Annotated in this window: 28 protein-coding genes and 1 pseudogene; 4 read left to right on the top strand and 25 right to left on the bottom strand. The window is 44.8% G+C overall.

Translation table 11 applies throughout. The features are described from left to right. From gpmI to B2089_RS10940, 5 genes and pseudogenes are all read right to left on the bottom strand, one after another. A pseudogene (gpmI, locus tag B2089_RS10920) lies at window positions 1-1,441 on the bottom strand (2,3-bisphosphoglycerate-independent phosphoglycerate mutase); the annotation flags it as partial. Window positions 1,442-1,459: 18 nt separating this feature from the next. Next, window positions 1,460-2,770, bottom strand: coding sequence for a pectate lyase (gene pelA / locus B2089_RS10925; RefSeq protein ID WP_296324155.1), 1,311 nt, complete (start codon window positions 2,768-2,770; stop codon window positions 1,460-1,462). 105 nt (window positions 2,771-2,875) lie between these two features. Next, window positions 2,876-4,525 (bottom strand): diguanylate cyclase domain-containing protein, encoded by a 1,650-nt coding sequence (locus B2089_RS10930; RefSeq protein ID WP_296324157.1) that lies wholly within the window; start codon window positions 4,523-4,525, stop codon window positions 2,876-2,878. 5 nt (window positions 4,526-4,530) lie between these two features. Then, window positions 4,531-5,892 (bottom strand): MATE family efflux transporter, encoded by a 1,362-nt coding sequence (locus B2089_RS10935; protein ID WP_296324160.1) that lies wholly within the window; start codon window positions 5,890-5,892, stop codon window positions 4,531-4,533. Next, window positions 5,889-6,452: a hypothetical protein gene (locus tag B2089_RS10940; RefSeq protein ID WP_296324161.1), complete on the bottom strand. Its 564-nt coding sequence runs from the start codon at window positions 6,450-6,452 to the stop codon at window positions 5,889-5,891. Before B2089_RS10940 ends, B2089_RS10935 begins: the two co-directional genes overlap by 4 nt. Before the next feature lie 84 nt (window positions 6,453-6,536). On the opposite strand from B2089_RS10940, the gene ybaK reads away from it, so the two are divergent. Beyond that, the gene (gene ybaK, locus B2089_RS10945) at window positions 6,537-7,025 is read left to right on the top strand and encodes a Cys-tRNA(Pro) deacylase (RefSeq protein ID WP_296324164.1); all 489 of its coding nucleotides are present in this window, start codon (window positions 6,537-6,539) and stop codon (window positions 7,023-7,025) included. A 21-nt stretch (window positions 7,026-7,046) separates the two neighbouring features. On the opposite strand, the gene B2089_RS10950 is transcribed toward ybaK, so the two are convergent. The 4 genes from B2089_RS10950 to aroA form a co-directional block, all read right to left on the bottom strand. Next, window positions 7,047-7,991 carry an ABC transporter substrate-binding protein gene (locus B2089_RS10950; protein ID WP_296324167.1) on the bottom strand — a complete coding sequence of 315 codons (945 nt, stop codon included), beginning with the start codon at window positions 7,989-7,991 and terminating at the stop codon, window positions 7,047-7,049. 66 nt (window positions 7,992-8,057) lie between these two features. Then, entirely contained in the window at window positions 8,058-8,873 is an 816-nt protein-coding gene (locus tag B2089_RS10955) for a hypothetical protein (RefSeq protein WP_296324170.1), read from the bottom strand. Next, window positions 8,873-10,558: a formate--tetrahydrofolate ligase gene (locus tag B2089_RS10960; RefSeq protein WP_296324173.1), complete on the bottom strand. Its 1,686-nt coding sequence runs from the start codon at window positions 10,556-10,558 to the stop codon at window positions 8,873-8,875. The genes B2089_RS10955 and B2089_RS10960 overlap by 1 nt, the downstream gene beginning before the upstream one ends. 4 nt (window positions 10,559-10,562) lie before the next feature. Then, window positions 10,563-11,963, bottom strand: a complete 1,401-nt coding sequence (aroA, locus tag B2089_RS10965) for a 3-phosphoshikimate 1-carboxyvinyltransferase (RefSeq protein ID WP_296324175.1) — start codon at window positions 11,961-11,963, stop codon at window positions 10,563-10,565. Between the two features lie 187 nt (window positions 11,964-12,150). Here aroA and B2089_RS10970 point away from each other — a divergent pair, with 187 nt between their 5' ends. Continuing rightward, window positions 12,151-13,959 (top strand): RelA/SpoT family protein, encoded by a 1,809-nt coding sequence (locus B2089_RS10970; RefSeq protein ID WP_296324178.1) that lies wholly within the window; start codon window positions 12,151-12,153, stop codon window positions 13,957-13,959. Between the two features lie 26 nt (window positions 13,960-13,985). On the opposite strand, the gene B2089_RS10975 is transcribed toward B2089_RS10970, so the two are convergent. The 4 genes from B2089_RS10975 to B2089_RS10990 are packed head-to-tail and all read right to left on the bottom strand — an operon-like array spanning window position 13,986 to window position 18,170. Then, on the bottom strand, window positions 13,986-14,933 hold the full coding sequence (locus B2089_RS10975) for a metallophosphoesterase family protein (protein ID WP_296324181.1): 948 nt from the start codon (window positions 14,931-14,933) through the stop codon (window positions 13,986-13,988). Beyond that, window positions 14,930-15,658 carry a hypothetical protein gene (locus B2089_RS10980; protein ID WP_296324185.1) on the bottom strand — a complete coding sequence of 243 codons (729 nt, stop codon included), beginning with the start codon at window positions 15,656-15,658 and terminating at the stop codon, window positions 14,930-14,932. Before B2089_RS10980 ends, B2089_RS10975 begins: the two co-directional genes overlap by 4 nt. Before the next feature lie 6 nt (window positions 15,659-15,664). Then, the gene (locus B2089_RS10985; protein WP_296324187.1) at window positions 15,665-17,173 is read right to left on the bottom strand and encodes a peptidase U32 family protein; all 1,509 of its coding nucleotides are present in this window, start codon (window positions 17,171-17,173) and stop codon (window positions 15,665-15,667) included. A 16-nt stretch (window positions 17,174-17,189) separates the two neighbouring features. Then, complete coding sequence (locus tag B2089_RS10990; protein WP_296324190.1) at window positions 17,190-18,170, bottom strand: alpha/beta hydrolase fold domain-containing protein; 981 nt, start codon at window positions 18,168-18,170, stop codon at window positions 17,190-17,192. Window positions 18,171-18,255: 85 nt separating this feature from the next. On the opposite strand from B2089_RS10990, the gene B2089_RS10995 reads away from it, so the two are divergent. Beyond that, window positions 18,256-19,164: a homoserine O-succinyltransferase gene (locus B2089_RS10995; protein WP_296324192.1), complete on the top strand. Its 909-nt coding sequence runs from the start codon at window positions 18,256-18,258 to the stop codon at window positions 19,162-19,164. Between the two features lie 8 nt (window positions 19,165-19,172). On the opposite strand, the gene B2089_RS11000 is transcribed toward B2089_RS10995, so the two are convergent. The 10 genes from B2089_RS11000 to fabF form a co-directional block, all read right to left on the bottom strand. After that, on the bottom strand, window positions 19,173-20,216 hold the full coding sequence (locus tag B2089_RS11000; RefSeq protein ID WP_296324195.1) for an SAM-dependent methyltransferase: 1,044 nt from the start codon (window positions 20,214-20,216) through the stop codon (window positions 19,173-19,175). Window positions 20,217-20,228: 12 nt separating this feature from the next. After that, window positions 20,229-20,609, bottom strand: coding sequence for a hypothetical protein (locus B2089_RS11005; protein WP_296324198.1), 381 nt, complete (start codon window positions 20,607-20,609; stop codon window positions 20,229-20,231). A gap of 59 nt (window positions 20,610-20,668) precedes the next feature. Continuing rightward, window positions 20,669-28,633: a FlgD immunoglobulin-like domain containing protein gene (locus B2089_RS11010; RefSeq protein WP_296324209.1), complete on the bottom strand. Its 7,965-nt coding sequence runs from the start codon at window positions 28,631-28,633 to the stop codon at window positions 20,669-20,671. Between the two features lie 46 nt (window positions 28,634-28,679). Then, window positions 28,680-29,588 carry an InlB B-repeat-containing protein gene (locus B2089_RS11015; RefSeq protein ID WP_296324212.1) on the bottom strand — a complete coding sequence of 303 codons (909 nt, stop codon included), beginning with the start codon at window positions 29,586-29,588 and terminating at the stop codon, window positions 28,680-28,682. Window positions 29,589-29,599: 11 nt separating this feature from the next. Continuing rightward, complete coding sequence (locus B2089_RS11020) at window positions 29,600-30,472, bottom strand: InlB B-repeat-containing protein (protein ID WP_296324216.1); 873 nt, start codon at window positions 30,470-30,472, stop codon at window positions 29,600-29,602. A 10-nt stretch (window positions 30,473-30,482) separates the two neighbouring features. Beyond that, a complete protein-coding gene (locus B2089_RS11025; RefSeq protein ID WP_296324219.1) occupies window positions 30,483-31,859 on the bottom strand; it encodes a hypothetical protein in 1,377 nt (458 codons plus the stop codon). Further along, entirely contained in the window at window positions 31,849-34,629 is a 2,781-nt protein-coding gene (locus B2089_RS11030; RefSeq protein ID WP_296324221.1) for a hypothetical protein, read from the bottom strand. Before B2089_RS11030 ends, B2089_RS11025 begins: the two co-directional genes overlap by 11 nt. Next, complete coding sequence (locus B2089_RS11035) at window positions 34,592-37,045, bottom strand: adenylate/guanylate cyclase domain-containing protein (protein WP_296324223.1); 2,454 nt, start codon at window positions 37,043-37,045, stop codon at window positions 34,592-34,594. The genes B2089_RS11030 and B2089_RS11035 overlap by 38 nt, the downstream gene beginning before the upstream one ends. 264 nt (window positions 37,046-37,309) lie before the next feature. Further along, on the bottom strand, window positions 37,310-37,747 hold the full coding sequence (gene fabZ, locus B2089_RS11040; protein ID WP_296324226.1) for a 3-hydroxyacyl-ACP dehydratase FabZ: 438 nt from the start codon (window positions 37,745-37,747) through the stop codon (window positions 37,310-37,312). 159 nt (window positions 37,748-37,906) lie between these two features. Continuing rightward, on the bottom strand, window positions 37,907-39,151 hold the full coding sequence (fabF, locus tag B2089_RS11045; RefSeq protein ID WP_296324229.1) for a beta-ketoacyl-ACP synthase II: 1,245 nt from the start codon (window positions 39,149-39,151) through the stop codon (window positions 37,907-37,909). 122 nt (window positions 39,152-39,273) lie between these two features. Between fabF and B2089_RS11050 the strand changes: the two genes are divergently transcribed. Then, the gene (locus tag B2089_RS11050; protein ID WP_296324230.1) at window positions 39,274-40,848 is read left to right on the top strand and encodes an ATP-binding protein; all 1,575 of its coding nucleotides are present in this window, start codon (window positions 39,274-39,276) and stop codon (window positions 40,846-40,848) included. 52 nt (window positions 40,849-40,900) lie between these two features. On the opposite strand, the gene fabG is transcribed toward B2089_RS11050, so the two are convergent. Together fabG and B2089_RS11060 are read right to left on the bottom strand one after the other, a co-directional pair. Further along, the gene (fabG, locus tag B2089_RS11055) at window positions 40,901-41,650 is read right to left on the bottom strand and encodes a 3-oxoacyl-[acyl-carrier-protein] reductase (protein ID WP_296324234.1); all 750 of its coding nucleotides are present in this window, start codon (window positions 41,648-41,650) and stop codon (window positions 40,901-40,903) included. Between the two features lie 13 nt (window positions 41,651-41,663). Next, window positions 41,664-42,523, bottom strand: an 860-nt coding sequence (locus B2089_RS11060) for an ACP S-malonyltransferase (protein WP_296687311.1), incomplete at its 5' end; no start/stop codon positions are given.

Consider the following 42,523-nt stretch of genomic DNA (forward strand, 5'->3'; position numbering starts at 1 on the left):
CTTTTGCGTGCTCGTACATGTCGTCAGAGTTTCCGTGGTCAGCGGTAAGACAGAGAATGCCGCCAGCCTCATCGATTGCGGCCTTTAAGCGGCCAAGCTGCAAGTCCATTCCTTCCATAGAACAAACGACTGCGTTGAAAACGCCTGTGTGTCCGACCATATCTCCGTTGGGGTAGTTAAGGCGGATGTGGTCGTATTTTCCGCTCTTGATTGCCTCGATTACCTTGTCAGTGATTTCGGCACACTTCATCCATGGGCGCTGTTCAAAAGGAACCACATCAGAAGGAACTTCGATGTAGTCTTCAAGTTTTTCATCGAATTTTCCCTGCTTGTTACCGTTGAAGAAGTATGTAACATGACCGTACTTCTGTGTTTCAGAAATTGCAAGGAGCTTTACGCCTGTTTTTGTGAGATACTCGCCCATTGTGCGGTCGATGCTTGGCGGATTAACAAGATACTGGGCAGGAACATGAGCGTCGCCGTCGTATTCCATCATGCCGGCATATTCAACGGCAGGAACACGGACACGGTCAAATGGCAAATCTCCGCCTTTTGGTGTCTCAAAGGCTCTTGTCATCTCCAAAGCGCGGTCGCCGCGGAAGTTAAAGTAAATTACAGAGTCGCCGTCTTCGATTGTACCAACAGGTTTTCCGTCTTTTTCGATTACGAATTCGTGCATGTCCTGGTCAAGGATTCCAGGAATTTCTGCGCGGTAAGTTTCGATTGCTTTTGTAGCTGACTCGAATTTGCGTCCTTCGCCTAAAACATGAGCCTTCCAGCCCCGCTCTACCATGCTCCAGTCTGCGTTGTAGCGGTCCATGGTCATAAACATTCGTCCGCCGCCAGAGGCAATCTGGTAGTCCACTCCTGCAAATCCAGCAAGGAATTCTTCAAGAGGAGTGATGTAATTAAGAGCTGATGTGGGGTCAACGTCGCGGCCGTCAAGCAATGCGTGAACGCGGAGCTTTTTCACCCCCTCTTTTGAAGCCTGAGTAATCATTGCCTTCAAGTGGTCAATGTGAGAGTGAACGTTTCCGTCAGAAACCAAGCCGATGAAATGCAAAGTGCTATTCTTTTCATTTACATTTTTGACGAGTTTTTTCCATGTGTCAGCGGCAAACATTGAGCCGTTGGCGATCGACTCGCCTACCAATTTTGCGCCCTGAGCGAAAACGCGGCCGCAGCCCATTGCGTTGTGACCGACCTCGCTGTTACCCATATCATCGTCAGAAGGAAGGCCAACTGCCGTTCCGTGAGCCTTGAGTTTAGTATGAGGGCAATTTGCGGTGAACCAGTCCAGATACTTCATTTTTGAAGCCTTAACTGCGTCTCCCTCTTCGTATTTTCCATATCCGACGCCGTCCATAATCACCAGAACTACAGGACCTCGGCGACCTTTCCAATTAGGATTTTTTTCCAATGCGTGCATTGTATCTGCCATATATTACTCCTATAAAAATTAATTACCAAATTTTGTTTTCCAGACCCTGTATTTTTCAAGGGTGGAAGCAGGACTTCTAACCGTGTAAGCGTAGCCGTTTCGCCTTTCCATTGACAGGTCGTTGAAGGAAGGACAGTATTTGCATCCCCTGTCACACCAGACCGGTGAATTGACAGGCGGATATGTGCCTTGAATCGCTTTTCTGGCTCCGGTTACAAGATCAAAAGAAGAATCCAGCGCGTAAAAACGAGCCCACAAGTCAAGTGCATTTTTATCATCCACCATAATCTTCTCAAAATCATAATGGTGATTGTTCAAAACGACTGCTTCATGGGGCTTTTTGATGATTTCCTTTCCTTTTATGCGAACATCATCACTGTCAAACCATTCGCATGCAGCTGTAATCGCTTTTTTTATTTCTTCTGAAGGCTCCTGGTCTTCGATTAAAAGATTGACTATTTTTGCAGATTCGCTTGTACAGATTGACGGAGGCTCAAATTCCCTCGCCCAAAGCGGCTCCAATGTCTCGTGGCTGTGCTGCTGCCCCCAGGCCGTCAGAATTTTAGAGCCGTCGCTTAGGGTAATGGTAATCTGTGTTTTGAGGATGCAGTCAATTCCTTTCTGGTAGGCGATTTCTGCATTCTCCCGCATTTTTTTGGGAAAAACTCCGTAAGTTTTGTCATCCCGTGAAATATCCCGAAGAATACGGATAGTCTGTGACATCACATCATCATTGTAGGTAATTGCGTATACATCAGCCCCCGTAAAACCGCCCGACAGGGGGTGCTGTGCATTTAAAATCCATTGAAGGGCACGAACTGCACAGTCAATGTAGCGTGAATCAGGAACCTGCCTGTAAACCTGAACAAGATATTTTATCTGCGAAAAAATGTTTCCGTTGTCGATTGTGCTTCCGTCTTTTGATGTCTGTTTTTTGTAGGTAACCGGCGGAACCGACTCGTTTTTTTTCTGAATGGCCTCCAGCTCGGTCAAAGTGTATTTTCGCTGTAAATCAAGATTTTTTGCCCAGCCGCCATCAGGATTCTGGTGATAGAGCATATTTTCTGCAAGACCCAGAATTTGGTCAGTCTCGTAAAGTTCCCATGGCGGAATTGAATTCGGATAGAGATAGCGCGCATGGTTAAAGCCGTCGGCAAAATCTTTTATGCTGATTTCGCTGTAGTGTCCTGAAACTTTTTTTGAGAATTCTTCATCAGCTGAAAGTTTTTTTTCTGCCGGAGAACTGTTGTCTGACGAGCATGAAAATGAAAAGGTCAGCAAAGCAAAGGAAATGCCGATAAGAAAAAAATTGCGCCGTGAAAAATTCATAGAAAAGAATTTACCGCAAAATTGAAAAATAATCTACCGTAGATTTTCGTAAACTTGCGGGAAGCACAGATTTAGCGCGGCAAGTGTTAATCAGCACTTCCTTAATCACCTGATATTTGAGATTCCGCCCTTCATGGCAACTTTTGTCTTGTACATTTCTTCGTCGGCGCGCTCGAAAACAGTCTGAAATTCCGCATCTTTTTGGACATCATAAACTGCAATTCCACTGGCGATTGAAAGTTGCTCACTGGGATTTGACCTATTTGCTTTCATATAGTCCATTTCACTACGGAATTTTGTAAGCAGCTCAGCGCGATTTTCAAAATCTTTCCCTGTAATGACAGAGACGAATTCATCTCCACCGATTCTGAATACCGGACTTTCTGAGAAAATTTGAGTGATAAGCGTGCAGGCATTCTTAATCAGGGCATCGCCTTCTTTGTGACCAAAATTGTCATTCATAAATTTAAGGTTATTAACATCAAAGACAATTACCCCGAATTCAAAATTTTCGCCATTATCTTTTGCAGAAAGAATTTTCCGGTTGATTTCATTTCGCTCATCGATAAAGGCTCTTTTGTTCTTTACACCTGTCATAGAATCGTAGTAGACGAGAGAATTGATATATTCGAACTGAATTTTGAGAGACTTCGCCATGAAGATGAAGGTATCCATCAAATCACCGATTTCATCATTGGTTTTATGAGTGAATTTTACATCATAATTTCCAGCGATGATATGGCTCGTTGAATTCGCAAGTTCTTTAAGTGGCTGAGTCAGCCGTCGTGACACCCAAAGTGTAATAAGAGAAAGAACAAGAACGATGAGGAAAACAGCCGCAAGGGTCATAAAAATAAGACGAGTTCGCTCGCTATCAATCTCTGAAGTGGGAACACTGACTACAAGGCGCATTCCGTTCACCAGATTTTTATAAGTCATACGGAATTTTTTTTCTTTGAAAATGTATTCATAAAAATCCGCGTTGGCAAGCCCCAGATTGAGTTGCTTAAAATCAGAAGTTTCTTCAACAATACGAGTACCAGATGGAATAGATCGGTGATAAGTGACGACAAAGGCCTCATCCGTAAGGAAAGCATAGCCTGTTTTATAAACCGAAATTGAATTTACGACTGAGGCAATACTGTCAAAATCAATATCCATTCCCACAACTGCGAAAAATTTACCGTTTTTATAGACAGGAATACCATAAGAAACAACATATTCTTTTATGTCCTCGTTATAGTAAGGTTTTGTCCAAACTCCTATGCCGTATTTTCGGGCACGATAATACCAGCTGTTGTCAAAATCTGATTCATAAATTGGAAAATCACAGAGAGAATCCTGCTCAAAAACACCATGCCGCCGAATCCACAAAATGCTGGCTACTTCATCGGTGAGTTCAGGAGCAAAGCGAACATAAACAGCCAGGGCAGCATTCGTACAATTAGCCAGATAAAAAGCGATATCCTCCAGTTTGCCTATATAACGGGAAAATCGATCCTCATTCTGGAAAATAGAAAAGTCATCCAGATTTTCACTGACATAATGGGAAAGAACGATTGACGACTGCTCCACCTCCGAAAACATAGAATTGAGGCCGTCGGTTTGAACTTGCGCCATCAAATCAAGAATTTGCGAAGACTCATTACGAATCGCCGTACTAGACCAAAAGACACCGAAACTACCGATGATGACTGATGATGCGATAATTCCTGTAAGAACAATGGTAAAGATTTTTGTCTTGATGGATTTCATGACTCTTATTCGCCTTTCCCAAACATTGTAACAAGTTTTTTTCTGCAAGCAAAGTAGGCAGGAATAAGAAAAGAGTCCGCAAGCACCCATGCAAGAGGACTTGCAAGACAGGCCCCGGTAAAACCAAAAAGCGGAACAAAGACAAGGCCGATTACGCCCCGACCAACCAGCTCAAAAACGCCCGCAAGAATGGCCAGGCGGGAAAATCCCATGCCCTGAATCATAAATCGCACGCAGTTTACGAGAACCAGAAGCCAGTAAGTGACTCCGTTGGCCATGAGGAAGTAGAAAACATGCACGATTACAAAGGCCGTGGTATCAGCACTTTCATTCTTGCTGATAAAGAAAGCTGAAAGCTTGTCGCTGAAGAAGAAGAGAATCACGAGAGCCACAAGCGACCATGCGAAGCCGACCATGCAGCCCCAGAAAAGGCCGGGATTAAGGCGTTCGATTTTTTTGGCCCCGACATGCTGGCCGCCGTAAGTTGCCATCGTAGTTCCCAGAGCGTCAAAAGGCGTTGAGAAGAAAATGCTGATTTTTTGCGCAGTGACCATCGAAGCGACATAAACAGAGCCAAGCACATTGACCGCACTCTGAAGAATTACACTTCCGATTGCCGTGATTGAATACTGCAGGCCCATAGGCACACCGATTCCAAGCAGGGTCTTCATTTTTTTTGTTGAGGGAACTTTGTCCGCTTTTTGCAGGCGAAGAATCTCGAATTTGACCTTCATGTAGAAGAAGCAGAGCACCCCTGAAAAAAGAGTTGAGATGACGGTGGCATAGGCAGCCCCGGGAATTCCGAGCCTGAAGACAGCAATAAAAAGCAAATCAAGGGCTATGTTCATTACGGCTGAAATCAAAAGGAAATAAAGAGGGGTCTTTGAGTCACCAACCGAGCGGATAATTCCGGAGAGGATGTTATAGAAAAAAACGACGGGAATGCCCGCAAGGATAATCTCGAAATATGAACAAGACATATCCAGAATGTTCTGGGGTGTTTTCAGGGCCACCAGCATAGGCCGGCAGAAAATAACGGTGAAAGTCGTAAGGACAACAGAAAAAAAGAGAACAAGAATCCATGAGTTGAAGATGAACTGTCGCATGGCAGTGTAATCGCCGGCACCGAACCTCTGTGCGACAGGAATCGCAAAACCAGAGCAAATTCCCATGCAGAATCCGATAATCATAAAATTGAGGCTGCCCGTAGCACCCACGGCGGCAAGAGCGTCAACACCGAGGAACTGACCTACGATGATTGTGTCTACAAGATTGTAAAACTGCTGGAAAAGATAGCCGAAAAAAACCGGGAGCGCAAAGCTGAGAATAATTTTAAGCGGATGACCGCTCGTCAAATCTTTTGTCATGAATAAAACTCCGACTTAACAAGCTCGAATATTTCCTTTTCGTGAGAATCCGCGAACTGGAAACCATCTGTACGAGAAAAGCATAGCACAAAATGATTATCGATGTCCTTAAAAAAAGGTAAGAATTCCTGACAATTCTGCTCGAAAAAAAGCCAGCAGAGAAGATAAACAAACTGGCCGCCAGTGGTGTAGCTGGCCTTGTCCGCAAGAGGCGAGTAAAGTTCCACGCTTTTAATGTGAGTCGCGCCGATTTCATCCTGATTTTCCTTGTCGATGTCCATGCAGGATTTGTAAAGATTGTAGGCCTTGAGAAGATTCTGCTCGTCTTTGTCCAGGGATGCCGCCCGGTCACTCTGCTCGCCCAGAGCCTCAAAGGGAGCGCGGAATATTTTGTAAGTTGAGACCACCGAAGTACGAAGCCGCTCCCCCCGCTCCCGCAATTTTTCCTCATAGTAAGAATCTTTTGAAGGAGGAAGGGTGCGTTCTGTCTGAGAAGATTTATTGAAACGGCTTAATCTTTGAGAAAAAGAACTGAGTACATCTTGAATGTTTTGTGCCATGTAAAAATCACTCCCCAATCCTAAAATCTGTGGTTTCTTTTTTGAATCTGTGCTTTAATATATCACATTCACGAGGAAAATAAAATGAAAAAAACGAACGCAATGCGAATTCTTGACGGATTAAAGATAAAATACGAGACCCTTTCTTATGATGATGACGGAGAGCACGAACTTTCCAGGGGGGCGGCCAGCGGAATTGCCGAAAAACTTGGAATAAATCCCGCGGCCTGCTTTAAGACAATCGTAATGCGAAGCGAGTCTAAGCAGATTTTCGTTTTCTGCCAGAGCGCGGAGCATGAAATCAACTTAAAAAAAGCAAGGAACGCTTGCGGCGCAAGAGAAATAAATCCCGTAAAGCCGGAAGAATTGCTGGCCCTCACAGGCTATATCCGAGGTGGTTGCTCGCCTTTGGGAATGAAAAAGAAATTCCCCACTTTTATTGACCAGTCAGCATTACAGCACGAAAAGATTTATGTAAGCGCGGGAGTCCGTGGGGAACAAATTGTGATTGCCCCGGCAGATTTGGTAAAAGCCTGCTCCGCCGAGACAGTTGATTTGATTCTTGAAGGTTAAGTCTATAAAACTTAACTGAAATTAGAGATTCTCAGGAATTGTGATTCCGATTTTTGCGGCCGTGTCTTTGTTATAGGTAAAATCGAATTTTTCAAGATATTCAATTGGCATTTCAGCTGGTTTTGCTCCGTCTTTGAGGACTTTTACAGCCTGTTTGCCAGTAAGCTTTCCGAGTTCGTAGTAGTTTATGCCGTAAGTAGCCAAACCACCAGAAACGACCATGCCGTCCTCACCGCAGATAACTGGAAGTTTTGCCTCGTTTGCGACCATTGCCACATTAGCCATACCGGCTGCCAGCATGTTGTCGGTTGGGACATAGAATGCGTCAACTTTGCCAACCAGGCTCTGGGTAACCTGCTGGATTTCGTTTGAGTTAGAAACTGAGCCTTCAACATATTCAAGACCGTTTGCTTCACATGCTTTTTTTGCGATGTCAATCTGGAAAATTGAATTTGCTTCGCTTGAGCAGTAAAGAAGACCAACTTTTTTTGCGTTCGGAAGAATTTTTTTAAGAAGCTCAATCTGGGCTGCAACTGGTGTGAGGTCTGATGTGCCGGAAACATTTGTCTCAGGCTTTTTGTTTGATTTTACAAGTTTTGCAGACTCAGGATCTGTAACAGCAGTTACGAGAATAGGAATATCTTTTGTGAGGTTTGCAACAGCCTGAGCAGCCGGAGTTGCAATTGCGAAGATAAGGTCATCTTTGTCGTTTACGAATTTGTTGGCGATTGTAACGCAATTTGCCTGTTCACCCTGTGCATTCTGGTAGTCAATAACGATATTCTCGCCATTTTTGTAGCCAGCCTCTGCAAGTCCGTCAACGAAGCCCTGATAGCTTTTGTCGAGGGCAGGATGCTCAACAAGCTGAATTACGCCGATTTTGATTTTGCCGTTTTTCTCGTTACAAGAAGTAAGAAGAAGTGCGCCTGCAAGGAGGGCAGCAGCAACAGAAAGAAGTTTTTTCATTTTTTTCTCCATGTATTTTAATGAATATATAAAGTCTATCGTGAAAAAACACGAGTTTCAAGTATGCTATTTCCAGGGAAATAGGAAGGAACTGAGTTTGCGGGGACCAAGGGATTCTTTATCTTCGGCCAAAAGCTCGTCCCAGGGAACTTCGTTTCGCTTGTCCCGGTTCTTTTCAAAATCCGGGTCGGTCTCGCTCATTTTTTCAATCCAGTCGTATTTATAAAGGCGGAGACGGAGGGCATTCGTTGAAGAAAGCAGGATTCCGTTAAGCCCCGGAATAATCATAAAAGTGACGCAGGAAAGAATAAAAAGCAGGAGATTTACGAAAAAAAGCTCGATTGAAAAACCAACATTATCATAGAAGATAAGGAAAGATTTTTTAAGGCATTTTTTGAATCCGTTATTTTCCTGCAAGAAATAAAGAGGAATGAAATATTGAAGGGCTATTGCTGAAACAAAGACAAACCAGCCAAGGGCTGCTGTAATGATAAGTCCCAGCAAACTTCCGTCATTAAAATACATAGCGAGATAGTAGGCCACGGCAAAACGGACGAGGATAAGCACTACAGAAATTAAAATGCCAAATGCAAGAGCGATTTTCCAAACATTCTTGAGTGCTGAGAAGAAGAGCCCGAATGACGGAGCACGGAAATCCGCTATTTTGGCCGCATTAGCTCCCCATGCGAAGAGAGAAAGCGAAAGAATAGCAGTGCATAGAATGAATGCCAACAAGACTGCATAAGGCCCAAAGGAATCCGCCGCTTTGAGGGCAAAGTAAGAGCCGACAAGCAGGAGAATCGTAATTGCGTTAGACAGCACGAGGAAGAAAAAATTGTCCCAGCCATCAGCGAAATTCTTTTTAAAGTAAAATCCGAACATTAAAATAACCCCGAAATGTGACCGTCGTCGTCAATGTCAATGTTAAGGGCGGCCGGCAATTTTGGCAAGCCCGGCATAGTCATGATTTCTCCCGCGAGGGCGACAACAAAACCTGCTCCCGAATAAAGCTGTACATCCCGTATTGGGAAAACATAGTCTTTTGGCGCACCCATGAGTTTTGGATCATGGCTGATTGAATTCTGGGTTTTTGCCACGCAGACCGGCAAGTCCTTATATCCCTGCTCCTCAAATTCCCGTAATTTTTTAAGCACATTCGGGGCAAATTCCACATCCTTGGCGCGATAAATTTCTTTTGCAAGAGTGCGGATTTTGTCAGCGAATGAAAGATTTGCCTGATAGAGGTAGTGGAAATTTGCTTGATTTGAATCAGCCACATCCGCAACGACTTTTGCAAGTTCTGTCGCTCCCTCGCCACCTTTGCCCCAGCCTTCACAGAGAACTGCTTTCGCGCCTTTTTTCGCGCAGAGTTCTTTGAGCAGGGAAATTTCTTCTTCGGTGTCGGTGACAAAACGGTTGATTGCCACCACAGAAGGAACGCCGAACTTTGCGATATTTTCGATGTGAACGGCAAGGTTTTCAAATCCTGCCTGAAGAGCGGCAATGCTTGGAGTTGAGAGGTCGGCTTTTGCCATGCCGCCGTGCATTTTGAGGGCACGGACTGTGGCAACGATAACGACAACGCTGGGAGAAATTCCTGCAGCCCGGCATTTGATGTCCATGAATTTTTCAGCCCCTAAGTCAGCGGCAAAACCTGCCTCTGTGACAACATAATCGCCGGTGGCAAGGGCAGAAAGAGTTGCGTTCACTGAGTTCGTGCCCTGAGCTATGTTTGCGAAAGGCCCGCCGTGAACGAAAACAGGATTTTCTTCAAGGGTCTGAACAAGGTTCGGCTTAATTGCGTCTTTGAGAAGAACGGCAATTGCACCGGTACATTTAAGCTCGCCGAATTTTACCGGTCGCTTATCAAATGTCTTTCCGATTGTGATTGAATCCACCCGTCTTTTGAGGTCAGAAATTGAAGAAGAAAGACAGATGATTGCCATAAGTTCGCTGGCCACAGTAATGCAGAAGTGGTCTTCACGGGGCATTCCGTCGGCCACACCGCCCATGCCAACGACGATATTGCGAAGCTCGCGATCATTTAAGTCAACACAGCGTTTCCAGGTGATTGTGCGTGGGTCGATTCCCAGCTGATTTCCCTGCTTGATGTGGTTATCGATAAGAGCTGCAATCAAATTGTTTGCGATGGAGATTGCGTGAATGTCGCCGGTAAAGTGCAGGTTAATGTCTTCCATTGGAACGATTTGGGCATATCCGCCGCCACAGGCTCCTCCTTTTACGCCAAAGCAGGGGCCGAGAGAAGGCTCACGGAGGGCGATAACTGCCTTTTTGCCGATTTTATTGAGTCCGTCTCCCAAAGCGATAGAGACAGTTGACTTTCCTTCGCCGGCAGGGGTTGGAGTGACCGCCGTAGTGAGAATGAGCTTACCCCGCCCCCGCGGATCAGAGGCTTTCTTTTGCAGACGGCGAAGCTCTTCCATGGTGATTTTTGCCTTGTATTTACCGTAAAGCTCAAGATTGTCTTCGGTGATTCCGATTTTTTTCGCCACATCGACGATTGGAATCATTTTGTTCTGCTGTGAAATCTCAATGTCTGTAAGCATAGGGCTACTCCTCTTCTCTAAAGTTTGCGTTTATTTTGTTCATCACTTCGTAGAAATGGGGGAAACTGACAGCGCAGCACTCCGCATTATTTATGATGATTCTTTCGTCTTTTGGCAAGCCCAGGGCGATTGATGCCAGGGACATTGCCATGCGGTGATCGTCGTAGCTTTCGCAGATTGCGCCGTGAAGTTTGAAGCAGGGATTGGGAGAGCCGTCTTTGAGGAAGGGAGAGTGTCCGTGAATAATCAGGCTGTCTTCCCTTTCTTCGATTGAAGCTCCCAGTTTTGAAAGCTCGATTGTAAGCACTTTGAGGCGGTCGGTTTCTTTTCGTCGGCAAACGGCTGCGTCTTCAATAACGACTTTTCCTTCCACAAAGCAGGCGAGGGCCGCAAGGGCGCATACCGCATCGGGAAAGCCTGAAATATTTATATGAAGCTCGCCATTGGGAAGATTTTCGGTTGACAGGCGGCCTATTCCATCCTTTGAACACTTTCCGCCAGCGACAAAAAGTTTTTCGGCCTTTTTATCCCAGACAATATCCGCGCCCAGAGACTGTAATATAGAAACAATCGCGTCGTCTCCCTGAGTGCCGCTGGAATCCACATTCTCGATGGTGATTTTGCTGTCTGAGACAAGAGAGGCAATCAGAGGAAAAGCCACGCCCTCCCAGTCGCTGGGAATGGTCGCGTCGAAGCCTTTGAGATTCTGATTCGGAGTAACTTCAATATGCTTAAAATCCCCGGAAATTGAGCATGAGACTCCCACCTTTTCAAGCCATTTTTGAGTCATGGTGAGGTAAGGCGTTTCCTTTGGATTTGAAAGTTCGATTTTGATTGGCCCCTCCGTGAGAATTCCTGCCATCATAAGGCCTGAAATGTACTGGCTGGAAATTTCCCCCGGAGTTTTGACGATTCCGCCTTTTTTGATTGAGCCTGTAATAACCAGCGGGCAAGCGTTAGCATTGGGACGGGTGACAAAAGATTTTGCGCCAAGCTGGTTCAAGGCATCCACAACATGGAGGACGGGGCGTTTTCGGATGCTGGCGTCTCCTGTAAAGACCGAAGTGCCCTCAAAGCAGGCTGCGACCGGCGTGAGAAAATACAAAAGCGAGCCAGAATCACCCACATTCACCACATCATCGGGAAGGTGAAGATTTTTGCCGGCTCCGTAAACAGTCCATTCGGTTCCAGGCTCGCCCTCTGCCAGAAGATTTAAGTCCACCTCTGAGCCCATGAGGGGGACGGCAGCCGCCGTTGAAAGACAGTCTGCGCTGGGAAGAGGATTTTTTATGTGGGAAGTGCCCTCTGCCAGCGTGGCAAGTAAAAGGGCACGGATTGTATGAGACTTTGAGCCGGGAACGGTAATTGAACCCGAAAGATTTGACCTTGAAGCGATGATGTTCATAGAAGAAAGTGTAGCATATTTTGGGCTTTGATAATAGTAGAACTTTTGAAGAAAAGGAAGGGAAAATCTGTTGAACAAAGCTCCAGTAAAATTAAATATAAAAGCCTTTTCCCCTACCCAATTACTAGGATTTGTGATATTTTATTATAAGCGTTTGGGAAACCGGATTAACGGGTATGGGAGATTTATGATTGATATTGCGACTAACAATAGCGAGACAGACCCTAAGATTCTCTTAGAAACTTTTTTTAAGACTTTTGATTCATTCTCAGAGGAAGACAAGGCGCTTTTTACGAAAGCATGGGATTTTCTCTGCACAAAAACAGAGGGGATTTCCCGCGCCTGTGGTCTTCCCTACATTCTCCACCCTATGCGAGTCGCGGCCATTCTTGCCCAGGGCAAACTGGACATGGACTGCGTGATTTGCGGTCTGCTCCACGCCATTTTTGAAGTTGATGGAGTTTCCGAAGAAGAAGTTAAATCTCAGTTTGGCGAGACGGTTTTTAAAATCGTGAGGGATACTTCCAAAATCACCGGAATGAAAATCAACGCCTCCACCATTCAGCAGGCTGACGCAATCCGAAAAATGCTCTTCGCCATGATTGACGATGTGCGGGTCATACTCGTAAAACTGGCTGACCGCCTTGACCGCATGAGAAATTTAAAATCAATCGACGAAAAAAAGCAGAGGCTCGTTGCAAGCGAGGTAATCGATATTTGGGCACCACTGGCGGACAGGCTTGGTATGCAGAGCGTAAAGTCCGAGCTTGAAGATTTGAGTCTCAAATACTCAAATCCCGATGTCTTTCAGCAGATTAAGGCAATCGTCGCCCAGAAAAAGGATGAGAGGGCGGCCTATCTTGAAAAAGCCGTGAACGCAATCTACAAGTCTGCGGAAAAACTGGGAATCAGCGTGCAGATTTCCAGCCGGGCCAAGCATTTTTATTCAATTTACAAAAAGATGCAGAAAAGAAATGTGCCCGCATCTTCCCTCTATGATTTACTGGCCCTCCGCGTCATTTGCGAGACAAACGCCGAATGTTACACGCTGATTGGAATCGTTCACGGTCTCTGGAAGCCAATGGATGGCCGCTTTAAAGATTATATCGCCATGCCAAAATCCAACGGCTATCAGTCTCTTCATACCACCGTGGTCTGTGAGGGAAAGCCCCTGGAAATTCAAATCCGTACCCGTGACATGCACAATATGGCTGAGCACGGAGTTGCTTCCCACTGGCTCTACAAAAAGGGCATGAACCACGACAAGGTTGATGTGGCCTCACTGGGAATTTTCAATCAGCTGCAAAATCTCAAAAAAGAAGACCTGAGCAACGAGACTTTTTTCTCCGAGCTTAAGGGCGAGCTTTTGGGTGACGAGATTTATGTCTTCACTCCAAAGGGTGATGTAATCCAGCTGCCTCAGGGAAGCTGCGCCATCGACTTTGCCTATCGGGTTCACTCTGGCGTCGGGGAAAAAATCGTCGGTGCAAAAGCAGACGGAAAAATCATTCCCATTACGGCTCCATTGCAGAACACTCAGATTATCGAAATCATCACGAATCCTCAGGCGCATCCCACCGAAAACCAGCTTAAAATCGTAAAGACCAGTAAGGCCCGGCAGAAAATTCATTCCTGGCTTTTAGCAAATGACCCCACTTTTGAAGACAAGGCCGCCGCAGAGCAAAGGGCAAAGGATTTGGACGCCCAGAACGAGAGAAGCCGGGCAATTCAGGAAGAAAAACGCAAGCACCGCTCGTCAAAGGGAATGAACCCGGAACTTGCCGAAAAAAGCCGCTACACAGGAAAAATCATCGTGGAGAACACGAAAAATGTCACTTACACTCTGGCCGGCTGCTGCAATCCTTCCGTGGGAGACCCAATCGTGGCCTACATGACCAAGCGAGGGCTAAAAGTGCACAAAGCCACCTGCCTCACCTTCCAGAGGATTGAAAACATCGAAAACCGCATGTTGGAAGTTGAGTGGGAAAAGAAATAATGCATAATGCACAATTTGCGCGGAAGTTAAAACTCTATGATTTCCGTTGAGACAGTGCCCTTGCTTTCGTTTACAGTGAAGACCGCTGCCGCCCCATAACGAAATGACTGAATGACATCTTCCCGAAATTTCGTAAAGTCGAACCAAGTGCGGGCATGGATGTGCCCTTCATACACTTGCTTTACATTGTATTTTGCAAAATAAGAAAGAAGCATATTTCTTTCAAGAGTATTCTGGAGACGCATGAGCAAATATTTTCCAGCTCCCGCATAAATCGGATAATGCGTGAATATGATTTTCGGACGAGAATCCGATGAAATCTTATTCTTAAAATCTTCAAGCTGGCTCGTTCCCATAGTTCCGTTTGCCGTATCCAAAAAATAAAATCCAAATCCAGAGCCAGAAAGACTGATATTAAAATAATAGCTTGAAATGTAGGGATAACACAAATCCTCATAAGACTCAACGCCATTATTGTAAAGGTCGTGGTTTCCTAAGATTGAGTAAATTTTATAATCATCTGCTTTCTGAACGACGGTGCATTTCACGGCCAAAGCCTTTATTTTATTTTCAAATTCCACATAATCTTTGAATTCACTGCGATGTCCACCGTCAGCCGTGTCACCAAGATTCACTATAAAACGCGGAATTTTCTCGGCATCACCGCTTTCAAAACGCTGCTCCAGCCAGTTTAGGAAATCCCGCTCATTATCTTCTCCCCAGCCTGCCCCGTAATGCAAATCCGTAATCACAAGGCCACTGTAAACATTACCAGAAACTTCTGGTTTTTGAGTGGAAAAATCTGGCTTTTGGGATTCCAATGAACTAAGAGAAGAAGAGCGGTCATCGACATTTTCCTCACCAAACAAGCCCCAGAAAAAGCCGTAATTACATGAAGCTATTCCGAACAAACACAAAAGCGCAAGCAAAGCTGAGAAAATTAAAAAAAATCGTTTACAAGAGTGCTTTGTCAAAATGTAAACCTCGCCGTCATACGCAAAATAAGGCTGTCAACATAGGGAGCCGTTGTGTAACCATCAATAATACGAATTGAAGCGTCACCTCCAAAACGAAGTCCTGATTCCAGATTGATTGCAGCACCAAGAGAATAGCTTGGAGAACAAAAAACAGGATAACGATAAAAGTCATGGGTGGAATGTCTGAAATAAATTTCAAATCCGTTAGAAAAGACTTTATCGATTATTATTCCAGCATAAGGATAATGGTCATGGATGAACGGAACATATTCTTTAAGAGCGTCGATTTGGGTAGACTTTCCGCAATAACCGCCCCAAAAAGTAATTGAAAAGCCTGAATCACTGCGATATGAAAAATTTGATGAAAACATATAATCATGCTCAGAGCTGACATTCCTGAACCGCTGAAAATGATATAAGGCACCGCATCCCAGGACAATCCGAGCCGTCTCAAAATCCCAGTTTACGCAAGGAAGCCATGCCGTTCCGGCAATCGTAAAATCAAAAACATCTTCATAATTTTGAATTCCTGCAACACAATCAAACCAGCGGGAATTAAGGCCTGCCTGACCAGAATACAAACGCTGCTCCCGTTCTATACCTCTAGTTGTTGAAGAGGACATATCGAATTCAACGAATTTTTTTATCGTGTTTTGAGGAGACTCCGCACCTAAATGAGAAAAAGCGAAAACACAAGTAAGAATAAAAAGAATCTTTTTCATTATTTACTAGCGGCCTCTGTTGCGTATTTCTCCTTCCACAAATTCCTCGTCTTTCGTGCGCACAAGGGTGTTCTCTTCGATTTTGACACCAGTGTAAATGGCGCAGTCGTGGTCGGCGTTTACCCAATCCAGTTTTTCGCCAGTCTTGGGATTGATGAATTCGTATTCCGAGCCAGTGACTTTCTGGGAAAGCACCGACGGAGAGACAAATTCAAGCTCCGTGCCTGAGTCCACCCGGTTAAGGGCATCGTAAGGATAGACCTTCCAGCCCTCGTGCTTTTCGGCAATTTTGATTTTCTTTTCTGGATGCTGCTCCAAATCCCGCTCAACGGCGGCACGGGCGCTTGGATGCATTGCGCTAAGCTCTGCCTCCCGGTCAGAGAGGAGTTTTTGACCTGCGGCAAAGATTTTTTCGGTTTCTTCGCCAGTGTAAGGAGAGCCGATTGCGGCGGCAAGCAAGTATGGTGAATCGCTGGCACCAATCGTGGTTTTGTCAGCGTCGCCGCGGTTGTAATAGAAGCCAGTCGTTGCCTCCCGGTGAGCCACATCCTCAAGGGAAGCGATAAAGGGAGCGGCTTCCTCGGCGGAGATTTTTCCTTCGAGGGCGTCCAAAGCCTTTCGGTAGGCACGGGAAACCATTGCCACATAATAGGTAGATTTCATGCGGCCCTCGACTTTGATTGCGTCAACTCCGGCGGCTTTCATGTCGGCCAGGTGGTCAATCATGCACAGGTCTTTTGAAGAAAGGATTGCCGTAAAATCATCGCCCTCAAAAACCGGGAAAAACTCTCCCGGTCTCTGCCGCTCCTGCAGGCGCAAAATTCCCGACTGGGCGATTTCCTTGGCGGCCTCTGCCGTTATTACCCCGCCCTTTTCATTCCTAATTGCCAATTCCTCATTCTTAATTGTTCCCAAATCATATTCCCACCGGCATGAGTGAGAGCAGAATCCGCTCTGTGCGCTCCGCCCCGTAAGGTAAGCGCTCATAAGACAGCGGCCAGAATAAGCGATGCACATGGCTCCGTGGGCGAAACACTCCAGTTCCATTTCGGGGCAGGCGTCTTTAATCTCACGGATTTCGTCAAGGGAAACCTCGCGACCGAGAACTACCCGCTTGAAGCCCAGAGAATGATACATTTTGACAGCCTCTTTGTTCATGCAGGAAGCCTGGGTTGAAAGATGGAGGTGAGTTCCGGGAAATTCTTTCTGCAAAATTGGAACCAAGCCCAAATCCTGCACGATAAACGCATCAATAGGATAGAGCTTGAAGTAGTCCAGATTCTGCAGGAACATTTTAAGGTCGTGATTGTGAAAGGCAATGTTAAGGGCACAGAAAAGCCTCTTCTGAGGATATTTCTTTTTGAGCTCAATAACCCGCTTATACTCGTCCTCATAAAAATTGTCGGCCTTGATACGGAGGGAAAATCTTTTGAGACCGATGTAGGCCGTGTCAGCACCGTAAGCGTAGGCGTAAGAGAGTTTATCGATATTTCCAGCAGGGCAAACCAATTCCATAGTAATCTCCTCTTTCTTAATTTCTTTCCAGCTCAAGCTGAATCTCGCGCACGCTCTCGTGGGAGTGATCTTTTTCTGTAATCAGCTTGCCGATTTTCTCAACTGCAAGGTGTGCCTCACTCAACTCTTCATCAACCATCTGAAAGAGTGGCATCATATTCTTCCAAATATCAAGTTCGCACTTTCGGCCTGCATTCCGCAACATAGACTGAAACATAACCGCATCATCATAAAAAATTTCTTTTTCACCCATTTGAATGAAAACTGGCGGAAAATCGAGAAGCAAATCCCTTGTAGCTTTGAGTGGCGAAACCAGTGGATTAGACCAATTCTCTGCGTGGGTATAATGCTCACTTGCAAGTCTTACAGACTCCGCCGTAAAGATTTCATCGCTCACTTTTTTGCTCGTGAACATATCGTTATTCTCTGAAAAATCAAGCCATGGTGAAAAAAGGACAACTTGCCGAATTGACTCACGATACTTTCCGTTTAAGCTGAACAATAATGCAAGGGCAATCGAAGCACCACTCGTGTCGGCCATGATTATAATCTCTGGAGTTTTTGCAAATCCCTCCCCTTGAGCCGAAAGAGAAAGAGCCGTCTCTGTTTCAACAAAAACCGACTGAAAAACATGCTGAACATCTTCAAGAGCAGCTGGAAAGGGATGAGCCGGAGCAAGACGAAACTCTGGGAGATAAGCCTTGCTTGCCGTAGCGTTAGCCAATGCGGCGACAAAAGGACGGTAAGCCGCTCTGCTACCAGCAACGAAACTGCCTCCGTGAACATAAAGCAATACTCGGTTTGATGAAAACATAACAGGAGAAATACAATCACACTTTATCGTCCGGTAAGAAGTCTCTTCATATTCGACATTGTTCGGTAAAAAGACTGATGAAAAAACATCATCCATGCGCAAGCGGAAATCATTCAAGTCAATCTTTGGAGAAAGATACATATTCTTTAATTTTTTAAGCGCAGCTCTTCTATCACTACTCATGCCAAAAAGTATAGTAAAAAAACGAAAAACTTGCTACACTATGCGAAATATTCTAAGTAATTGTGATTTTCCGTATGGGGGAAATATGCCAATAAAGATTCAATCAGATTTACCAGCCCGAACAACTCTCGAAAACGAAAACATCTTCGTTATGACCGAAAAGCGGGCCGCCACTCAGGACATCCGCCCTCTCAAAATCGCAATCGTAAACCTCATGCCCACAAAAGAAGCCACCGAAACCCAGTTGCTCCGTCTTTTGGGAAACACGCCTCTTCAAATCGACATTTCCCTGGTGCGCATGGAAGAGCACGAATCTACCCATGTGAGCGAGGAGCATCTCGAAAAATTCTACATCCCTTCAAGCGAACTCTTTAAGCACAAATACGACGGCATGATTATCACGGGCGCTCCAGTGGAGCTGCTTCCCTTTGAGCAAGTGGATTACTGGGACGAACTCTGCCGTATCATGGCCTACGCAAAAGAAAATGTCTTCTCTACCCTTTACATTTGCTGGGGAGCGCAGGCCGGCCTTTACTACAATTACGGAATCCAAAAAACTCCCCTTCCCAAAAAGCTCTTCGGAATTTTACCCAACAAAAGGGCGGTCAAATCAGACCCTCTCATGCGGGGCTTTGACGATGAATTCCCGGTTCCTACCAGCCGCCACACCACGGTTGACCGCAAGCTGATTGAAAACGAAAAAGATTTGATTATTCTCGCCCAAAACACCGAAGGCGAAGTCACTCTTTCAAAATCAAAAGATAACCGCTCAATCTTTATGATGGGGCATTTGGAATACGACACCGACACACTTTCTCACGAATACTGGCGGGATAAAAACAAAAATCTTCCGATAGACTTGCCGCAAAACTATTTTCCAAACAACGACAGCGAGCAGAAGCCTCATAATTCCTGGCGAAGCACGGCCCATCTCTTTTATTCTAACTGGCTCAACTATTATGTCTATCAGGAAACGCCCTACAATCTTGTATAGATTGCAAATTATTCGTTATGAATCAAAATAGTCAGCTCATGCTTGTTGTAATTGAGGTGGACTATTCTTGAACTGGGGATTTTCGCGAATTCGGCAATGAGTGGCCAGTCAATCGCTCCCTGCATTTTAATCGTGCAGATAATGTTTTTTGCCCTGTCAGCGTCAAGCCAAAGTTTTATCCACTGCAAAAGTCTGGCCGGGTAGCAGATTACATCGCTTAAAAGCCAGTCGATTTTTTCGCATTCGAGAAGAGAGCAGACTTCCTCTGGTTTTAAAGTAAAGGCATCGTGGGCCATAAAATGAACATGCTCATCCTCCATTAGACTTGGGGCAAGTTCAGCCCGGTCTACGGCAAGCACATCCGCGCCCAGCTGACGCAAAACCCAAGTCCAGCCGCCAGGGCAAGCACCTGCCTCAAAGCACTTTTCGCCCTCTTTGGGAAAATCCACGCCGAAAAATGCACGGAACAAGGAAAGGCTTTCCTGAATCTTTAAATATGCCCTGCTGGGAGGATTTTCATGATCTTCCTCAAACTGAATTCTTCCCGCCGGGAGTGGGGAATTTGTAAGGGCTGAGGCCAGCATTGTCTTGTCATCAAGCAGAGTGTACAAGCCCATTGGAGAATTTGGAATATTCACGGGAAATTTTCTGGTCTTTAAATTGATGTAAGGAAGTTTTTCCTGAATCAAACTTGCCCTGCGGAAAAGCTGATACTGATAGGGAGCCCAGTTCCGTTGAATTTCTTTAAGGGCTGAAGCCGCCTCACCGATTGACTCAAAGCGAAGGATAAAAGGCTCAATCATGCAAGTGCTGGCAAAATACGGAAGCTCATTTCCGACATTCTCGAAGATTTCATGCTTAAAATCAGGACAATAAAGCAAATCCCCGTACCAGGAAGAAGTACCGAAAGGTGTGAAAGACAATCCGTCCACAGTTGCAGACTCAACGATTTTTCCATAGTCAAACCGCCCGGCAAGTTCTGCCGTGAGTAGATTTTTCATTTCAGGGAAAGCAAGGAAAGCAATTCCCGACAATTTTTCGATTTGAGCCATGCCGTTTCTCGCTTAAATAAAAAGTGATTCAGGGTCGTAAGACAAATTACTTGTTTCGTCTTCGGATTTTTTGTCTGCCTTGAGCATTTTGATATACTGATCAAGTCGGGCCGTATCTTTTGAGTGCAAGATTGAAAATCCAATTAAAGTCTTTCCGTCGATAAATTTACTCCATATTGGGCGAACCGTAAGTTCCAAAGGCTCCGCACTGATTCTGGAAAGCCGGAGCAGCACGGTATATTCTTTTTCGACATCAACCTCGCATGGGGCATTGAATTCCGCCTTGAAGCCAGATTTACTGATATCAGTGAGAGCGCCGTACACAATACAAAGTTCCGCACATTCTATTCGGGCAAAATCATCAAAACGCTCTGCTATCCTGTTGTTCTTCATGCCTTAATTATGGAGAAAATGCGCATGGCTGTCAAATTAGGCAGAAAATCAAGCCTCCTTTATTTTACAACCATGACCTTTCGGGTTTCGTCAATGCCGTTTCCTGTAACTCGCACAAAGTATAAGCCTCGCGCTACGGAATTTCCGGCGTTATTTTTTCCGTCCCAATAGTAGAAATGAGTTCCCTCAGAGACTGTGCCCTTTTCAAGCCGCCTGATTATGTTGCCGTCCAAAGTCATAACGAAAATGTTCAGATTTCCTGCGCTTTTCATATCGACTTCAATGGCTGTTCTCTCGCCAGTCTCTGGATTAATTACATTATTAAGAATTGAAACGCCACCCCTCTGTTTTGACACTCCAGAGATTGAGAAAGACCACAAATCCACGAAAGAGAAATCACCGGCCTTTATTCGCTCCTGCGGCATCCAAAATGCATAGAGAGGAATTTTGCTTGTAAGTGAATCGCCGTCGTGGTTAATATCAATATCTCCTCCGCCTGCTGTTTTTATCTTAAAGAAGAACTGATAATCAGCGCCGTCTGACAAATGAACAAGTTCGTTCTTTAACTCAAAAGTTTGAAGCAATTCCGTCGGATCATCAAAAGTAAGAGCCATCTCTGTTTTCGTGCCGCTGTCATTGTAACTTGAGGCAAGAGAACTCATCGGCTTGTCAGTCCAAAGCCGCCAGCCAAGGGCCGTAAGCAAATTAAACCGGTCACTTACCCATGAAGACTTGAGAGAAGATTTTTTATCGTAGACAAGAGAAAGCGAATAATTCGGAGCGACTAAGCTTTCACTGGAATTGTCATAATCCGCGAATTGGATTTGGAAAGTAATATCCCTGTCATAGAGCAATTTCTGGTAGTTTCCGCCTTCCGCGCTAAAGTCATGGACAGAATATCCTTCCGCAGCCGTCGTCCCATAAACATTTTGCTCCTGCCAGTTATCATCGTTCGGTGCAGTGTAAGCATAAATCACATCAACGGCATTCACCGCAAAATCAGAAATTGCATGACAGGTGTGAATCGGAATGCCATTTCCGAAAAAGTCCTGGATATAAGCGACAAGATTTCCGTCTCCTGCGCTTGAGTCACCATATTGTTTTATGCGAATCCAAATTTTTTCAACATCAGAAAGAGTGATTTTCCGGCTCAAAGTGAACAAAAGGGCGGTATAAGCATTGCTGTGAGAGGCAAGAGCCACATCCGTAACAGAAATTTCGTCAGTTCCAGAAGGCATACTTGTGGTATCGATATTGTCACCTGCTGAATAAACGAATTCTATGTTATTTAAAATGTGGTCATGTAGTTCAGAAGAAAGAGAGCCTTTTAAATACTCACCTTTATATCCGAGCGGCTTCGTAAATATCGCGAACAATTTGTCACTTCCAACAGGGGAAACAACCATAGAGAAAGAAGGAGGCGTGATATCGAGGCCACCGAGCCTTTTGGTCAATCCGTCATCTGTTTGTGAAAGGCGGTTTCCTGCCAAATCAGTAATGAAGGCATTTTCTTTTTTAAATGTGACCACAAATGTAGTACGCAAAGGAAGAGTCAGGTCAGACGGATTCAAGGCAAATGCGAGGTAAAGGCCGTCATTTTCGGTGTTGGTTTCACTTTCTGAATCTTGGCGGAAAAGAGCGCTTTTTGCGTTCTGCGAAACATCTTTAGCGGCGAATTCCCTTGCTTCCGATGTCTGTAAATCAAGTTTGTATGTATAAGAGAAATTTGCATAGGCACCGTTGAGACTTGAACGGCGTATTCCGCCCTTTGTTTTTGGGCTGTCTGCAAAAGGTCGGCTTCCGCCCTCGCTTTCAGGCGTTGCATAGGCGACAGTTGAGCCAGTCATCCAGCCTTTTTGAGTAATCCATTTGTAGGTGTCAGTATCGCGGTATTCCGGATGATTGTCGAACAAGTGCATTTCAATCCGCTCAAGATAGGCGCTTGTGTTTGATTCTACGGAACCGGCTATCTCATATTGACGGGTTGGGCTGTCACCGGTATGCCAGCACAAGTCAGGATCACTTCCATCGGTGTTGGTTACATAAGTCGCAAAGCCTGGTGGAGTGACATCCCATGAACCGTAAAGCTCATTTGTAAGCCCCGCCGTTTGTTTTACCGCAAGAGAAGCGTTCTTTGTGTGGTTGAGGACATTTCCGTTTTTGTCGGTGATGTTTGCGTTTTCAGAAATGGCAAAAGTTCCAATCGGACATTTTGCGGAATCTATGTAGCCAATCCAGTTGTAGAAAGACGCGCCGCTCATCGTGACAGTGCCGTCAATCTTTCCTGCAATTGAGAGCCTTACCCTGCAAGGATAAATTTCTTCGCTTCCCCCTAATGTAAGCGAGAATTTTCTGTAAAGGGCATGAGGTCTGGCAATATCGGTAGTGCCTGTAAAATTAGGGGCAGATCCGCTTTTGTAGCCTGCCGAAAGGCTTCCGTCTGAGAATGAGCCGAAGCCTGTAACGGTAAAGCCGCTGCTACCGTTGGCAACGATTGCACCGCCATGAGAAGCCGCCGTGTCAAAAGCAGACTGAGCCTCTATGTTCAGAAGGGCATTTTCGCTTGTCTCGTCAAAAGCCAAATCTCCAAGAGAAACTGGCTCGGAATATCTGAATTCAATGAAATTGTGGGCATCATAAGGCTTTTGGACATCAGAACTATAATTGGTGGCAGAAGCCGAGCCTGCCGGAGTAACATGACCTTCCTGACCAGTGTAAACCGCAATCAAAATCGGGGGAACTCTGTCCTCAAGGTCAGTGTATGCCTTGTTGTCGGAAGAATCATAAGAATATTCTGCGCTCAGCGTGTAGCCGTCTTTTAAGTAGAAAAATCCCTCAATCAATGAAAGATTTATTTTTGCATCTTTTTTTACTCCAGAAAGATTCGTGCTGTCATCGCTTCCTTTTGTAGTTCCGTCTGCGTCTGTATTCCAAGTTTCTGAAGATTTTATATAGAAGATTTTTTCTGAAGAAGTAAAATTTAGTGCCGTCGTGCAGGCTTTGTTAGAATAGAGGCCTGAAAAAGACTTTTGCCCGTCATTATAAGAAAGGTGAGTTTTATTTGATATGGAACCATTCTGAGCAATTTTTGACAATTCCGTGTTCAGTTCCACAGCTATAATATTGTCCGAAACAGAATAAGCCGACAGAATTTCAACAGAATCAAAAATCCAGTTTGTGTTTCCGCCACCATCTGTCACATTCTGATGAGTAAATTTCGTTGTGGGAGAAGAAGCCGCCACATAAACAGAAGAAGTTCCGTCAGAGCATGAGGCAGAGCAATTTGCAGCCGTCATGTTGAAAGCGACTGAATAGGGCTTTCCCCACATTGTTGCCGAAGCGGCGTCCGTTGCGTTGAGAGCAGGCAGGGCCGTTTTTGCCGGGAGAATGAGCGCAAGGTCAGAAATGTCCGCACCGTTCACATAAAAATTCTCTCCCACAGTAAGGCTTCCGGAAATTGAGCCAAAAGTAGCCGAGGGCGAAGCAGGCATGACAAAATTATCCGTGCCAGCGGGATAGGCAAAGCGAGTGTTTTCTGAAACATGCCAGTCAGAATCTTTTACGCTGTAGGCAGAACCAAATGCCGCAAAATCTTTGGCCGCAGTAACATTTGCCGCCAAAGAAAGGCTTCCGCCTGTAAAGTAGAAATTCTCACAGGCAAGGTCTGTGGCGACAGTCCGGCTTCCGCCGCCAATCTGAAGATTGTAAAATCCGACATCAGGGAGATTCCCGCTTCCCCCAGAGTAAAGGACGAGCCCGCTAGTCATTGAAAGCGAAGAATCTGAAAAAGAAAGCTCTCCGCTTCCGTTAATTTCGATAATTCCTTCGTTAAATCCACCGTCCGTGGAAGCAACTTCAATGTTCTGAGAGCCAAGCTGCAATCTGGTGACAGTGCCGTCGTTTTTATTCGTAATTTTCAGAATCTGATTTTCAGGGATTACCGCTCCGCTGCTTCCGCTCACTGCACTGACTTTTCCGCCACCGTAATATTCAAACACGATGTCACTTCCAAAAGAAGCAGAAGCAGAAATAGAACTTGTATTTGCAGACAAGTCCGTGCCACTTCCCTGGAATTTTAAAGTTACGCCATCCCCCGCGTTAAAATCCGTAGTTGAAGAATCAGAATCATCTGCGCTTACAGAATATGCCGCGAAATCCAAAGTTTTATCGTCGTTTATTGTGAGGGATTTTACGGAAATGTCTTTCTCAAGAATTAAATCATTTCCGGTCGTTGCGATTATAATTCTTTTTGTGCTTGCGCTTGTGTCTGAGCCGTCATTCGGAACAGAGGCCGGGTATGAAGTCGTAGTATCGTAGAACCAGTTTCCAGAATCTGCCCAAGAAGAAGATGAGACTCCAAGCCAGTAATATTTTCGCTCGAACCAGTTTGCCGTAGAAAATTTCGCAGCAGAAGGCTCTTCATTGTCATTTGCCTCGACATCGATTTTTGTAATGATGTCGGAACTTGAAGTTGAATAGGAAATAATTGCATGAGTCACATCAACCGCTGAAAGAGGCGTGTCCAAAATCCACCATGTCGATGTATCAGAAACAAGAGGAGAAGATGCCGCCGTCGTGAGACTTATCTTGTTTGCGCTTGCGCCATTGATTTTGAATGAAGAAGTTACGGTCTGCGTTTTTCCAGCCTCGAATTTCAGGCTTGCTCCTGCCACATTACATTCAAAATTCGAAAAAGTGTTATTTCCTGAGATTGTGGCATTTCCCGTAAAAATGACAGTACCCGCACTCGCCGTAAATCCATTGCTTATAGCGTTATTTGTAAAGTCTCCGGCTACAGTAAAAGAAGAAGCCGTTTCGACAGAAGAAGAAGAGCCAATCTCAATATTGAAGAATTTCGTAGATGTGGAATTTGAAGAATCATCCGTTGTGATTGTCTGTGGCAGGCTTCCGCTGAAAGTAATTGTTCCTGCAGTCGCTTCAAAAGAACCGCTTCCGCTTACAGTAAAATCCCCGGTCAGCAAAATGTCAGCCGTTGAGCCGGCACTTCCCGTAATAAGGAGATTTGCATAGTCAGTACCTGAAGAAGAAAAATCCGTGACGGTTTGTGCCGTGCCGCTGTAGAGGACGCTACCATTATTATCCACATCGTTAATCGGATTTGTGCCGTCCGTGATTCTTCCCGTACTCTGATACTCGATTGTGCCGGAATTTTTTAGCGTAACGAGGGAAGAATCGGTGTTTGTGACAGGAAGTCCGCCCGTGTTGTTAATTGTGACAAGTGCATTAGCCTCAATTTCCAGCGTTCCGATACTGATATCATTTCCCTGAACATTAGGATAGTAAGTGCAGCCTGCAGGAATCAGAACTCTGGCTCCTACCGTGTTTCCAGAAGCGGAATTAACGCCTGGAACAATTCCCAAATCCCAGTTTTCGCCGTAAGACCAGGTTCTTTGCCCCAGAGAAGAGCCTCCGACCCAGGTATAGACAAAATCATAGTCAAGATTCCAGCCGTTTTTATAAAGAGCCAGATAATCGCTTTGCCCGCTTCCCGTGGCTGGCAGGCCGTCCGTTACATCAAAGGCACCAGCCACAAGAGTTCCGTCAACTTTCTCGATTTTGACACTGTTTCCAATGAAAAGATTTGTCAAAGCTGCCGTTCCGCCAGTTACGACGAATGTTCCGCTTCCGTCAATTGAAAATTGGCTTGCAGGAGAAGCTGTCCCAACTGTAAGAGCAGAGCAATTTATTTTTCCGTCATTTGTGATAGAATTGCTTCCAAAAGCCAGCGAATCAGCCGTGACAGAGCCATTTGCGCCAACAACAAAAGTCGTGTATCCAAAAGAAAGATTGACTGAAGAAGCGTCAAGGCTTCCTTTTACATTGATTAAATTGGAACGATCTGAATTTGAAAAATCAGTCTGGCTTCCTGAAATCGTAATCGTTCTGTTTTCATCGACAATAAGACCAGAGCCAGAATACATTACGAAGGCAGAACCTGCGTCCAGATTACAGTCAAGTTCAAGAGTTCCAACAACTCCGTTCGTATTGCTGAGTCTGGAAAGGGAAACCCCCTGAGAACAGGTGATTTTTTTGCCTCCGGTGATTTTTGCCGAAAAATCAGCAGAAAGAAAATAAGCCGCGTCGGCATACATGGCAAGAGAATTAACTGTTATGTCGCCTGCGCTCACATCAATCGTGACATTTCCGCCAAACCGAAGAATATTGAAAGCCTGACCAGCAAAAGTCGTGAGTTTTTTTGCCTCTGAAGTAATGAAGTAAACAGTTCCAGTGCCTGCGCTAAATCCAGAACAAGAAGAAAAATCCGTATTTCCGTAGAAGAAAGAGTTTCCCGAAGATACTGTAAACGAGCCTGAACCTGAATAATCCCCCTCAAATTTGGCAGAGCTATCTCTCAAAGAAATTGCTCCATTGTTTTCCGTGTTTCCACCCACAATCAATGTCGGTTTTCCGTCTGTTCCTGTGGGGTCATCTGAAGTGAATTGAGACGAAGAATCCAAAGTAAATGTCGAAGCCACTCTCAATCCAGCGGACGCATAAGAATATTCCATGTCATTTATGGCAGAAAATTTCTTTACCTGAATTTTTGAATTGGAATTCGTCTTCGTTACAAGAGAATTTACAGCGACAGAATCAAAGAGGAAATAACCGTCAATGATAATATCCGCAGTCTCCGCATTTGCACCGTAGCCTTTTATCGTTCCACTGCCAGCAGATGAGCCTGAAGAATTCACCAGCGTCAACTTATAACCAGAGCCATCCAGTGTGAGGTCATTTGCGCTTTTTCCAGCATCAAAAACCGCAGTGTCACCGTCATCGTAGCCAGGATAACAGCCGTCATAAGCACCACCGTCATATTCCGCAACAGAAACATAGACATTTCTGTCTTTATCTTTGAAGGCCCAGTTTGCGCTTTTATTCCAAGCGCCTGAATCCGTTGTATCAGCCCCCGTCCAATAGTAAGTATGGAAATCCGCAACGACAACTTCTGTCTGATATGTGTAAGTGAACTCTCCAAGCTTAAAGGGGCGGGTATCAGGAGTGTAGATTGTAAGAGTTATTGTGTCACCGTCGGAAATATCTGTTCCATTGTAAAACTGAATGTATTGGGTCGTATCTGAAGAATCAATTCTGAAATATCCTGTGTTATTCGAGGAGTCAAGGGAAATAAACTCATCATCATAATCATTATAAAAATAAAAGGAGCCTGTAAGATCTTCTTCCAAAGACTCGGTTGTACCAGCTGTTCCTGTAAAAGAAGTAACCTCATATTTGTAATAAACAGGCCAGCCACTAGTTCCATATCTTGTAAGCTCAAGTTTTTTCGTAGATTCATTAAAGTCGAAAGTGTAATAACTCGGAGAGCCTTGATATTGTTTGACAGAAATTCCTGAGCCAAAACTGAATGCCGAGCTATCATAGAAAGTTCCGTTTTCATTTTCCATATCCTCAATCATTTCACCAGAAAATGGAAGATAAAATGTTCCGTTGCCAGTAATGCCGACTTGCCTTGCTGTATTATACTTAAATGTTAGGTATTTGCTTTTTACCGTGACCACAGAAGAGTCAGAAAGTTTGAAATCATAAGTTCGTTCATCAGAAGCAGAAGAGTCTCCGTCTGTCTCAAAAATATCACAAACAAGATTTAACCCGATGATTTCACACTTGCCTAAAGTTTCAGTATGAGGAAATTTTAAATGTACCGTATCACATGTTAAGGTAATGCTTGAAGCAGTGTAATCTTTTTGCATACGAATCTGCTTATCATCCACACTGTTTAAATACAGCGTCCTAATCGTAATATCTTCGGTTAAATTAATAGTGATTACGCTTTCGCCTGTAAAATAAACATCCGCGCTTGAATCGTTGATTGGAGCAGTTCCTGTTGACCAATTGGCACCAGTAGACCACTTCCCGTCTCCCCCTCCCCCTGTCCAAGTATAATCCGTTGCCCATACAGTTGCGGCAGAAAAAAAAGCCGTCACAAGGAAAAAGCCCCGTAAGATTTGAGAAATTCTGCTGTTAGCGAAAGAAAAATTCTGCACCAATCTTAGTATAACACAAATTCGATGACTTATAAACTCTTGTGTCCTAAGGGATTGTAAAAATTGCGGTCAGGCAACTTGAGCCTTGCACAAAATAAAGGGTGTATGTCGTGCCCGAAGTCAAAGCCGTGTAATCAAAAGAATAGCTACTAGTGGCTGAAGTCGTTTTAAGTTCTCCGTTTATAATCCAGAATCCTGCTCCGCTGGCAGTAAAAGAAAGAATCTTTGTCGTAGTGTTTTCAGTATAGCTCAGTCCGTCATCAATTTCTGAGACACAACCGTTTGCTTCCCATTGCGCATATAAATTTACGATTGCGTTCTGGGTCGTCGCAAGATTTTCGACAGAGGCGCTGTTGGAATATGGATCTCCGCTTCCATCTGCCCTTGAGGTCCATTTTTCAAAAGTGTAGCCGTTTCTAGCAAAGAGATTTGAATCCAAAGTTTTCCCGCCGTCATCATATTTAAAACCCGACTGGCTATAATAAGTGTCTCCAGAAGAAGTTTTTCCGCCATTACCGTTGAAGCGAACCGTGTAGTCAATCTTCTCCCAGTCGTAAACATAAAGAGTGGCAGCATCTGGATAGACTTGAACAGATTGAATGTCTCCGTCAGAATTTGTACTTATATAGAAAGGAATATCCGTCGCAAGGGATGTGCTCTCATAAGGATTGCTCCAGTAACGCAAAGCCTTGATTCTATAGCCAGTTTTTACAAGAGAAGAAGAACAAAGTGAAATCAACTGACCACCCGTAAGATAATCTCCAACCCTTAATGAAAGAGTCACGCTGCGAGGGGAAACTTCGTCTTCAGGATTGTCCATATATACAGTATAAGATGTTGTTACATCGTTTGTGATTGACTCGCCAATATCAGAGCATGAAACGATGAATGAAAGTGTTGCAGCTAGGGCAAAAATCTTGAGAAAAAAGGAAATCCGGAATTCATTTTTTTTCATTATCCGCTCCCCTAATTTATCGTAACCTTAAATGACGATGGAGCAGCCTTTCCGCTCACAAAAAGGAAGACGGTGTAGCTTCCCGCCGAATAAGAAGAGCAATTTATCGTAAAAGAAGAAGTCTCGCTTTTGTTTCCGTTGCAAATCCAGATATTTGAGGCATAACTTGAAGTAAAAGTGACTCCAGAAACTCCGCCACTTCCGTCATCAATCAAGGCAGCGGTCACACCTCCAGGAAGAGAATCATAGCTGATTTTAGGAAGCCAGATGGCATAAGCCGTTACGGTCACATTCGCCCTTGAGGCCAACTTGCTGACAGATCCACTATAGTAGGAAATTCCGTTTATCTTCCAGCACTTAAAAACATAGCCAGATCGCGTAAAAGTGTTGCCGGGCAAAGTGAACACCTCATCATATTCGGCAGTTATGGAAGCCGGTGCCGTTCCGCTTCCGCCATTCGCATCAAAAACGAGGGTGTAGCTTATCTTATCGCTTTCGTAAACATAAAAACTATCAGCGCAAGGCTTTATCGTCATTAAGCTGAAAGTGTCGTCATCATTCAAAATCACATAAGACGGAGCCTCGGTGATGTTTTCTGTAAGATTCTTGTAATATTTCAGACTTTTGATTTCATAACCAGGCTTAAGGCTCAAAGTCATGCAATCAGAAATCAGGCGCGAAGCTGGGACTTGAGAGTCAAGCTCATATTGAACATATACAGAATTTTCCGAGCCAGAAGGTTCGTCTGAATAAACAATCAGGCCCTGAGAAATGTCATCGTGAAGTTCCTTGCCTATATTTGAATCGCTACAAGAAAGCAAGAAGTCTGCAAAAACAGAGAGGAGAAGGCATTTTGTTAAAAAAGAAATTCTTTTTACTTTCATGCGCCTTCCCCTAAAACCTGAACCCAAGACAAGCATAAGGCGTTATAAATCCAGTAGTCATGCCAGCCGCCATAATATGATTAAAATCAAAGCCCGTCTCAAACACAAGGAATTTCCATGGAGTAAAAAACAAAGAAGCACCTGCCGAGAATTCTGGATAAGTGTATTTATCGCTTATGTCACTTGCCCTTGATAAAGAATAATACTGATAAGACACATGCTTTTCGATATTGACTATGCCAAGTCCGCCCTTAAGCGCCAGAAAAGTCTTCTTTGAGAGTTTTCTGTGCCAGACGATACTCAAGTCAAAAACAGAGTATTCAAGTTTAAGATTGTAAGCTGAGTCTTTTTTTGTCTCAAATTCGTTAGACAAAAGTCCAAGTTGCAAGCCGAATTTATTTTTTTCACTTTTTATAGGAAGATAGGCAATTTTCCCGCCGAGAGAAAGTGCCGCAGACTCTCCGGTATAATCCTTTATGCTCCCGTCGTAGGGCGATATCGTAAGGCCCGCACCGACCTCAAAAATGAAATCCTTGTAAATATAGGGATGAGCCGCCTTCCATTCTTCCTTAGCCTTTTTTTTCCTGAGAGCAGCCAGCTCTTCCTCAAGATTCAAGCGCTCTTTTTCATAATTCGCGCGCTCTTTCTCAAAGTTCGCTCTCTCTTCCTCAAAACTTTTTCTTTCTTCTTCGATTTTTGCCTCAGATTCTGCAAACGCTTCTTTTTTTGCATTCTCTGCCGCTTCATCTCGGATTTTCTTAACTTCTTCATCAGAAATCGTTTTGACATCCTCGCCTTTTATCTCGATGATATCAGAGAGTGCTGAGAGTCCGCTCCCATTCGTAACTTTTAGCCGCCATTTTCCCGGCGGAACATTTTTGAAATTGAGTTTACTCACGCTGTCAGTTTCTGAACCAGTGTCAAGCTGAGCCTTAGTTTTTGAATCCACCGACCCCTGAAGGGATTCGTTCACCAATTCATAAGTAGAATTTGCGTTGATATCGGCGATGTTCACATTGATTGAGATAGAATCAGAATTCTCTGCAAGAGTGATACTTTTTTCAACGCTAGTGATTTTAGGCTTACTGGCCTTGTAAACCTCAAAATTTGTCCAAGCAGAGACACTAGCCTCTTTTCCCAAAAAATCGTAGGCATAAACGCGGTAACGATATTTTCCTGGAAGCAGAGAAATTTCAGTTGAAGTCTTTTCGGTCGTTATGAACTGTGACTTTCCGCTGGCCGTATTCTGAATCTCTACTTTGTACTCAAGGGCATTCGCATTCGACTTCCATTCGATTTTTTGAAAGAAAGTAGCATTCTGAGAAAACATCGGCAGGGCAGAAAAAAGAAAAAGCAAAATCAAGAGGATTCTTGTTTTATTTTCCATAAAGAACCCCCGGATTTACTGCCTCAACCTTCGTAGGAGAAGCAAAATCAATTTTGAAACTTGAAGTTGCCACAGGTCCTTTCTGCTCAAGATATCCGTCTTTTGCGTAAGAATATGGCGTAACACTCCATTCAAATGAGCCTACATCAAGAATCGACAAATCTTTTATCGTAACAGAAGAAGCTTTCGTACTTCGCTCTGAATAAACCGCTTTCCTGCTTCCGTTTGACTCAACTTTATAAAGAACAAATGAGTAACTAGTCGCTCCGCTCACTTCACTCCATGAGAACTCAATCGTTCGGTGAGATTTCAGGTAAGCAGCACCAATGACAAATCCCTTCGCAGGAGATAAAAGGAGTGCCTTTTCCAAGTCAGGGATTTTTGAAATCACGAAACGAGCTTCCTTTGAATCGAGAGGGATTCCCTCTTTTGTACTCGCCGCAACCTTCCAGACATAGCTTCCTTCAGAAAGTCTGTTCATTGATGCAGATGTTTTACTGCTGCTTGTATTGCTCACGACTTTAACAGAGCCATCATTCTGTACTTTTGAGAGAATAAGCTGATACGAGTCCGCACCTTCCCGGCTTCCAGTCCATGTGAAGAGAAGAGGAGAGCGCAAAGCGGTGAGTCCGTCGATTGTAGAGCCATCAGCAGGAGTTTGTGTGACGATGACTGATGGAGAGCGCACCGTAAATGTTCGGCTTGCAATAGTTCCTGCACGAGAGCCACCCTCACCTTCAGAAACGGCCTGAATTGAGAAAGTAAATTCGCCTTCATCAAGAACAAAATCCGTTGAAGTTGAGCGGATTTCGTCCTTACTTTTAATCAAAGTTCCTGCCTTTGAGTAAATTTTCGCAGAATAATAATCTGCCCCTGAAACCTCCGACCATGAAAGCGTGACGGGACTTGCGTTATAAGCCATAAGCTCCTGATTGGGGTAAGGCACAAGGATGTCAGGAGAAGGCAAATCCGAAAGAACAGTGAACATTCTGCCTTGAGTGAATGCAATAGCCGCCCCCTCTCCGACTCGTACGCCAACTCTCCACCAATAATTTCCTGAAGGAAGAGAAATATTATCGAGGAAGGCGGCAGAAGTCGTTAGCTCCCGCTCAATCGTTGAGAATGAGGGATTTTTTGAAATCTGGAGGACTGCTACAGAATTCGCATTGTCATATTCATCAGCAAGTTTCCACATAAAAGCCGTGCTTGTGATTTTTGACGGTTCAGCGGAGAAATTCTCTGGAGGGTAAACCAATTTATTGTCCTGAGGAATGTAGCGGACAATCTTAAAAGAACGGATTTCCGACTCAGGGGTCTTATCATCCGCATCGCCTGATTTTCTCAGAACCTTCCAATAATAAGTTCCGTCACGCAACTCGCTGGGAGTAAAATCACGGCTAAATCGATTTTCCTTCGTGATTGCACTGAAGACAACTGTAATAAACGAAGGATCACGAGCAAGAGTCAGTTCGTAAGATGAGTTTTTAACTTCACTCTTCCAGATGAAATTCGTAGTTATGTTTTCTTTATAAATAATCTGTGCGTTTTCGGCAGGAGCAGAAAGTTCCGGCGGTCTGATTATTTCATTTCGAATCACTTTGAAAGAATAAATTTCACTTCCGCCATCATATCCGATATTGTTCTGACCATAATATGGAGTTACCTGCCAATAGTAAGTTCCCGCCTCAAGATTGTCCAGTGTCATGAAATTTCCGCTCGCCTCTGAATCAGAAACAACTGAGCGCATGTCCGGAGTCGAAGAAACAAGCAACCTGTATCGCTCTGCATTTTCATTGCCAGTCCAACGGAAAGAAACGCGGGGAAGACTTGTACGGTAGCGGAATTCACTGGCCGTGGCAGGAGAAATTCCCTGAATCGCTTCGATTTTTTCCATCAAAATTCTTCCGTCAACGGATTTATCTTTTGTCGCCTCGGTATAAGCTCTCCAATAAACAAGGCCGTCTGAAACAGGAATTGTGGCCGTGTCCTTTGATTTGAGTTTTTTATGCGTGTCGATGACAGAAAAATCCCTTGTTCGGGAAGTCTGAAGTATGACATCTTCTCCGTCAGTCGTTTTCCATTCAAATTTCACATTCATCGTTGTGCCGCGGAGATTAAGTAGCTTCAATTCTTTCGGAGGATACACCACCGTCACAGGATTCTTTTGAATTTCCTTGCCATTTTCGACATTGACGGAGTCCCCGTAGGCGAGCATAGCCGTTTCACCACTTTCCGTAGTAATCTGCGCACTACCGCTTTTGACTTCGACATTATGCACGCCTGTTGCAGAATCAGATTTTGCCGCAAGAGAAGAGCCAGCCTCAACATTAACGACAGAGCCATCATCAAGTTTAACCTCGATATTCGAGTCTCCCAGCCCTGAATCAATCTGAATATCACCGCCGTTTATTGCAATCTGAAATTCGCCCTTTTCATTAGAACCGAGCTGAATCATAGTATTTTCACCAAGTTGAATTTTCGTTTCACCAAGAACGAGAGTTACTTCAGCCAAATCCGCGGTTCGTATCGTGTCTCCGTAATAAAGCTTCGTTTCGTTCGTAACTCGTTCCCAGACGACGCGATCATCAAATTTTCGCTGAACGACATTTTGTTTGAGAGAAATAAAACCAATTTCGGCTTTGTCGCTTCGGACTGTAAATGTGTTCAAATCCTGCCAGAAAAGATAGGCAAAGACTGCCGCTGCAGAAAGGCAGAAAAGAACGACAAAGGCATCACGGAACAGCGACTTTAATTTTGTTCTCTTCCGCATCAAGATTTACCTGGCCAAAATCAGGCTCCGCTATTCCAAGTATTTTCCGAAGTTCTTTGAGTGTTTTCGGACCACGAGGACCACACGCAATCTCACAGTCAGAATCAAGCACAAACTTTGAATCATCACTTGCGAAGAATTGCTCTATATCAAAATTCGGCATGTTGACCACGCCGTAGAAATGCTGCTTTCCTTTCCCTTTTACATCGAATTCAACAGGAATCTGCTCGACGACAATCTCATTGAGAATATTATGAGGCTTGATGATAAACTTATTTTCTTTGCAACGGATATAGTCGTATTTGAGAATATCATAGGTATCTTGCGTGATAAGAATATCCGTTCCGCAAGGCTTGTTACTGGCTTCGGCACGGCTTGCAAAGTTTACAGCATCACCAATAGAGGTAAATTCCATTTTATCGAAGCTTCCCATAAATCCAACAGTCGCCCTTCCTGAATTCAATCCTGCTCCAATCTGAATATGCGGCTTATATTTTGCAAGTGGATCATTCTTAAATTTTTCGGTAAAGGCCTCGGCGTCTTTGTTGTATTTCATAAGAGAGTAGCGCATAGCAATACAGCAGGTAATCGCACTCAAGGCATCGCTTTTTACATAGGCAGAGTGAGCCTCTTCCTTCAGAATTCTAGTAACAGAATTTTTATTCATGCTTTCCCAGTCAAAGCTGTCATTTCTGAGAACTCCCCAAGCGGCCATAATCGCGTCACCTTCAAACTTATCCACAATGCCACCAGTCTTATTGATACAAGCTACCATTCGACTCATGTAATCATTCAAGAATCCGATGATTTCTGCCGCGCTCCGCTCTCCGAAGCGTTTTTTGAATCCGTCCGAAATTGCCGTAAATCCGCGGATATCGCTGAAGAAAATCGTAATGTCCTTTAAGTGAGGCTCAAAGTCAATTTGCTTTGTGATTACCGCTTTTGTAACGCCCTTGTTGGTCAGGCGAGAGACCATGTTAAGGATTTCCCTCTCGTTTTTAGTGCTACGCTCCAGAACACCAATTTCATCCTTTCGCTTAAGTTTAAGTTCGTCAAAAAGTTCCGTATTGAAGTTGCCTTTATTCACCTCGTTGACGACTGCCGTTAAATGACGAAGAGGATTACTCAAAGATTTTGCAAAGAAATAAATTATCATTATGGCAATCGCGATAACGACACACATGATATAAAGATTTCTTATCGTGATTCGACGGATGCCTTCAAGAACGACAGATGTTTTTACCACGGTGATGACGCCACATGTTCCGACTTCCAGTTTTCTGAATGCGCCTATGTACTCAGCCCCCGTCTCGTCTGTAAACGGAATTTGTCCGTTACTGGAATTGCTCTCAAGCATTTCTTTTACAATCGGAGAGTCGCTCAAATCCGCGCCACCGTTCATTTTTTCCAAATCGCTGTGAACAAGGACAATTCCATCATTGTTCACGAAGAAAGACTGATTAACATTTCCTGCCGCATAGCTTTCTCCGATTCCTGAACTAGAATAAAGAAAGCCAACAAAGCGTTTTCCTGAAGTGCTCGCCACTGGACAAAAGAGTGCCATCACAGGAATGTTAAAGAAAGGACTTGCATTCAGTATCTCAAAACTACCGCCTTTCGCTTTTTCTCCCGACTCATTTTCCTGCTCCATGTAGGCAAGAATAGTCTCACGCTCAAGCTCATGGGCAGCAAGGAAATAATCGCTTGTAAAAAGAGCCTTTGAAACCGACTCTTCGGAAGAATCTTCAGAACTGAAATAGTAAATTGCGACAATCTCTTTATGTCTGTCAAAGAAAAGTGTTTCGATTGTTCGACGAGCAGATTCGTTATCTCCAGAATTCGCCATCAAATCAAGGAACATAGTAACAGAAGAAATTGCCGTATTTATTCGGTTTTCGGTATCAGATGCAGTCCTGCTGTTAATGGCAAGATTGTTTTCTTCGGCATTTGAACGGGTATCCTCTGTCATTGAGCGTGAAACTGCATAAGTTACGGTTCCGACCGCAAGAACAAGAAGAAAAGATATGATGACAACAAGTTTCACACCAATCGGACGACGGATTTTATCAGCACGCTCTTCTTCCAGCCGCTCACGCTCTTCATATTTTTTGAGCAATTTAATGGCAGCTTTTTCGATTTTTAAAGATTTTTTGTCGTCGGCAAGGAATTTTGCGATTTCATCAGAACGACGAGGAATATATTCTTCTGGTTCTTCAAATATAAAATCTTGGACGGAAGAAGAAAAGTAAACAGTCTCATCTTTTGTTTCTTTTTTTAAAGGAATCGGTGAGACCACATTATTATTTGGCTTTACGCGAACAAATGAGCCTTGTACAGGTTCAAGTTTTTGAGACGGTTTGTTTTTTTGGGGGAGTATGAATTCTCCATACTCCAGCGATTTCGGCTCTGCGTTCAATTCAATAATCCTATTTTATTATAACAGTTTTTCCTTAAATTATCGACAAAAAAAGCCGGTATCACTACCGACTTTTAAAAATTATATGAAATTTTATCAGCCTGTGCACAGAGTATTTTTCAGACTGATTAATTTCCGCGCCCGAAGCTCAGCTTCGGACGAGACTCACTAAAAACGCTTCTCAAGCGTTTTTTTAACGCTCGCTTCCGCGGAAAAATCACAGATTTTTCCGAGACTCGCTAAAATCGCATCTCATGCGATTTTTTAACGCTCGCTACCTTTACCTACCAAACACATCCACTCTGCTTGGGCGCAGAGAGTGTCGCCGACGAAGGCTTTGCCGGCCTGGACTACCATGTTTTTGGTGCAGCGTTTGTTTTCGATTTCCATGCGGACATTGTCGCCCGGTCGAACCTGATGCTTGAATTTTACATTGTTCACTGTGGCAAGGAAGAAAAGGCTTCCCTCATCGAACTTTTTCTGCAAGCTCAATGCAGCACCGCCGCCCTGAGCCATTGTCTCAATCAAGATAACGCCAGGAACTACTGGATATTCGGGGAAGTGTCCCTTAAAGAAAAAATCCTCGTCAGTAAATTTGCGGTGGCAGACACAGCCGTTCTCATCATAAGAGTCGATTGAATCCACGAACAAAAAAGGCTTGCGATGGGGCAAAAGCGACTCAATATCAGTAAATGCTTCCATATAAATCTCCTATGTAAGATGTTTGGCACTCACAAAAGTGCTATAAAAAGAATATGCCCTAAGAGGCGTAGGCTGGGTTCCGACAAAAACTCGCTTGAACTTGTTCACCGCGAGTTTTATGACGGGTTCCAGCCGAGAGCCTCTTAGGGTTTATGCTAGTTACTGTACTTTCTTGAATACCAGACAGCCGTTGTGGCCGCCGAAGCCGAAGTTCGCGCTCATGGCTACATTTACCGGCATTTCAAGGCCCTTGTTCGGAGTGTAGTCAAGGTCACAGCCGCCTTCTACATCCGGCTCATCAAGGTTGATTGTTGCAGGAATATAGCCGTCCTGAATTGCCTTAACGCAAATCATTGCCTCAAGAGAGCCTGCGTTACCAAGACAGTGGCCTGTCATTGATTTTGTTGAGGAAATGTGAAGTCCTTTTGCAGCCTCACCGAAAGCGATGTGGAGCATTTTTGTCTCGCCAGAATCGTTGAGTTTTGTTGAAGTTCCGTGAGCGTTGTAGTATGTGACTTCCTCAGGTTTAACGCCAGCGTCTTTCATTGCGATTGTCATACATTTAGCGCCGCAAACTCCATCCGGGTTGGGGGCTGTGAGATGGTAGCCGTCTGAAGAAGCGCCGTAGCCTGCAACCTCAGCGTAAATCTTTGCGCCGCGTGCTTTTGCGTGCTCATACTCTTCCAAAACGAGAATTGTTGAGCCTTCGCCCATGATGAATCCGTCGCGCTTTTTGTCGAAGGGGCGGCTTGCTTTTGTCGGGTCGTCAGCGTATCCAGAAGAAAGGGCGTGGAGCATTGAAAAGCCCAAGTTTGCGTAACCACACTGAGTAGACTCAGCACCACCGGCCAAGATTACATCGTAGCGGCCAGAGCGGACTTGGTCGAAAGCGTTTCCGATTGCGTCAGTTCCTGAAGCACAAGCTGTAGCGACAGTGTGTGTGGCTCCGTGCAAGCCGAAAGCCATTGAGATGTTACCAGCTCCTTCGTTTGGAATAAGCATAGGAATTGTCATCGGAGACATGCGGGTCTGGTTTGAATCAAAGTAAGCCTTCATAGTGTTCTCTGTAACTTCAAGACCACCGATACCAACACCGAGATAAACAGAAGTGTCTTCGAGGATGTCAGCCTTTCCGAGAAGGTCAGAGTCTTCCAAAGCCATTTTTGCGGCAGCAACGGCGTACTGTGTGTACAAAGCCATTTTGCGGGCTGCGCTTGAATCCATATAATCAGCGGCCTTGAAATCTTTTACCTCAGCCGCATATTTTACCTTGAAGTTTGCATTGTCATAATGTGTGATTGTGTTGATTCCGCTTTTACCAGCTTTAAGGGCTGCCCATGTGGCGTCAACTGAATTTCCCAATGGTGAAACACAACCAAGTCCTGTTACAACTACTCGTCGCATATAAATCTCCTATAATTAACTTCAATTTGATTATGACAAAATATCATTTTTTGTCATTTTGTACAAGTGGGAAAAGACTCATCAATATAGAAAAATTCGCTTCCCTGTGCTATAATTTTTCCATGGCTAATCGATTTCTGCCCATCGGCATTCAAGATTTTGAAAAACTCCGCACTTTCAACAATGTGTATGTTGATAAGACTTCATACATTTACGAGCTTACCCGCACTAGCAGCCCCTATTTTTTAAGCCGCCCCCGCCGATTCGGAAAAAGCCTTTTGCTTTCCACTCTTGAAGCCTATTTCTTAGGCAAAAAAGATTTGTTCAAGGGCCTTGCCATCGAAAATCTTGAAAAGGACTGGATTCAGTACCCTGTCATAAAAATCAGTTTTGGTGCGAACAGCTACGAAAATAACGCCCGCTTAAAGGCTCGTCTCAACGCCATTTTGACCGAAGCTGAAGAAAAATACCAAATTCAAAAAAATAGCGAAGACGCGGCTGAAAGACTGAGCCAGATAATTCATTCCGTTACCAAAAAAACCGGCAAGCAAGTCGTCATCTTAATCGACGAATACGACAAGCCAATTTTGGACGCCCTTTACACCGAATACGAGGAGCAGAACCGTCAGGAGTTGCGCAGCTTCTACAGCCCGCTAAAGGACTGCGACCAGTACATCCGCTTTCTCTTTATCACCGGAATTACGAAAGTCAGTCATGTGAACATCTTCTCCGGACTAAACCAGCTCAACGACATCAGCCTTACAGAAAAATATTCTTCAATCTGCGGAATTTCAGAAAGCGAACTTGAGCAATATTTTATGCCGGAGATTGAAGCCCTCGCAGAGCGTCAGGAAATGAGCCTTGAGGAAACAAAAGCAAAGCTCGCCCAGATGTACGACGGCTATCATTTTACCCACGATGTGGAAGGCGTTTACAATCCCTTCTGCCTCTTAAAGTGCTTTTCCGACAAGGATTTCGGCTCATACTGGTTTGAAAGCGGCACCCCGTCGCTCCTTGTAAAGACCTTGCAGAATCAGCCGCTGGAACTTACAACGATAATCAACGGACGCAAGGCAAAGGAAGATCAGTTCAAGAACTATGACCCAGACTCAAAGAACATGCTCCCGGTTATTTACCAGAGCGGCTACCTTACGATTAAGGACTTTGACAAGGAAAAAAGAATTTACACGCTGGACTTTCCCAACCGCGAGATTGAAGACGGCTTTATCAACATTCTCTTGAAAAAATTCGTAACAGTCCCCTACGACGATTTGGGACTTGCCATAGGAAATTTGTGCGATGCCCTTGAACTTCATGATTTAGACCAAGCCCTCAACATCATCAAGTCCGCCATCGCAGACCTTCCCACCGTGGTCAAAAAAGATATGTGCGAAAACTACTACGAGTCCGTCACCCATTTAATGTTCCGCATGACAGGCTGGCGCGTGGTCTCGGAACTGCAGAATGTCTGTGGCCGAAGTGATGTGGTTGTGGCCTCGAAAGACAGCGTTTTCATCTTCGAGCTTAAAATGGATAAGGGGCGGCCATTTGAAGAGGTCGCAGAAGAAGCCCTGGCCCAGATTGACGCCAACGGCTACTCAGAGCGTTTTGCCGTCAGCGGAAAGAAAATGTACAAGGTGGCTCTTGTTTTCTCCAGCGAAGGGAAAGGCCTTGTGGGCTGGAAGGTAAAGGCATAAAAAAACTGGTCTCACCGAAGCAAGACCAGTTTATCCACTCAGCGGCAAGGCATTAGCAGCCCATGCCACCGTCAACGCCAAGTACCTGGCCCGTGATGTATGTGCTCAAATCGCTGGCAAGGAAGAGAGCCGCATTAGCGATGTCCTCAGGCTTTCCTGCCCGCTTTAACGGCAAGCCCTCAACCCACTGAGCTTTCATGTCGTCTTTGAGAACGGCTGTCATGTCGGTTTCGATGAAACCTGGTGCGATTGCATTTACGCGAACGCCTCGGCTGCCAACTTCTTTTGCCAGAGCCTTTGTATAAGCGATGATTCCGCCCTTAGAGGCCGCATAGTTTACCTGACCGCCCTGACCGTGAAGGCCGACGATTGAAGCCATGTTGATGATTGAGCATGATTTGTCCTTTGCGCGAATCATGTTGCCTGAAACAATCTGGCTGATTAAGAAGACGCTGGTAAGGTTGATGCGGATTACATCATCCCAGTCCTCTTTTTTCATGCGGAAAGAAAGACCGTCGCGGGTGATTCCCGCATTGTTCACAAGAATGTCGAATGTACCGGCCTCTGCCAAAGCAGCCTTTACGACCTCTGTGACCTGCTCAGCGTTTCCAACATCAGCATAAATTTCATGGAAAGCGACTCCGTTATCAGCGGCGAGTTTTTCCAAGTCAGCTTTTGCTGCGCTAGGCTTAGAGCACAATCCCCAAACCTCAGCTCCGTTCTTCAAATATGCCTCAACAATAGCTTTGCCGATTCCCCGGCTAGAACCCGTTACAAGTGCCTTTTTATTCTTCAACAACATAAATTTCTCCTTTCTACAGTGCCTGAATAGCCTCAGCAGTATTCACCGGCGTACATGCGAGTGTTGCGCCAAGTTCTGTCTGCCCCCAGAGGCCGCTCAAAACTTTGCCAGGTCCTACTTCGAGGATAACCCACTCGTTTGCAGAATCTTCTTTAATCAAATCAGCGAGGACTTTCTCTTCGTCCGTCCAGCGAACCGGGTGAGTGAGGTGGTCAACTGCGCTTGATTTTGCAGGCGCGCCCTCAGTGACTTTTTTGCCGGTTACATTTGAGAACAAAGTGATTTTCGGATTACAGAATGTGTATGGCTCCAAAGCGACCTTGAAATTGTCGGCGGCGCGCTGCATGAGCGGACAGTGGAAAGGACCTGCAACGGCAAGTCGGACAGTCCTTCGAGCTCCGGCGGCTTTTGCGGCTTCCTCAGCCTTTGTAAGACCGTCGGCAGTGCCCGAAATTACGGTCTGCTTTACGCTGTTGAGGTTAGCGGCATAAGCGCCTTCGATTCCGTTAGCGATTTCTTCAACTTTCTCTGGCGGAAGGCCAAGAATCGCGCTCATTCCAGGAGCATTTCCCGCGTTTTCTTCGGCAATCTGCTCGCAGACTTTCTGCATGATTGAACCGCGCTGGCAGACAACCTTGATTACATCCTCAAAAGAAAGGATTCCTGCGGCATAAAGAGCCGGGAATTCGCCCAAAGAGAAGCCCATTGCGGCACTCGGCTCGATTCCCTTGCTCTTCAAGGCTGCCATAACGGCAAGACTTGCCGCAGTGATTGCAAGCTGGCTGTTGTCGCTTCTATTTAATTCAGTCTGCTCAGTTTCCCAGAGCAGTTTTGGAATATCTTTTCCTGTTACTTTTGAAATCTCATCAATGA

Source organism: Treponema sp. UBA3813 (assembly GCA_002368605.1).
Taxonomy (GTDB): domain Bacteria; phylum Spirochaetota; class Spirochaetia; order Treponematales; family Treponemataceae; genus Treponema_D.

Coding starts and splice junctions, on each gene's coding strand:
- B2089_RS10940 (WP_296324161.1), bottom strand. CDS start 6,452: ATGGCACAAAACATTCAAGATGTACTCAGTTCTTTTTCTCAAAGATTA.
- B2089_RS10955 (WP_296324170.1), bottom strand. CDS start 8,873: ATGTTCGGATTTTACTTTAAAAAGAATTTCGCTGATGGCTGGGACAAT.
- B2089_RS11030 (WP_296324221.1), bottom strand. CDS start 34,629: ATGCGGAAGAGAACAAAATTAAAGTCGCTGTTCCGTGATGCCTTTGTC.
- aroA (WP_296324175.1), bottom strand. CDS start 11,963: ATGAACATCATCGCTTCAAGGTCAAATCTTTCGGGTTCAATTACCGTT.
- B2089_RS10950 (WP_296324167.1), bottom strand. CDS start 7,991: ATGAAAAAACTTCTTTCTGTTGCTGCTGCCCTCCTTGCAGGCGCACTT.
- B2089_RS11025 (WP_296324219.1), bottom strand. CDS start 31,859: ATGGAAAATAAAACAAGAATCCTCTTGATTTTGCTTTTTCTTTTTTCT.
- B2089_RS10980 (WP_296324185.1), bottom strand. CDS start 15,658: ATGAAAAAGATTCTTTTTATTCTTACTTGTGTTTTCGCTTTTTCTCAT.
- pelA (WP_296324155.1), bottom strand. CDS start 2,770: ATGAATTTTTCACGGCGCAATTTTTTTCTTATCGGCATTTCCTTTGCT.
- B2089_RS11000 (WP_296324195.1), bottom strand. CDS start 20,216: ATGGCTCAAATCGAAAAATTGTCGGGAATTGCTTTCCTTGCTTTCCCT.
- B2089_RS10985 (WP_296324187.1), bottom strand. CDS start 17,173: ATGGAATTGGTTTGCCCTGCTGGAAATATCGATAAACTCTCTTACGCC.
- fabF (WP_296324229.1), bottom strand. CDS start 39,151: ATGCGACGAGTAGTTGTAACAGGACTTGGTTGTGTTTCACCATTGGGA.
- B2089_RS10970 (WP_296324178.1), top strand. CDS start 12,151: ATGATTGATATTGCGACTAACAATAGCGAGACAGACCCTAAGATTCTC.
- B2089_RS11020 (WP_296324216.1), bottom strand. CDS start 30,472: ATGAAAGTAAAAAGAATTTCTTTTTTAACAAAATGCCTTCTCCTCTCT.
- B2089_RS11005 (WP_296324198.1), bottom strand. CDS start 20,609: ATGAAGAACAACAGGATAGCAGAGCGTTTTGATGATTTTGCCCGAATA.
- B2089_RS11015 (WP_296324212.1), bottom strand. CDS start 29,588: ATGAAAAAAAATGAATTCCGGATTTCCTTTTTTCTCAAGATTTTTGCC.
- fabG (WP_296324234.1), bottom strand. CDS start 41,650: ATGTTGTTGAAGAATAAAAAGGCACTTGTAACGGGTTCTAGCCGGGGA.
- B2089_RS10990 (WP_296324190.1), bottom strand. CDS start 18,170: ATGAGTAGTGATAGAAGAGCTGCGCTTAAAAAATTAAAGAATATGTAT.
- B2089_RS10930 (WP_296324157.1), bottom strand. CDS start 4,525: ATGAAATCCATCAAGACAAAAATCTTTACCATTGTTCTTACAGGAATT.
- B2089_RS10935 (WP_296324160.1), bottom strand. CDS start 5,892: ATGACAAAAGATTTGACGAGCGGTCATCCGCTTAAAATTATTCTCAGC.
- B2089_RS10995 (WP_296324192.1), top strand. CDS start 18,256: ATGCCAATAAAGATTCAATCAGATTTACCAGCCCGAACAACTCTCGAA.
- fabZ (WP_296324226.1), bottom strand. CDS start 37,747: ATGGAAGCATTTACTGATATTGAGTCGCTTTTGCCCCATCGCAAGCCT.
- ybaK (WP_296324164.1), top strand. CDS start 6,537: ATGAAAAAAACGAACGCAATGCGAATTCTTGACGGATTAAAGATAAAA.
- B2089_RS11050 (WP_296324230.1), top strand. CDS start 39,274: ATGGCTAATCGATTTCTGCCCATCGGCATTCAAGATTTTGAAAAACTC.
- B2089_RS10960 (WP_296324173.1), bottom strand. CDS start 10,558: ATGCTTACAGACATTGAGATTTCACAGCAGAACAAAATGATTCCAATC.